Here is a 57,671-nt window from a genome sequence, read left to right as displayed (position 1 = left end):
GCCTGCCCTTTTACAGGAATTAGAGGAAGGGAGGGCGCGGCCGATGAGCCTCTCCCCTGCGCGCATTTCACTCTCTTATCGGCGATAGAAACTCTTGCCCACTTCGGCTAGCACAAAGGAGAGTTCTGATGCCCACGAATTTCGCTCAGAAGCTGTATCTGCTCTGCTACACCGTCAAGAAGGAAAAGTTCCAGCTCGACAACATTCAGGGGCGCGGCCAGCTGCTGCGGGCCGGGGCGATGACTGAGCTGGCCCGTAACGGTCTGCTGGACGCGACCGGGGGAAAGGTTCGGCGGCTCTCCGGCAATCCGCCTGAGGATCCGTTCGCGGCATCGGTCTGGTACGACCTGCCCGAGGACAAGCCCAAGGGCTGGCTGAAGTTCCTGCACAACAAGGCGCACACAGCCGAAACCCCGGTCCGCGACCAGTTGCTCGCCTCCGGGGATGTCGCCATCGAACGCCAGAAGAAGGTGGCGGTCGTGTCCACCAACAGGGTCACCGTGGTGCACCCGGACCTGGTGCACGCCCTGCAGGACCGAGTGCGCGCGATCGTGCTCGACGGCGCTCCCGCCGATGACCTGACGGACGAGCTGGCCATGGCCGTCCTGGCGGTCGAGCTGGAGCTCACCTCGGTGTGGAGCAAGGAGGACCGCCGCACCCACAAGTCCGCCCTGAAGGCGCAAGCGGCGCGGTTCGACGCGTTCGTCCCCGGACTGCGCAAGGCACTGCGCGACTCCTATCTCGCGAGCCGGGCCGTGGGGGGCGGCTGGAGCGCCTGAACCGCCACGACCGCAACGAGAAATCCCCGAGAGACTCTGCAACCGCAGCCCGTGACCAGGAGTGATCGATGACCCAACTCGAAGGCGAGCACGCCCCCTCCCCAACTCACGACCGGGGCAACACAAGCGCGCCGCCCCCCGCCCCGGGTTCGCCCATGCTCGATTCCATGGGCGGCATCGCGGGCTTCGTCTACTCGACCGTCCCGGTCGTGGGGTTCGTGATCGCACTCGCCTTGCTGTCGACGAAGGCAGCCGTGGTCGCGGCGGTGGCAACCGGTGCGGTGTTCACCGTGGCCCGGCTGGTGCGTGGGGAACGTCTTCTCGCCGCTTCGGGCAGCCTGACCGGTGTTCTGGTCGCGGCAGGCATCGTCGCGCTCACCGGTTCCGCCAAGGACTTCTTCCTGCTGGGCATCTGGGTGGCCTTCGCAGGATTCCTCGCCACCTTCGGTTCGGTCCTCCTTCGCCGCCCACTGACCGGTGTGGCGTGGAACCTCCTGCACGGTGGCGCGCACGCCTGGCGTGCGGACCGTCAGGTTCTGCGGGCACACGACATAGCCACGCTCGCAGCGGCGAGCGTCCTCGGCGCCCGGTTCGTAGTGAAGCAGTGGCTCTACGCGCATGACGCCACCGGCTGGCTCGCCTTCGCGAAGATCGCCATGGGCACCCCCCTCACCGTGGTCGCCGCACTGGTCGTCGCCTGGGCCTTCCGTGCGACGTCCAAGCGTCTGGTGGACAGCCGACCCGTCCCGGCCGTCGCTCAGCACGAGGCCGAACTCCCTCCTCGTCAGGATGCCTCCATGTAGCGAGCAGTCACATCACCTCAGCGCGGAAGGAACCTCATGTCGATCAGCCACACGCAAACAGAGACGGTGCGGGAACTCGGAGCCTTCGAGCGGACCATCGATCTCTACATGCACCGAAACCCTGTCCAGTTCTCCCTGGTCGCCGAGATCGACCGTACGGTCTGTGAGCGGACGCTGGCACGGGCGCTGAAGAAGGTGCAGGCACAACACCCGCTGCTCCGCGTCTCGGTCGACCGCCGAGCCCCCCAGGCCCGGTACCGCTGGGCAGAGGGCCCGATCAGGATCGAGACAGCCACCGAGGGAACGCCCTGGCAGGCGGTCGTCGCTGGTGAGCAGAGGCGCCCCATCGCGCCGGAGCCCGGCCCGCTCATGCGGACCATCCTTATTCCCGCGGAGACCGGCAGCATCATCGTGCTGACCTTCGCCCACCAGATCACCGACGGCACCGGCGGCATGCGGGTGGTGGCGGATCTCGTCGCCGCCCTCGACGGCGACGAGGACGGCGGCCGGCCGACCCGGGGGAGGGATGTGCCGCCCTCCCAAGAGGCCCTCCTGCAGGCCCTCGACGCGGCGACGCCTCCCGTAGGGCCGCCCCAGGACGAGCTGATGAACCCGCCCGGCGAGCTGACTCAGTTCTCGGGACGGGCGCCGCACGTCTCCGCCTTGGCCCTGCAACGCGGCCTGACCGCACGCCTCCTGGCCCGCTGCCGCGCGGAGGGCGTGTCCGTGCACGCCGCGCTGTGCGCCGCCGCCGGGACGGTCTTCCACCGCGCGGGCCGCACCCGGGTGAGGGTGCTGAGCCCGGTCAACCTGCGCCGTGCCGCGGGTCTGCCCGACGCCGTCGCCAATCGCTTCGCCGGAGCGCGGACAGTCAGCGAGGCACCCCAGGCCGAAGATTTCTGGAAGCTGGCCCAGCATCATCACCAGGCTCTGGAACACGAGCGGACACCCGGGTTGCTCAAGGCCGGTTCGCAGGCGCTGGCCCATCAGCCGCCGACCACCCCCGAGGAGGCCGAGGCGATGATGACCCTGGTCACCGCCGCCGACATCCAGATCACCAATCTCGGAGTGGTCGAGGCGCCTGCACACGGCCACGCCCGTCTCACCGCTCTGTGGGGACCGGCGCAGACCACCCAACTGGCCGGTGAACACGTCCTGGGTGTCGCCACCTGCGAGGGGCGCCTACGCATGACGGAGCTGACCCACGACCCCATGGCCGTTCTGCTGCCCGACATGGTCGCCGTCCTCGCCCAGCAGTGCACCGAACCCGGCGCGCCCTCCTCCTGACGCGTGCAGGGCACCGAGCACCGTCCCAGACACACCGTCGGCCATCCGGCGGTTCGAAACGCCCGGGACGCCCTCGCCGAACGGGCAGAGCGCCACCGAACCGACCCGGCCACCACATCCACACCACGCCCTCGACAGCCGCACCCGATGAGCGACACACAGGAGTGACCATGCAGTCCCGTACCGACGCCCACGAAACAGTCGATACCGCCTTCCTGGCCGAGCTGCGGTCCCGTATTCCTGCGGACCGTGTGCTCACCAGCGGACCGGAGTACACGCGAGCCGTGGCGCTGTTCAACGCAGCGGTCGATGTCCGCCCTGCGGTCGTCGTGCGGTGCGCGAGCACCGCTGACGTGCAGGCGGGAGTACGCGCTTCTCGCAACCATGGAGTGCCAATCTCCGTGCGTGGCGGGGGTCACGACTTCTGGGGCCGGGCGTTCCGTCCTGGTGGGCTGGTTCTCGATCTGACCGACATGAGAGACGTGCAGGTCGACGTCAACCACGGTTACGCGACGGTCGGCGGCGGGGCTCTCTCTTCGGACGTGGTCTCAGCCGCCGAGCGGGCGGGCCTGACCGCCGTCACCGGAACGGCGGGCTCCGTCGGCATGGTCGGCCTCACGCTCGGCGGCGGCTACGGTCCCCTCCTGGGCCAATTCGGGCTCGCAGCCGACAACCTGCTCAGCGCCGAGGTCGTCCTGGCCGACGGCTCACGAGTGAACACCGACGCCGAACACCACCCGGACCTCTTCTGGGCGTTGCGCGGCGGCGGCGGCAACTTCGGCGTCGTGACCTCGGCACGGATCCGCCTGCACCCCGTACCGACCGTCATCTCGGGAACCATCCTGTACCCGATCGACCAGAGCGCCGGCATACTGGCCGACCTCGGCGGGATCCTTCAGGACAGTCCCGACGAACTGACGGTAGACGTGGGGTTCCTTCCCGGCCCGGATGGCAAGCCGACGGTGTACGTCGCGCCGACCTGGTCGGGGAACCTTGAGGCGGGCAACGCCCAGAACGGGCCGGTACGCACCCTGGCCGGACTCGGTACACACGTGCTCGCCGAGATCGGACCGGTCGCCCGTTCCGCAACGCTGGCAGCGACGGACGCCATGTTCCCCCCGGGACGCACGGGCGCGATCCGCACACGGACCGTCCGGAGCGTAACGGGCTCCATCGCAACCGTCCTGGACCGGGCCGCCCGGGAGTTCACCTCACCGTTCTCCGCGATCGTGTGGCACCAGTTCCACGGTGCGGCCACCCGCCCACCACTCGGTTCCATGGCTTTCGGCCGACGCGAACCACACCTCATGGTCGAGCTGATCTCCATGTGGGAGAACGGCGAGAACAAGGACCACACAGACGGTGGCGAAGACAGGTCCTCGCGCCTGCGCTGGCTGGAAGAGACTCACGCAGCCCTGGAACCGTTCTCACTGCCGGGTGGCTACGTGAACTTCCTGGGGCCGGAGACCCCCGACCAGGTAGCGAACTGCTACGGGCCGAACACCGAACGCCTGCTCGCCGTGAAGTCCGCAGTCGACCCGGACTCAGTCTTCTCCGCCACACCACTCCCTACATCCACCGCCGACGCCTGATCCCCGCGCGGGCGAGGTGAAGGAGAGATCGCCGACCTGGTCAGCGGCAGCGACTCCTCATCCCTGCCTTGGCGATTGAACAGCGACAGGCAACTGTTACTCGGGGGTTCTTCCAAATCTCGGGCCAGCGCGAGAAGGACTCCGGCCAGCTGCCCCACCGCAGGCCCCCGGAGCCTCCCATCCCCTCGGAAAGCGTTCCCCGAACGCAGCGTCAAGCACGCGTGTCCACCGGCTGTCCACCGGAGCAAGTGACTTCGCGCGACCGAAGGGCTGAACTGCACCAGAACAGCAGGTCAGAACCTTGCCGGAGCTCACAGGCGCCAGCGAAAACAAACCTGAGACCTGCGCATTACATGCACAGACGAGCGGTACCCGATTTGGCAGGATCCCAAGGTCATCCCCAACAGGAAACCCCAGGTCAGAAGCCTGACCTGGGGTTCACCGTTGAGCCGCCTTCGGGATTCGAACCCGAGACCTACGCATTACGAGTGCGTTGCTCTGGCCATCTGAGCTAAGGCGGCGCGCTGCGGACCTATGGTGCGATCAGCAACGTCGGTAAGTCTACACAGTTTCCCGGGGTGCTTCGTAACCGCCCCGGAGGCCGGGGTTCCGGGGCGGCCCGGGGCGGTCCCGGGTCGGCTACGAGCAGCGTTTGCCGTCTTCCGGCGGAGTGCCGCGCAGCAGGTACGCGTTGATCGCGGAGTCGACGCAGGCGCTGCCGCGGCCGTAGGCGGTGTGGCCGTCGCCCTCGTAGGTGAGGAGGCGGCCGGAGGAGAGCTGGCCGGCCAGGGCCTCGGCCCAGCGGTACGGGGTGGCCGGGTCGCGGGTGGTGCCGACCACGACGATCGGAGTGGCGCCGGCCGCCTCGATGCGGTGCGGCTCGCCCGTGGGCTTCACCGGCCAGTACGCGCAGTTCAGGGAGGACCAGGCGAGGCCCTCGCCGAAGACCGGGGACGCCTTCTCGAAGTCGGGGAGGGCATCGCGCACCTCGTCCGGCGAGGAGAAGGCCGCGGGGAGGTCGAGGCAGTTCACGGCGGCGTTGGCGAACATCAGGTTGCTGTAGCCGCCGTCGGCCTCGCGCTCGTAGTAGCTGTCGGACAGGACCAGCAGGCCGGCGCCGTCGTTCTCCTTCATCGCCGAGGTCAGGGACTCACGCAGCTGCGGCCAGGCGGCCTCGTCGTACATCGCCGCGATCACGCCGGTGGTGGCGAGGGATTCGGTGAGCTCGCGGCCGTCGGCGTCACCGGTGGGGACGGGCCCCGCGTCCAGGTCGTCGAAGAAGGCCTTGAGGTTCTTGCCGGCCCGTTCGGGGGTGGTTCCCTTACCGCCGAGGGGGCAGTCGGGCTGCCGCACACAGTCCTTGGCGAAGGACTGGAACGCCGTCTCGAAGCCCGCCGTCTGCTCCAGGTTCAGCCGGCGCGCGGGCAGGGACGGGTCCATCGCTCCGTCCAGGACCAGGCGGCCCGCCCGGTCGGGGAACAGGCCGGCGTACGTCGCGCCGAGGAAGGTGCCGTACGAGGCTCCGACGTAGTTCAGCTTCTCGTCGCCCAGCACCGCCCGCAGTACGTCCATGTCCCGGGCCGCCTCGACGGTCGACACGTGCCGCAGCAGCTTCGGCGCGTCCGCTCCGCAGCCCTCCGCGAACCCCTTGTACGCGTCGACCAGCTCGGCCGCCTCCCCCTCGTCGTCCGGGGTGACGTCCGTGCGCGTGTACGCGTCCATCTCGCGTCCGTCGAGGCACTCGACGGGCTCGCTGCGGGCCACGCCCCGCGGATCGACCGCCACCATGTCGTACTGGGCGCGGACCTCCTTCGGGTAGCCGATGCCGGCGTACTGCTGGAGGTAGCCGATCGCCGAACCGCCCGGTCCGCCCGGGTTCACCAGCAGCGAGCCGAGCCTCTTGCCCGGGCCGGTGGCCTTCTTGCGGGCCACGGCGAGCCGGACGTCTCCCTCGGCCGGCTTCGCGTAGTCGAGCGGGGCCTTCATGGTGGCGCACTGGAAGCCGGGGACGCCGCAGTCGCGCCAGCTCAGCTTCTGCTCGTAATACGGCGTCAGCGCGGAGGGCGTGGCTTGCGGCAGCGCGGCCAGGGTCGCCTTCGCCGCCTCCGTCGAGCCGGCCGCCTCCGCCGCCGAACCGGCGGACGTCGACGCGCCCCCGGCCGAGCAGGCGGTGGCGAGCAGCGCGGCGGCCAGCAGCGTGGCTCCGGTACGGGTCCTGCCGATGCGGGTCCTGCGGTGGGTGCGCCTTGTGTGCATTGAGCGAGCGTAACTCTCGGCGACAACATCGTCGCAGTGCGTGCTCTGCGTGCCTCGTAAGAGTTACGTCGTCAACCGCGGACGCGGACGCCGGCGCCCGGGCGGGTCAGCCCTCTCTCAGCGCCATCGTCATCGCCTCCACCGCGAGCAGCGGCGGCACATTGCGGTCGAGGGCCTCCCCGCAGGCCGCGATGGCCTCGATACGGCGCAGGGTGGACTCCGGTGTGCCGGCGCGGGCGAGACGCTCCAGGGCGTCCTCCGCGTCGGCGTTGGCGATCGCCACGCGGGACCCGAGCTGGAGGGCCAGGACATCGCGGTAGAAGGCGGTGAGGTCGGTCAGCGCGAGGTTGAGGCTGTTGCGTTGGGTGCGTCTGCTGCGACGCTTCTGGTTGTCCTCGAGTTCCTTGATCACGCCTGCCGTGCCGCGCGGCAGCCGGCCGCCCTGGGCCGCGCCCAGGGCGGCCTTCAGTTCCTCGGTCTCCTTGCTGTCCATCTCCTCGGCGAGCTGCTTGGCGTCCTCCGCCGCGGCGTCGACCAGTTCCTGGGCGGCCTTGAGGGCGCTGCCGACGTCCTCGACGCGCAGCGGCAGTTTCAGCACGGCGACCCGGCGCTCGCGGGCGGCCGGGTCGGTGGCCAGGCGGCGGGCACGGTCGACGTGACCCTGGGTGGCCCGGGCCACGCCGGCGGCGACGTCCGGCTCGATGCCCTCGCGCCGGACGAGCATGTCGGCGACGGCACCGACCGACGGCGTGCGCAGGTTCAGGTGGCGGCAGCGGGAGCGGATCGTGGGCAGGACGTCCTCGACGGACGGGGCGCACAGCAGCCAGACCGTACGCGGGGCGGGCTCCTCGACGGCCTTGAGGACGGCGTTGGCGGACTTCTCGTTCAGCCGCTCGGCGTCCTCGACGAGGATGATCTGCCAGCGGCCGTTCGCGGGTGAGGTGAACGACTTGCGGACCGTGTCGCGCATGTCGTCCACGAGGATCTGCGCGCCCACGGCGACCACCGTGCTGACGTCCGCGTGAGTGCCGATGAGCGCCGTGTGGCATCCGTCGCAGAAGCCGCAGCCGGGGACGCCGCCGAGGGCACGGTCGGGGCTCACGCACTGCAGCGCGGCGGCGAAGGCCCGCGCCGTCTGCGTCACTCCCGCGCCGGGCGGGCCGGTGAACAGCCAGGCGTGGGTCATGCTCGACGTCTCGGGGAGCGGGCCGTCGGCCGCGGCGGCGGTGACGAAGGCGTCGGCGTCCCGGGCAGCGGCGGCGAGCTGCTCGCTCACCTTCTCCTGCCCGACGAGGTCGTCCCACACGGTCATGGGTCACACCGTCCTTCCGTCACACTCCGCCACACTGCTCCGCGCCGCGTCCTCCATTGTGCGGGGCGGCACTGACAACGGGCCCCGGGCCGCCCCGTGGGCCCGGCGGACATCGGGCCCGGGCCCCGTGGGACACCTGGGCCCGGGTGGGCGGCCCGGCCGGTCAGCGCCGGCCCCGGCCCTTCCCCCGGCGGCCTTCGTCGTCACCACGACCATCACCACGACCGTCGCCGCGGCCGTCGCCCCGCCTGTCACGCCGGATGCCGCTCCGGCCGCCTCCGTCACGCTCGCCGTCGCGCGGGCCGAGCAGCTCGTCAGCGAGCGTCGGCAGGTCGTCCAGCGGTGTCTCCTCGGCCCAGTCCGGGCGCGGCCTGCGGGGCGGTGCCTGGTCCGGGTCGATCCGCGGCAGCTCGCGCGTGCGGTCCTGGGGTTCCCCGGACCGGTCGGTACGAGTGGCCGGTCCGTCCTCGCGGAAGTAACCGGGCGGCACCCGGTCGGCGGGGTCGTCCTCGCGTACGGGGGGCAGGACCGCCGTCTCGTCGGCGGCCCGGGGCTCCACCGCGGGCAGCACCGCCGTCTCGTCCGCCGCACCGGGCGGCACCGGCGGCATGGGCAGCTCGGTCGTCACCTCGGACTCGGACTCGGGCTCGAATTCGGGCTCGGGCTCATGTCCGAAGTCGCGTCCGGAGGCTCCCGGTGCCCCGGGTGCCCGGCCGTCGTCGCCGCGCCCGCCCCGGGCGTCGTCCTCGGCGCCACCCCGGTCGTCACGGGAGTCGGCCGAGTCCCGCACCGGCCGCAGTACCGCCGTGTCCTCCACCGGCCCGCCCGAGGCGTTCGTCGGGGTCACGACCGGCGTCGGCACGGTCATCGCGTCCGAGGGGTGCGAGGCGGCCGGAGCGGGCGGCACCGGACGGGGCGCGTCCGCCGCGGGAGGTGCCGTCGGCTTCGGGCCCGCCGCGGCCGCTGCCGCCGCCTGCTCCGCCGCCCGGCGGGCCTCCTCGGCCCGCATCAGGGCCTCCTCGGCCTTGCGCTGCTTCTCCAGGCGACGGGCCTCGGCCTCGGCCCGCAGCCGCTCCTCCTCCTCGGCCTGCTTGCGGCGTCGCTCCTCCTCGGCCCGCAGCCGGGCCTCCTCCTCGGCGCGCGCCTTCTCCTCCGCCAGGAGCCGTGCCCGCTCCTCCTCGGCCTTCCGGCGGGCCTCCTCGGCCCGCTGCCGGGCCTCCTCCGCCTGCCGTTCGGCCTCGCGCCGCTGCGCCTCCTCCAGCTCGCGCCGCTTGCGCTCCTCCTCCTCGGCGCGCAGCCGCTCGAGCTGTTCGAGGCGCTCGCGCTCCAGGCGCTCCTCCTCGGCCTTGCGCGCGGCCTCCTCCTCGGCCTTGCGGCGCGCCTCCTCCTCGGCCTTGCGGCGCGCCTCCTCCTGGGCCTTGATCTCGGCCTCGGACAGCGGCAGCACCTGGTCGAGCCGGTGGCGTACGACGGTGGTGACGGCCTCGGGCTCCTGGCCCGCGTCCACGACGAGGTAACGCCCGGGGTCGGCCGCGGCAAGGGTCAGGAAACCGGAGCGCACGCGCGCGTGGAACTCGGCGGGCTCCGACTCGAGCCGGTCGGGCGCCTCGGTGAACCGCTCGCGCGCGGTCTCCGGCGGGACGTCCAGCAGGACGGTCAGATGCGGTACGAGCCCGTCGGTCGCCCAGCGGTTGATGCGGGCGATCTCGGTCGGCGACAGATCACGGCCGGCGCCCTGGTAGGCCACCGAGGAGTCGATGTACCGGTCGGAGATGACCACGGCGCCCCGCTCCAGCGCCGGCCGGACCACGGTGTCGACGTGCTCCGCGCGGTCGGCGGCGTACAGCAGCGCCTCCGCGCGGTGCGACAGACCGGCACTCGACACGTCCAGCAGGATCGACCGCAGGCGCTTGCCCACCGGTGTCGCCCCCGGCTCGCGCGTCAGCACGACCTCGTGGCCCTTGCCCCTGATCCACTCGGCGAGGGCCTCGGCCTGGGTGGACTTCCCCGCGCCGTCGCCGCCCTCCAGGGCGATGAAGAAACCGTTCGACACGGGCGTCGGCACCGGGTCGTCGCCGCCGAGCAGCGCGTCCCGCAGATCGTGCCGCAGAGGGACTCCGGAGCGGTCGTCGACCTTGGCCAGCACCAGCGCGGCCACCGGCAGCAGCAGCGCGCCGACCAGCATCAGGATGAACGCGGCGCCACCGTGCGCGAAGACGAACCTGCCGTTCTCCAGCCGGTGCGGTCCGATCGACGCCGCCATCACGGGCGCGACGACCGCGCCGAGCGCCACGTACACGCGGACGACCGCGTGCAGGTGCTCCGTCGTCCGCGCCCGGCGGTGTTCCTCGGTCTCCTGGTCGAGCAGCGCGTGCCCGGTGTTGGCGGTCACGCCCGCGCCGACGCCGGCCAGCGTGAGGAGCAGCAGCACGGTGGTGTCGTCCGGTACGAGCCCGGCGGCCAGCAGGGCGACGCCGACGACGGCGATCGCCAGGGCCAGCAGCCGCCGGCGCGACAGGGACGGCAGCAGGGCGGGGGCCGTACGGATACCGACGACGACACCGCCGGTCAGCGCGCCCACCATCAGCCCGTACAGCACGGGGCCGCCACCCAGGTCCTTGGCGTGCAGCACCGCCACGGCGACCACGGCGGACACCACGGCGGCGACCGCCGCACAGGCGAGCACCAGCAGGGGAAGGACTCCGGTGCGGCCCTTGTCGACGCCGGTGCCGCTCTTGGGGCGGCGCATGCCCTCCAGCGGCGACCGCGCGCGCGGGGTGCGGACGCCGGGCAGCTCCAGGAAGGACACCACGGACAGGGACGCGGCGAACAGCCCGGCGGCGACGTAGGAGCCGAGCGCCGCCTGGTGCTCGGCGAACCAGTCGATGCCGGCGCCCAGCAGGTTGTTCAGCAGTCCCGCGACGACCAGCACGGCGCCGGCGAGGGGGATCGCCACGAAGCCCGTACGCAGTGACAGGCGGCGCAGCGCGTCCATGTGGTCCGGCAGCGGTCGTACCGTCGCGCCCTCCAGCGGCGGCGCGGGCAGCAGCGCGGGGGCCGCGCTCTCCCGGCACACCGTCCAGAAGCGCTCGGCGACGCCGGTGACGAAGGCGGTCACCAGGAGGACGGCGAGCGCGTCGTCCGGCGTCCAGTCGATCCACAGCGGAGCGACGATCAGCAGCGCGGCCCGCAGTCCGTCGGCGCCGACCATGGTCCAGCGCCGGTCGAGCGGACCGTCCGGTGAGGTGAGTGAGGTGAGGGGTCCGAGCAGGACCGCGCCGAAGAGCAGCGTCGCCAGGATGCGCACGCCGAAAACGGTCGCCACTGCGAACGCCACGCCCCGGTAGCCCCCGCCGAAAGAGCCCGCGCCGATCGCGGCCTGGACGGCGAGGAGGACCAGCACCAGGAGGGCGAGGATGTCGCCGACACCCCCTACGAGCTGTGCGCTCCACAACCGCCTCAACTGCGGGCGGCGCAGCAGGGCGCGGACGGCGCGCTCGCGGGAGTCCGCGACCAGGGCGTCGTCCGGGGCGGGGTGAGTGGCCGTTGGCTGCTCGGCTCGCGTCATGCGTTCAGCCTATCTGCCGTCGCCGACAGTCCGGCGTGTCCGGCCGAACGTACGCACGCCCCGACATCGAAATGATGCCGGGGCGTTCGTTTCGCGAAGAGCGCGTGGAGGGCGTGGCGCGCTTGGCGTGCCTGGAGGGCCGACGGGCTCAGCGGCTGCTGAGCCGGGCTCAGTCCTCCAACGTCTCCGACGCGGTGGCCTTCTTGGCGGCTGTCTTGGTGGCCGTCTTCTTCGCCGTGGTCTTGGCCGTGGTCTTCTTCGCGGCCGTCGTCTTCGCCGCCGCCGTCTTCTTGGCCGCGGTCTTCTTCGCCGTCGCCTTCTTGGCCGGGGCCTTCTTGGCGGCGGACTTCTTGGCCGTCTTCTTGGCGGGCCCCTTGGCGCGCTTCTCGGCGAGCAGCTCGTAGCCGCGCTCCGGCGTGATCTCCTCGACGCTGTCGCCGGAGCGCAGGGTCGCGTTGGTCTCGCCGTCGGTGACGTACGCGCCGAAGCGGCCGTCCTTGACCACGACCGGCTTCTCGCTGACCGGGTCGGTGCCCAGCTCCTTCAGCGGCGGCTTGGCCGCGGCCCGGCCACGCTGCTTGGGCTGGGCGTAGATCGCCAGCGCCTCCTCCAGCGTGATCGTGAAGAGCTGCTCCTCCGCCTGGAGGGACCGCGAGTCCGTGCCCTTCTTCAGGTACGGGCCGTAGCGGCCGTTCTGCGCGGTGATCTCGACGCCCTCCGCGTCGGCGCCGACGACACGCGGCAGCGACATGAGCTTGAGGGCGTCGTCCAGGGTGACCGTGTCCAGCGCCATCGACTTGAACAGCGAGGCCGTACGCGGCTTCACGGCGTTCTTGCCGGTCTTCGGCGTGCCCTCGGGGAGCACCTCGGTGACGTAGGGCCCGTAGCGGCCGTCCTTGGCGACGATGGCGTGGCCGGTGGCCGGGTCGGTGCCCAGCTCGAAGTCGCCGCTCGGCTTGGCGAGCAGTTCCTCCGCCAGTTCGACGGAGAGCTCGTCCGGCGCCAGGTCCTCGGGGACGTCGGCGCGCTGGTGGTTCTCGGAGTCCTTCTCGCCACGCTCGATGTACGGGCCGTAGCGCCCGACGCGCAGCACGATGTCGTTGCCGACGGGGAAGGACGACACCTCGCGCGCGTCGATCGCGCCGAGGTCGGTCACGAGTTCCTTGAGGCCGCCGAGGTGGTCCCCGTCGCCGTTGCCGGCGTCGGCCGCGCCGCCGTTGCCTGTGCCCTCACCGAAGTAGAAGCGGCGCAGCCACGGCACCGCCTGGGCCTCGCCGCGGGCGATGGCGTCGAGGTCGCCCTCCATCTCGGCGGTGAAGCCGTAGTCGACGAGCCGCCCGAAGTGCTTCTCCAGGAGGTTGACGACGGCGAAGGAAAGGAAGGACGGGACGAGTGCCGTGCCCTTCTTGAAAACGTAGCCGCGGTCCAGGATCGTGCCGATGATCGACGCGTACGTCGACGGGCGGCCGATCTCGCGCTCTTCCAGCTCCTTGACCAGCGACGCCTCGGTGTAGCGGGCCGGGGGCTTGGTGGCGTGGCCGTCGACCGTGATCTCGTCGGCCGTCAGCGCGTCGCCCTGGGCGACCTGCGGCAGCCGGCGCTCGCGGTCGTCCAGCTCGGCGTTCGGGTCGTCGGCGCCTTCGACGTAGGCCTTCAGGAAGCCGTGGAAGGTGATCGTCTTGCCGGACGCGCTGAACTCGACGTCCCGCCCGTCGGAGGCGGCGCCGCCGATCTTCACGGTGACGCTGTTGCCGGTCGCGTCCTTCATCTGGGAGGCGACGGTCCGCTTCCAGATGAGCTCGTAGAGCCTGAACTGGTCGCCGGTCAGCCCGGTCTCGGCGGGCGTACGGAAGCGGTCGCCCGAGGGGCGGATCGCCTCGTGCGCCTCCTGCGCGTTCTTGACCTTGCCGGCGTACGTCCTCGGCTGTGCGGGGAGGTAGTCGGCGCCGTACAGCTGAGTGACCTGGGCGCGGGCGGCGTTGATCGCCGTGTCGCTCAGGGTCGTCGAGTCCGTACGCATGTAGGTGATGTAGCCGTTCTCGTACAGCTTCTGGGCGATCTGCATGGTCGCCTTGGCGCCGAAGCCGAGCTTCCTCGAAGCTTCCTGCTGCAGCGTCGTCGTACGGAACGGGGCGTACGGCGAGCGGCGGTACGGCTTGGACTCCACGGAGCGGACCGCGAAGCGCGTGTCCTCCAGGGCGGCGGCGAGCCCGCGGGCGTTCGCCTCGTCGAGGTGGAGGGTGTTCGCGCTCTTGATCTGGCCCAGGGAATCGAAGTCACGGCCTTGCGCGACGCGCCGGCCGTCGACGGTCTGCAGGCGGGCGACCAGCATCGACGGGTCGGAGGCGTCACCGGCGCGGCCGGTCGCGAAGGTGCCCGTCAGGTCCCAGTACTCGGCGGAACGGAACGCCATGCGCTCACGCTCCCGCTCCACCACCAGGCGCGTGGCGACGGACTGGACGCGGCCGGCCGAGAGCTTCGGCATGACCTTCTTCCAGAGGACCGGCGAGACCTCGTAGCCGTAGAGGCGGTCGAGGATGCGGCGGGTCTCCTGGGCGTCCACGAGCTTCTGGTTGAGCTCGCGCGGGTTGGCGACGGCGGCGCGGATCGCGTCCTTGGTGATCTCGTGGAACACCATGCGCTTGACGGGGATCTTCGGCTTGAGGACTTCCTGAAGGTGCCAGGCGATGGCCTCGCCCTCGCGGTCCTCATCGGTGGCGAGGAAGAGCTCGTCGGAGTCCTTCAGCAGGTCCTTGAGTTTCCTGACCTGCGCCTTCTTGTCAGCGTTGACCACATAGATCGGCTGGAAGTCGTGTTCGACGTCCACACCGAGGCGGCGGACCTCACCGGTGTACTTCTCGGGCACCTCCGCGGCGCCGCTGGGAAGGTCGCGGATGTGCCCGACGCTCGCCTCGACGACGTAGCCAGGGCCGAGATAGCCCTTGATCGTCTTCGCCTTGGCAGGCGACTCGACGATGACGAGTCGGCGGCCGCCGTTCGCGGTCTCGCTGGTCGGGGACAACTTCGCTCTTCTCTCCGGTCGACGCTGGGCCTCCCCAGGCCGTGTTCCCGGGGTCGGGGTCGTGCTGCGTTTCGGTCGTGACGCTGCGGAGTGTGACGGTACCTCCCGCCCCCGTGTCAAACGGGAAAAGCCCGCAACGGCCACTCGAACGGTAACCCGACGAACCCTGTTCCTGCCGCCCGGAGTGTTTACGGGCCCTGCTGTGTGTATCCGGAGCGCGATCCCCCGATTACTCGGGCGGTGGTGCGGCCGGGGGCCGGAACCGGCCTCTCACACGTGCGTCAGGCACCATGCCCCGAGGGCGAGAGCGACCACCGCGGCGACGCTCGCGAAGGTCGCCGATGCGACGGGGCTCACACCGTGCGCGACCGGCCGGCCGTGCCGGACCCGCGTCGCGGTCCATACCAGCAGACCGGCCCCGAACAGGGCGAACACCATTCCCGCGAAGATCGCCGGCCCGCTCTCCATGGTCCCCGTGCCCCTTTTCTCCAGCTTGTGCGTGTCCAGCCTTCGGGAGGCTGTCACGCGACGGCGGCGGACAGGCGAACCCGAGGTGAACGGCGAGCCGACGGCCCCCGCACGTGGCCGGTTCTGCGCCAGAACCGCGCTTTTCCCTACGTCGCCGGGGCGCCAGGGATCGACCGACCCGTACGGCGACGGGTCGGTGGCGGGGGCATGGGGCGACGGGGCCGGGGCCTCGGCCAAGGCCGCCGGGCCGGGGCCTGGGACGTGCGGCGGGCAGGGACCGGGGACGCACGGCGCGGGTGCCGGGTACGGCGGGACGGGTGCCGGGTGCGGCGGCGCGGGTGCCGGGTACGGCGGGGCCGCCGCCGTGGCTCTACGCCGGTTCGAGGAACCCCTGCTCCACCAGCAGCCGGATCTGCGCGGGCGTACGGTCGCGCAGCGCCACCGGGTCCTCGCCCACCAGCTGGGCGATGGCGTCCAGGATGCGGCCGGCGCTCATGGTGCCGTCGCAGACGCCGGCGAAACCGGCGCCGACGGTGTCGACCCGGGTGGCCCGGCGCATGCCGCGGTTCTGGCGCAGGACGACGTGCTCCGGGTCCTCGGCGCCGGGCAGCCCGACCTGCTCCTGGACGACCTCACCGGCCAGCGTGAAGTGCGCTTCGAGCAGGGCCGCGTCGTCGTGGGCCCGCAGATAGTCGACGCGGTCGAAGTGCGCGCGCACGGTGTCGCCGAGCGGCTGCTCGATCGGGTGCGGCCACTCCTCGGCGGTGATCGAGGGCTCGGCGGCACCGGTCCGGCGGAGCGTGATCCAGCCGAAGCCGACGGCCTTGACCTTGCGCGCCTCGAACTCGTCCAGCCACGCGTCGTAGTGCGCCTGGTACTCGGCCGCGTCGCCGCGGTGATCGCCCGCGTCCCTGAGCCACAGCTCCGCGTACTGCGTGACGTCCTGCACCTCCCGCTGCACGATCCAGGCGTCGCAGCCGCGCGGCACCCAGGAGCGCAGCCGGTCCGTCCAGTCCTCCCCCTCCACGTGCTGCCAGTTGGCGAGGAAGTGCGCGAACCCGCCCTCGTTCAGGCGCTCCCCCGTCTGCTGAACGAGCGAGCGGCACAGATCGTCCCCGCCCATACCGCCGTCGCGGTAGGTGAGGCGGGCGCCCGGTGAGATCACGAACGGCGGGTTGGAGACGATCAGGTCGTACGTCTCGTCGTCGTCGACCGGCTCGTAGAGCGAACCCTCGCGCAGATCGGCGGCCGGGGCCCCGGACAGGGCGAGCGTGAGCGCGGTGATGTGCAGTGCGCGCGGGTTGACGTCGGTCGCCGTCACGCGCGTGGCGTGCGCGGCGGCGTGCAGCGCCTGGATGCCGGAGCCGGTGCCGAGGTCGAGGGCGGCGGAGACGGGCGTACGGACGGTGAGGCCCGCGAGGGTCGTGGAGGCGCCGCCGACGCCGAGGACGACGCCCTGGGCGTGGTTGCCGATGCCACCGGCGCCGCCGACCGCGCAGCCCAGGTCGGAGACGATGAACCAGTCCTCGCCCCCGGGCCCGCCGTACGGCCGTACGTCCACGGTGGCCGCCACCTCGTCGTCACCCGCCCGGACGAGCCACCCGCTCTCCAGGCACGCGTCGACGGGCAGTACGTCCGCCACACGCGCGTGGCGGGCGGGTTGCTGGAGAAGGAACAGCCGTACGAGCAGTTCCAGCGGCGTGTCGCCGCGGGTGGCCCGGAGCGCGGGCACGGTCTCGCTGCGCGAGAGCGCCGCGTAGGCGGGGGCGCCGAGCAGCTCCAGCAGTCCGTCGGCGGTGAAGGAGGCCCCGAGCAGGGCGTCCCGCAGCCGGGCTGCGACGTCGGGGTGGTCGGCGGAGGGCAGGGGGGACAGGCTGGCGTTACTCACTCCCCCATTGTGGCCCCGCGGCCCGCACCTCGCTGTGGTCCCGCGCCCCGTTGTGGCGCCGTGGCCCGCACCCCGTTGACGCCGCCGCGGTTCGCCCCTCTCCGTGGTCCTGCGCCCGCGCCCCGTGCCCGCGCGGCCGAGGTCAGCCGGCGGCGGCCGAAGGCGTCACCGAGGCCGACTTGCAGCTGGCCTGCTTGGCCATCGCCTGGCCGACGTCGCCCTCCTCGAGGGTCTTCAGCGCGTCGCTGCCGCTCTGGCTGAGTTTGTTCAGCTCGGTGGCGATGTCCTTGAGGCCGTCGGCGAACTTCGCCTGGTCCTTGGTGTCGAGCTCCTCCACCTGCTTCCGCAGGGAGGCGTACGACGAGGAGAGGCTGTTGAGTTCGGTGACCGCGTCCTTCTGCTTCTTCTCGCCGTCCTCGACGTCCGGCGCCCCGGCCTTCTGGACGGCGCCGCCCATCGCCTTGTAGGCGTCGGACATGTCCTGGAACGCCTTGGCGTCGGTCTTCTGGACCTCTTCCGGGGTGCTGTTGTCCGAGGTCTCCTTCTGGATCGCCGCGTTGGCCGCCTCGATCTTCTTGGCCTGCGGCTGCACTCCGTCGCAGACCTCCTTCGCCCAGGAGTCCAGCTTGTCGTTGTCGTCGTCGCTGCTGCATCCCGTCAGCGCCAGTACCAGTACCGCACCGCCGGACAGTGCGGCCGCGAGCTTCTTGTTCACCGGATTGGTCCCTTCCATGGCTCTCGGCCCCGGAACATACACGCCGGATGGGGGACATCCGCAGGACGAACATCCGTTAGGACCGTATTGAAGCCATTTGCACCAAGAGAGATAAGGCTCACGATGAAGGGCGCGCGCACGCACGAGACGGGCGTACGACGCGTCAATACGCGCCGTACGCCCGCCTTTTGACCTGCGCCTCCTGCGAGGCTCGGTGCTCGGGTCTACGAAACCACCGCCGGATCCGCCGACTTGGGCTCCTGGTCGGTGTCACCCTCGTCACCCATGACGATCCTGCGCCGCTTGGACACGTAGACCGCTGCGGCGATGACGGCGAGCGCGACGAGGGCGATCCCCACCCGTACGCCGATGCTCTCGTCGGCACCGTAGGAGAACTTGATGATCGCCGGAGCGATGAGCAGCGCCACCAGGTTCATGACCTTCAGCAGGGGGTTGATCGCCGGACCCGCGGTGTCCTTGAACGGGTCGCCGACCGTGTCGCCGATGACGGTGGCGGCGTGGGCCTCGCTGCCCTTGCCGCCGTGGTGACCGTCCTCGACGAGCTTCTTGGCGTTGTCCCAGGCGCCACCGGAGTTGGCGAGGAACACCGCCATCAGGGTGCCCGCGCCGATCGCGCCCGCCAGGAACGCGCCGAGCGCGCCCACGCCGAGCGTGAACCCGATGAAGATGGGCGCCATCACGGCGAGCAGCCCGGGCGTGGCGAGTTCCCGCAGGGCGTCCCTGGTACAGATGTCGACGACCTTGCCGTACTCCGGTTTCTCGGTGTAGTCCATGATCCCTGGGCGCTCCCGGAACTGCCGCCGCACCTCGTAGACCACCGCGCCCGCCGACCGCGACACGGCGTTGATCGCCAGCCCCGAGAAGAGGAAGACGACCGCCGCGCCCGCGATGAGGCCGACCAGGTTGTTGGGCTGCGAGATGTCCATCATGAGGGTCATCGGCGCGCCCTCGCCGCTGAGTTTCTCGCCCACGTCCGCGGCGCCGGTGGTGATGGCGTCGCGGTACGACCCGAACAGGGCCGCCGCCGCGAGGACGGCGGTGGCGATGGCGATGCCCTTGGTGATGGCCTTGGTGGTGTTGCCGACCGCGTCCAGGTCGGTGAGCACCTGGGCGCCGGCGCCCTCCACGTCGCCGGACATCTCGGCGATGCCCTGCGCGTTGTCGGAGACCGGCCCGAAGGTGTCCATGGCGACGATCACACCGACCGTGGTGAGCAGTCCGGTGCCGGCCAGCGCCACCGCGAACAGCGCCAGCATGATCGACGCACCGCCGAGCAGGAAGGCCCCGTAGACGCCGAGGCCGATCAACAGGGCGGTGTAGACGGCGGATTCGAGGCCGAGCGAGATACCGGCGAGGACGACGGTCGCGGGGCCCGTGAGCGAGGACTTGCCGATGTCCTTGACGGGACGCCGGGTGGTCTCGGTGAAGTAGCCGGTGAGCTGCTGGATCAGGGCGGCCAGCACGATGCCGATCGCCACCGCGACGAGTGCGAGGACCCGCGGGTCGCCGTCCCGGCCGGCGATCGCCGCGTCGGTGACACCGTCCAGCTCGGAGTACTTCCCGGGCAGGTAGACGAAGACGGCCACCGCCACCAGCACCAGCGAGATCACCGCGGAGATGAAGAAACCCCGGTTGATCGCGCTCATGCCGCTTCGGTCGGACCGCCTGGGCGCCACCGCGAAGATGCCGATCATGGCCGTGACCACGCCGATCGCCGGCACCAGCAGCGGGAACGCCAGCCCGGAGTCCCCGAAGGCCACCTTGCCGAGGATCAGCGCGGCCACCAGGGTCACGGCGTAGGACTCGAAGAGGTCGGCCGCCATGCCCGCGCAGTCGCCGACGTTGTCGCCCACGTTGTCGGCGATGGTCGCGGCATTGCGCGGATCGTCCTCCGGAATGCCCTTCTCGACCTTGCCGACCAGGTCGGCGCCGACGTCGGCGGCCTTGGTGAAGATGCCGCCGCCGACCCGCATGAACATCGCGATCAGCGCGGCACCGAGGCCGAAACCCTCCAGGACCTTCGGCGCGTCGGCCGCGTACACCAGCACCACGCAGCAGGCGCCCAGCAGGCCGAGCCCCACCGTGAACATGCCGACCACGCCGCCCGTGCGGAATGCGATCTTCGTAGCTTTGTGCGAGACGAGAGTGAGATCCTTTTCGGGTTCACCCGGAGCCGGTGTCGCTTCCCGCGCCGCCGCGGCGACGCGCACATTGCTGCGCACGGCGAGCCACATGCCGATATAGCCGGTGGCCGCCGAGAACACCGCGCCGATCAGGAAGAAGATCGACCGTCCGGCCCGCTGATTCCAGTCGTCGGCGGGCAGCAGCATGAGCAGGAAGAACACTATGACGGCGAATACGCCAAGCGTGCGAAGCTGCCTGGCCAGATAGGCGTTGGCGCCTTCCTGAACGGCCGCCGCGATCTTCTTCATGCTGTCGGTTCCCTCGCCCGCCGCGAGCACCTGGCGCACCAGGACGCCCGCGAGCACCAGCGCGGCCAGCGCGACGACCGCGATGACCGCGACCAGGACGCGGTTCGAGTCGGTCAGCACGGCGGCTGCGACAGTCGAGGTGTCGCCCAACTGATGAGGGGTGGAAAGCTCCGCCATTCGTCCTCCTTGACGCTTGGGCTGAGCTCAAGATGTGGACGGGATTGTAGGTACCGGAACCTGATCAAAACAGTGCACGACAAAAAGAATTGACCTGTCAACCCAAAGGACCCAGAAGTAGTAATGCCCTTCCGGCATTAATGGCGATCACAGGTGCCCGCATTGTCGTGATCCATTTTCTCGCGCGAATCTGCTCGTGAATGAATTCACCTGCCGCTCGCACGGCACCACTGTATGCGCGGACCGCGTACCTCGCCTTCCGCACATGACGAAGGGCCCTACGAGGTAGGGCCCTTCGGGTGACTCGGGTGTGACTTTCGTGGGGCCTGCCTGAGGCCTCGGGTGACCGAGGTGGGTGTCAGACCGGCGGCAGCACCGCCGGCGCGGTCGGCCAGGTCATGCGGATCAGTCCGCCGTCCTCGCCGGCCGTGACCTCCACGTCGTCGACGAGCCCGCTGATGACAGCGAGACCCATCTCGTCCTCCTCGGCCTCCACGTCGTCGACGGCGCCCGGGTTTCCGGCCCCGGGTACCGCGTGCGGCGCCTCGTCGCCGACCTCGATGGAGAACTGCTTCTCCTCCTCGATCAGCGACACCTTGACCGGCGCCGTGATGCCGACGTGCTGATGCAGACCCACAGCCCGGGTGCAGGCCTCGCCGACGGCGAGCCTGACCTCGTCGAGGACGGCCTCGTCCACTCCGGCCCTGCGTGCCACCGCCGCCGCCACCAGACGGGCGGTGCGGACATGCTCGGGCAGCGCGCTGAAGCGGAGTTCGACGGTGGCCATGCATCCCCCTCGGAACTACGGGCGTGCTTTCGAGGGTCCGGGCCGCCGACAGCCCGGACCTCGCTTGTTCTTGTGGTCCCGGGCCCAGGAGCCCGGGACCGGTCGTCAGTCGGTGGCCGCCACCGCTTCCTCGACCGAGGTGTGAATGGGGAACACCTTGGTGAGGCCGGTGATACGGAAGATCTTGAGAATGCGCTCCTGGTTGCAGACCAGGCGCAGCGAGCCCTCATGGGCACGCACCCGCTTCAGTCCGCCGACCAGCACGCCGAGCCCGGTGGAGTCGAGGAAGTCCACGCCCTCCATGTCGACGACGAGGTGGAAACTCCCGTCGTTCACGAGCTCGACCAGCTGCTCTCGCAGCTTGGGCGCGGTGTATACGTCAATTTCGCCACCGACCTCGACGACCGTACGATCGCCGACGGTACGGGTCGACAGGGACAGGTCCACGGATCCTCCAGCACCTTGCTATCGAGCGGGTCGCCCTTCGGGACACCTCGGCTTGAAGCCCCCAGGACGGTTCGCCAGCCGCGATGGCATTCAATCACTTACCGGCAGGCGTGCACGACGCCTTGGTCCCATTGTCCGTCACGCCAGTGACAGACTCGGTGCCGATGGCCAAGAATCACCGATCCGATCGATCCCCGGCGGAGCCCGGCTCCCGGCCGGATCCGGGCATGGTCCTGGACCGGCTCGCCGCGGGACCGAACCGGGCTACGCGCATCACTCATACGGAGCACTTGCCCCCGCGTGCGGGCCGTCATGCCGTCTGGCCGGACCGGATTCGGCCGGAGGTCGTCGCGGCGGTGCGGGCCGCGGGTATCGAACACCCCTGGGCCCACCAGGCACGCGTGGCCGAGCACGCCCTGGACGGCGACTCGGTGGTCGTCGCCACCGGCACCGCGTCCGGCAAGTCCCTGGCCTACCTGGTGCCGGTGCTGTCGACGCTGCTGGACGGCTCCGAAGCCCCCAACGGACGGGGCGCCACCGCCCTCTACCTGGCGCCGACCAAGGCACTCGCCGCCGATCAGTGCCGGTCCGTGAAGGAACTTTCACAACCCTTGGGCACATCAGTGCGGACCGCGGTGTACGACGGCGACACGCCGTTCGAAGAACGCGAGTGGATCCGCCAGTACGGCACCTACGTCCTGACCAATCCGGACATGCTGCACCGCGGCATCCTGCCGTCCCACCCCCGCTGGTCCTCCTTCCTGAAATCCCTGAAGTACGTCGTCGTCGACGAGTGCCACACCTACCGCGGCGTCTTCGGCTCCCATGTCGCCCAAGTGCTGCGGAGATTGCGCCGACTGTGTGCGCGCTACGGCGCGTCGCCCGTGTTCCTGCTCGCCTCCGCCACCTCCGCCGAGCCCTCGGTCGCGGCCCGCCGGCTCACCGGCCTGCCGGTGGTCGAGGTCGCCGACGACGCCTCACCGCGTGGTGAACTGGTGTTCGCCCTGTGGGAACCGCCGTTGACCGAGCTGGAGGGCGAGAAGGGCGCGCCGGTCCGCCGCACGGCCACCGCCGAGGCCGCCGACCTGCTCACCGACCTCACCGTGCAGGGCATGCGTTCGATCACCTTCGTACGCTCCCGGCGCGGCGCCGAGCTGATCTCGGTGATCGCCCAGGAACGTCTGGCCGAGGTCGACCGCTCGCTGGCCCGGCGCGTGGCGGCGTACCGCGGCGGCTACCTCCCCGAGGAGCGCCGCGCCCTGGAACGCGCCCTGCACTCTGGTGAACTCCTCGGCCTCGCGGCGACGAACGCCCTCGAACTCGGCCTCGACATCTCGGGCCTGGACGCCGTGGTGATCGCCGGCTACCCGGGAACCCGTGCCTCGCTGTGGCAGCAGGCGGGCCGGGCGGGGCGCTCCGGGCAGGGGGCCCTCGCGGTGCTGGTCGCCCGCGACGATCCACTGGACACCTTCCTCGTCCACCACCCCGAGGCCCTGTTCGACCAACCGGTGGAATCCACGGTCCTCGACCCCGACAATCCCTACGTCCTCGCTCCCCACCTGTGCGCGGCGGCGGCCGAGCTCCCCCTGACCGAGGAGGACCTGCTCCTCTTCGGCCCGGCCTGCGAGGAACTGCTCCCCCAGCTCGAGGAGGCCAGGCTGCTGCGCCGCCGGACCCGCGCCTGGCACTGGACGCGCCGGGAACGGGCCGCCGACCTGACCGACATCCGCGGGGAGGGCGGACGGCCGGTCCAGGTCGTCGAGGCCGGGACGGGCCGGCTGCTGGGCACGGTCGACGCCGGCGCCTCCCACACGACGGTCCACGAGGGCGCCGTGCACCTTCATCAGGGCCGCACGTATCTCGTCCGCACCCTGGACCTGGAGGACTCCGTCGCGCTGGTCGAGCAGGCCACCCCGTCGTACTCCACGGTCGCCCGCGACACGACGGCGATCTCGGTCCTCGAGACCGACACCGAGGTCCCCTGGGGTGACGGACGCCTGTGCTACGGCTCCGTCGAGGTCACCAACCAAGTGGTCTCCTTCCTGCGCCGGCGACTCATCACCGGTGAGGTCCTGGGCGAGACGAAACTCGACCTCCCTCCCCGGACACTGCGCACGCGCGCGGTGTGGTGGACGGTCACCGAGGACCAACTGGACGCGGCCCGGATCAACCCGGAGATCCTCGGCGGGGCCCTGCACGCCGCCGAGCACGCCTCGATCGGCATGCTGCCCCTGTTCGCGACGTGCGACCGCTGGGACATCGGCGGCGTGTCGGTCCCCCTGCACCCGGACACGCTGCTGCCGACGGTCTTCGTGTACGACGGCCATCCGGGCGGCGCGGGCTTCGCCGAGCGCGCCTTCCACACCGCCGTCGACTGGCTCACGGCCACCCGGGAGGCCATCGCCTCCTGCGAGTGCGACGCCGGCTGCCCGTCCTGCATCCAGTCCCCCAAGTGCGGCAACGGCAACGAGCCACTGCACAAGCGGGGGGCCGTACGGCTGCTCACGGTGCTGCTGCGCGGGGCGGCGGGGGCGGAGGCGGCGGGCCGGGGTGCGGCGGTAGGTCCGTAGCCTGATCCGGCGCCACCTGGTTCGGTGGTGCGCCCGTTGCGGGGCCCGCTCTTGCCCGGACCTCCGCCGCGAACGGCCCCCGGCCCGAGGCCGCCGTCACGTCCGATACCTGACCGGTGAGCACGCACCGCACCAGCCGCGTCCCCTGGGCCCGCGCGATCCGGTCCGCCCGGGCACACGCCACCGCGCCGCCCCGTGCCCAGTGGTCCGCCGCCGCGAGCGCCGCCAGATCGGCTCCACCGGCCGCACGATGCCGGGCCACGACGGCCTGCCCCAGGGCCAGCACGATGCCGAACACCACGCACAGAACGGCGATGGCACCGACGCTCCACACCGTGGCGGACCCTTGGTCGGATCTGGGGCCGGGACCGAGACGGAGTCCGGAACCGGGGCCGGGGCCGGGACCGGAACCGGGGCCGGGACCGGGACCGGAACCGGGGCCGGGACCGGAACCGAGGCCGGGACCGAGGCCGGAACCGGAACCGGGACTCCGGTCGATCACCGTCCCGAGCCGGACACGGCCTCTCATGACCCCACCCCCACCGTCTGCTCCACCGAAGCCACGGCCTCCTCCCGTACTTCGAAGGGCAACCCGTGCAGCGCCGGTGGCTCGGCCACCACGGTCACTCGGACCCGGCCCTCCTCCCGGCCGACCGTGACCCGCGCCCCGCGCGGTGCCGCCTCTCTGGCGACCTCGACGACGGCGTCGGCCGGATCCTGCCGGGCCGCCGCGCGGGCGCCCGCCCGGGCCGCGTCCACGCACTGGATCTGAGCGGCCACCACGAGCAGCCCGCACACCAGCGCCATCGCGAACACCACCAGCACCGGCAGCACCACGGCCGTCTCCGCCGTCACGAATCCGTTGTCGGAGCCGCTGCCGTAGCGGTCGCCTGAACGGCGGCCGGAGCCACTGTCACGGTGGATGCCGGATTCTCCGCGGAACCTCGTCCCGGCTGCCCGCTCACATCCGCGCATCGAGCGCCTGCTTCACGATGCCCTGCAGCTCCGCGCTGACCGCGCCGCTCGTCACCACCTTGTAGAGCACCACGGCGAACGCCACCGCGGCGACGATTCCCATCGCGTACTCGGAGGTCACCATTCCCGCGTCCCGCCGCGCCGTACGCACCACTCCGCCCACCCAAGCACTCAGTCGCGCCCGTACTGCCCGATACGTCTGGTACATCACAACCCCCGTAAGGTCCGTTCCCATTGCTCACTCACTCGCTCGTCCGTCTGGCACCCGTCGGTCACCCACCCATGGGCTCGGCGCCCGCCCGCTCCGGTCCCTCAGCCACCTCCTCCCCCGTCTCCCAGCACCCCGCCCGCGAGGCCGATCACCACCGGCAACACACCCACCGCGATGAAGGCGGGCAGGAAACACAGCCCCACCGGCGCGGTGACCATGACGGCCGCCCGGCGTGCCCGTGCCGTCGTGGTCCGGGTCCAGTCGGCACGGGCCTGAGCCGCGAGCCGGGCGACCGGACCGGCCGCGGGCAGGCCTGACACGTCGGCCCGTTCCAGCAGCCGCGCCAGCGGCCCGGCACTCGGGATCGCGGCCAATGCGCGCCAGGAGCCGCCCGGTTCACCACCGAGCCGGACCTCCGCCGCGCCGCGCACCAACGCGTTCCCGACGGGGCCGCCCAGGGCGTCACCCACCGCCTGGGCCGCGGCCACCGGCCCGGCGCCCGCCGCGATACAGGCCGCCAGCAGGTCAGCCGCCAGCGGCAGTTGGCGAGCGGCCTGTGCGGCGACGGCCTGCGCCGCTTCCGCACCGACGGCCGACCGTCCAGAGCGCCGGCGCCACAGCACTGCCGCGCCCACCAGCCCCACCACGACGCCGGCGACACCCCCGACCAGGACCCACCCCGCACCCACCGTGCCCGCCAGAGGCAGCCAGCCGCGGACGGCGTCCAGCACCTCGGTGCGCCGGGGAACGGCGCGCGCCGGTTCCGGGGCCAGCAACCCGGTGAGCCGCCTGCGTACCGCCCGCTCCCGCCGCACGGCTCCGAAGCCTCTCGCCAGCCACCCGGCGACCAACACCGTCGCCACCACTGCCCACACCACTGTCCACACCGTTGCTCCCAGCCTGTGGACGACATCCCCGTTCACGACACCGCCTCCGCTCCCCGCACGATCCGCGAGACCCACCACACGCCCACGCCCTCCAACACCCCGCCGGCCAGCAGACAGCCCAGCCCGGCCCCGGTGTGCAGCAGCACGCGCAACGGGTCGGAGCCGAGGGCGACACCGAGCAGGAGGCCCAGGGCCGGCAGGCCGGCGAGCATCACCGCCGTGGCGCGAGCGCCCGCCAACTGGGCGCGCAGGTCGGATCGCTGGTCCCGTTCCGCGCGTAGCGCGCCCTCCAGCCGGTCGAGCCCGGCCGCGAGTCCGGCCCCCTGGTCGACGGCGACCCGCCAGCACGCCGCGAGCCCCCGCAGCCCCTCCGCACCCGGTTGCCGTGCCGCCGCCGCGAGCGCCCCCGGGACGTCGCCGCCGAAGCGGGCCGCTGCCAGCACCGCCGCCTGCCCGTCGCCGAGTCCTCCGGAGTCGTGCGCGGCATACAGCAGCGCCTCACCCGGCTGCCGCCCCGCCCGCACCTCCCCGGCGAGCGCGCCGCACAACGCGATCACCGCGTCCCGCCCGCGCTCACGGTCCCGCCGTGCACGGCCCGCCAGCCGCGTCCGCCGCAACAGAGGCACCCCGGCCGCCCCCGCGACGACCGGCAGCACCGAACCACCCAGCACCGCCAGCACCAGCCCGGCCGCCAACGACCACCACTCGGGCCTCAACCGGCCACGGACGCGCCTCAGCCCGTCCGTCACCCGACGCACCGGTGGCACCCCGGCCCCGGCCGCCCCGCCGGCGAGCAGCAGCCGCGCCCGCCGCGCCCCGGAGTGCCAGCCCCTCCCGGCCAGCCACGCCGCCGCCGACAGACACGCCAGGGCCACGCCCGTCGACAGCCCGCCCGGCCCCGTCACCTGTGCGCCTCCGGTCCACCGGCCCGCGTTTCGAGCCCGCCACCGCGCAGCAGCTCCCGCAGCCGCTCCCAGCCGCGCTCGGCCACGAAGGCCTCCCCGCCCCACCGCAGCGCCGGCACCGTCCGCACCAGCCCCGACGGGTCGCGCTCCAGTACGTGCACCTCAGCGATCCGGCGCCGCCCGGTTCTGTCCCGTACCAGGTGCAGGACCACTGAAAGGGCCGCCGCGAGCTGGCTGTGCAGGGCCGCCCGGTCGAGGCCCGCGGCCGTGCCGAGTGCCTCCAGCCGGGCCGGTACGTCGGCGGCGGCATTGGCGTGCACCGTCCCGCAGCCGCTGTGACCGGTGTTCAACGCCGCCAGCAGATGGACCACTTCGGCGCCGCGCACCTCACCGACGACGAGCATGTCCGGTCGCATGCGCAGCGCCTGCCGCACCAGGTCCTCCAGGGTGACCAGGCCCGCTGCCTCCTGGTTGGCGGGTCTGGTCTCCAGGCGGACGACGTGCGGATGGTCCGGCCGCAGTTCCGCCGAGTCCTCGGCGAGCACGATGCGCTCGTCCGGTCCGACGAGCCCCAGCAGCGCACTCAGCAGCGTCGTCTTCCCGCTGCCGGTGCCTCCGCTGACGAGGAAGGACAGCCGTGCTCCCAACAGCGCGCGCAGGACGCGGTCACCGCCGGGCGGCACGGTGCCCGCCGCCGCCAGTTCGTCGAGCGTGAACGCGCGCGGCCGGACCACCCGTAGCGACAGACAGGTGCAGCCGACGGCGACCGGGGGCAGTACGGCGTGCAGCCGGGTGCCGTCGGGCAGCCGGGCGTCCACCCACGGCCGGGCGTCGTCGAGCCGGCGCCCGGCGACTGTGGCAAGGCGTTGCGCGAGCCGTCGTACGGCAGCGGCGTCCGGGAAGGAAACCGTCGTCAGTTCCAGGCCGCCGCCCCGGTCCACCCAGACCCGGTCCGGGGCGGACACCAGCACGTCGGTCACCGACGGGTCGGCGAGCAGCGGTTCCAGCGGCCCGCTGCCGACGAGCTCCGACCTCAACTGCTCGGCGGCACCGAGGATCTCTGCGTCCCCGAGCACCCGCCCCTGCTCCCGCAGGGCCTGCGCCACTCGGGCGGGCGTCGGCTCGGCCCCGCTCTCGGCAAGCCGGCGCCGGACGCCGTCGAGCATCCCGGGCGCGGGGCCGGGGCCTCTCCGGGAAGCCTCTGCCCGAGACCACCCGGACATCGGCCCCGTGGACGGCCCATGGGCCGCACTCGCCGATGCGGGGATCCCGCCGGAGACCGATCGCGAGAGGCTTGCTGACACCGGTCCCGAGGACCACCCGGACTCCGCTCCCGAGCCACCTGGGGAAGCCGCTCCCGAACGACCCGGGGAAGTCGCCCCTGGAAACTCCGGGGAAGTCGCTCCCGAGGACGTCCTGGAAGCCCAGCCCGGGACCACCCGCCCGGTCGGCCCCGCGTTCGTCGTCCCGGTAGGCCTGCGGCCCGGCACCCCGATCGCGGTCAGACCTCCGGGCATCCCGGAGGCCTCGACCGGCGCCCGCTCGTCGGCCGGGCCGGGCGCCGCTACGCCGTCGATCCCTCCGGACACCCGAGGGGCCGGCACGCCCGCGGACCCGCCGACAGCCGGCTCCGGCCACCTGCCTCCTGCTCCCTCGGCCGACACGCCACCAGCACGCATGCCGTCACCCGCCCTCTCCGGGCTCACCGACGCCCTCACGTCGCCCCGCCCGTCTCCACCAGCGCCCGCTCCCAGAACCCCCGGCAGAAGCGCGCCAGCGGCCCGCGTGCGGACGCGCCCGGAGGTCGCCTGCTCTCGGTGGCGCGCAGGAGCCCGGACTCGACGGGCACCTCGCCGGCCAGGGGCAATCCGAGCAGCCGGGCCACCTCCCGGTCGTCGAGGCCGGAGGCGTAGGGCCCGCGCACCGCGACGCGGAGGTCCCGCAGAACCATGCCGACGGCCGTGGCCACCCGGTCGGCCGCCGCGACGGCCCGCAGTTCGGCCGGTACGACGAGGAGCCCGACATCGAGCTGGGCGAGCACCTCGGCGACGCCGTCGTCGATCCGGCGCGGCAGGTCGACGACGACCGTGCCGCCCCCGCGCCGCGCCGCCGCGAGCACCGCCCGTACGGCCTGGGGCGGCACCGTGACACGCTCGCCCCGGTCCCAGCTGAGCACCCGCAGCGAGTGCAGCTCGGGCAGCGACTCCTCCAGGGCGCCGCCGCCGACCCTCCCGCGCGAGGCCGCGAACGCGGGCCACCTCAGCCCCTCGGCCGTCTCGCCGCCGAGGAGGACGTCGAGACCACCACCCAGCGGATCGGCGTCCACGAGGAGGCTGCGCAGCCCCTCGCGCGCGGAGGTGACAGCGAGTGCGCAGGCCAGGGTGGACGCTCCGGCGCCGCCCCGGCCACCGATCACGCCGACGGTGAGAGCGGGCCGTCCGACGCCCTCGGCGACGTCGGCGATGCGGTCGACCAGCCACTGCTCTCCGTCGGGCAGCATCAGGACGTGGTCGGCGCCGATCTCGACGGCCCGCTGCCAGACCCCCGAGTCGTCCTGGTCCCGGCCCACGAGGACCACTCCTCGTCTCCGCGCGGCACCGCGCACGCGCCGCGCGGCGTCGTCGCCGACCAGGACGAGCGGTGCGGCCTCCCAGCTGCCCCGCTGTCCGGAGGAGGCGGGCGCCGCCGCGGGCACCGAGTGGTGCACCTCCGGCGTGGCGCCGGCCGCCGCGCACAGGCGCAGCAGGTCGTCGAGGAGCTCGGTGTCCTCGGTGACGATCAATGGCCCGCTCTGCCACCCTCCGGCGGCGGGTGGCGGGTCGTGGGTGATGGTTCCGGTCATGACCTGTGTCCCCCTTCGTCGCGACTCCCGTGGTCGCGCCCGGCATCTGTGATCTCGCACAGCCCTCGCGGCCCCGCGATTCCTCACCGTGTGGCAGAACCGGCAACCGGTCCCCACACGAACGGCCGGCGTGAACGCCCGAGGTGAACCCCGACTTCTACGTCGGCTTGAACTTCGGTCGATCCCGGCCATACGCGTCCTGCAAACAGAACCGGCCGTAGAACTCGGCGCGGCCAGGACGCATGGGAATCACGATGTGGCGATCCGGGAAATCATGTGGATCTTGATCGAAAACCGTGGACAACTCGATGGTTGTGAATATCGCCTTCACCCAAACCGGTGAGCTCCACCTCGCCCCGTCCACAACGCGCACGACTCCCGCAGCGCAGCGCGTCGACTACTCTCCGTATGCGACCATGCTCATGACAACGCCTGTCGCGACACCGGCACGTCGAGCGGCCTGGAGCGGGATGAAGAGAGGAAAAACCCACCCGGACATGCGACGACCCCCGCCGGGGGGGAGAGCGGGGGTCGTCTCCACGGCCGACTCGGGGGGGGGAGGAGTCGGACCGGGTTAGCACGGTCGCGAACGATCCGTGACTTCCATGGTGTACCCGAGAGCCATCTCAGGCAAACCCACACGCCCCACCTTACGCCGAATGGGCTGCGCCTATGCTCAGGGTCGTGGAAAACCACTCCTTGCCCCACTCCATGCCCCGCGCGGCGGCCTTCTTTGACCTGGACAAGACGGTCATTGCGAAGTCGAGCACGCTCACCTTCAGCAAGTCGTTCTACCAAGGCGGGCTGATCAACCGCAGGGCTGTCTTGCGTACCGCATATGCCCAGTTCGTCTTCCTCGCGGGCGGGGCCGACCACGACCAGATGGAGCGGATGCGCGAGTACCTCTCCGCGCTCTGCCGCGGCTGGAACGTCCAGCTGGTCAAGGAACTCGTCGCCGAGACCCTGCACGACCTGATCGACCCGATCATCTACGACGAGGCCGCCTCACTGATCGAGGAGCACCACACCGCCGGCCGCGACGTCGTGATCGTCTCCACGTCGGGCGCCGAGGTCGTCGAGCCGATCGGTGAACTGCTCGGCGCGGACCGGGTGGTGGCGACGCGCATGATCGTTGGCGACGACGGCTGCTTCACGGGAGAGGTGGAGTACTACGCGTACGGCCCGACCAAGGCGGAGGCGATCCGGGAGCTGGCCGAGTCCGAGGGGTACGACCTGACCCGCTGCTACGCCTACAGCGACTCGGCGACCGACCTGCCGATGTTGGAGTCCGTCGGCCACCCCCACGCGGTGAACCCGGACCGGGCTCTGCGTCGAGAGGCTCTCGCGCGCGAGTGGCCGATTCTCGATTTCCATCGCCCGGTACGGCTCAAGCAGCGGATCCGGGGCTTTCCCGTACCGCCCCGCCCCGCCCTCGTCGCCGCCGCCGCGGTGGGCGCCGCGGCGGCCACCGCGGGCCTCGTCTGGTACGCGAGCCGACGGCGGTCCTCGGCGGCCTGACCCCGGCCCGACCGGTCCACGGCGGTCCGCTCCAGCGGACCCCCTTCACCTTTCACTCGCGTATGAGCGCGAAAGTAAAGAAGTGCGGCTCGCACTTCCACTTGCTCCGGGGCAGGAGTACAAAGGACTCAACGGCCCGCGAGACCAAGGACATCCGAAAGGATCACCTTAAAACCGCATTTGGCCCCACGGACCGCGCATGAACACAGGGCACCCACGCGACGTCGACCCGTCGATTACGGGCCAGCCGCACCAGGTGACGGGCGAAGTTCCCGACCTGATGGGCAACATATCGAGGGACGCCTGGTAACCCGGTGGTCATGCCAGCGGCGGTACGAGCACTCGTACCGCCGCATTTCTGTCGCGCCTCTCGCGCGGCTCCGTGACCAGGTCGCTCGGTGCTTACGTCGCTCCATGCCTACGTCGCCCCGGCTCACGCCACTCCGCGCTCACGCCACTCCGCGCTCACGCCGCCCCACGCTGGAGCGCCTCGCACACCGCCGTCGACTCGCGCGCGCCCAACTCGACCGCCCTGCCGCAGTGGGCGATCCACGCGGCCATGCCCTCCGGGGTTCCGGAGGCATAGCCGTCGAGCGCCGCCAGGTAGGACGCGCGCCCCAGTTCGGCATGGCCGACCTCGGCCGGGCAGACCGATTTCGGGTCCAGACCACTGTTGATCAGGACGATGCGCTCGGCCGCGCGCGCGACCAGGCCGTTGTACGAGGTGAAGGGACGCAGCGCCAGCAGCTCACCGTGCACGACGGCGGCCGTCACCAGCGCCGGCGCGGACCCGCCCCCCATGACCAGCCCGGCCAGGCCGTCCAGACGACCGTGTGCCTCCTCGGCGTTCGGCAGCGGCAGCTCGACGAGCGGCTCGTCCACCGGCTCGCCCTCCTGACGGGGCCGCCCCACCTGATCGGCCTTGTCCGCGGCCGCCACAAGATGCAGCCGGGCCAGCACCCGCAGCGGGGACTGCCGCCAGATGGACAGCAGCTGCCCCGCCTCGGCGGTCAGCCGCAACGCCGCGCCCACCGCGCGTGCCTCGTCGTCGCCGCTGAAGTCGGTCCGCCTTCGCACCTCCTCCAGCGCCCAGTCCGCCCCGGACAGCGCTGCCGAACCCCGCGCGCCGCGCAGTGCGGCCTCGGAGGTGATCTCGTTACTGCGGCGCCGCATGATCCGGTGGCCGTAGACGCGGTCCACGGCCTTGCGTACGGACTCCACGGACTCGGCCACGCCGGGCAGTGTGCCCAGGGCCGCGAGCGGATCGGCGGTCGCGCCTGTCGTACTCATGGGTACGACCCTACGCATCCCGGCGCCACACCCCACGAACGAGTGGTCTTCTTCACGTGCACCCAGACCCTCACACCACTCACGGCTATCTCACCACTACCCTTTGCGAACATGAAAATTGCTTTCGTCGGGAAGGGCGGCAGCGGAAAGACCACCCTGTCCTCCCTGTTCATCCGCCATCTCGCCGCCACCGGTGCGCCCGTCGTCGCGGTCGACGCCGACATCAACCAGCACCTGGGGACCGCGCTGGGCCTCGACGAGGCGGAGGCGGCCGGACTGCCCGCGATGGGCGAGCACCTCGCGCTGATCAAGGACCATCTGCGCGGCACCAACCCGCGCATCGCCTCCGCCCAGCAGATGATCAAGACGACTCCGCCCGGTGAGGGCTCGCGTCTGCTGCGGGTACGCGAGGACAACCCCGTCTACGACAGCTGCGCCCGGCCGGTGGAACTCGACGGCGGGGCCGTCCGTTTGATGGTCACCGGGCCCTTCACGGACGCCGATCTGGGAGTCGCCTGCTACCACTCCAAGACGGGAGCGGTGGAGCTGTGCCTGAACCACCTGGTCGACGGCCGTGACGAGTACGTCGTGGTCGACATGACCGCGGGCTCGGACTCGTTCGCCTCCGGCATGTTCACCCGCTTCGACATCACGTTCCTCGTCGCCGAGCCGACCCGGAAGGGAGTCTCCGTCTATCGCCAGTACAAGGAGTACGCCCGCGACTTCGGCGTCACCCTGAAGGTCGTCGGCAACAAGGTTCAGGGACAGGACGACCTCGACTTCCTCCGCGAACAGGTCGGGGACGACCTGTTGGTGACCGTCGGACACTCGGACTGGGTGCGCGCCATGGAGAAGGGCCGGCCGCCCCGGTTCGACCTCCTGGAGGGCGCCAACCGCCGCGCGTTGCGCACCCTGCACGCGGCCGCCGACGGGACGTACGAGCTGCGGAACTGGGAGCACTACACGCGCCAGATGATCCACTTCCATCTGAAGAACGCCCACAGCTGGGGCAACGAGCGCACCGGGGCCGACCTGGCGGCGCAGGTCGACCCCGGGTTCGTCCTCGGCGAGGGCGTCGTCGCGCCGGCGTGACGACGGCCTCGCCGCCTCCGCCACCTCAGCCGCTTCCGCCGCCTCCGCCGGTCTCGCCGGCTCCCGCCGGGACGGACGGCTACCGCTCGGCGGCCGGCGCCCCGGGCACGCCCTTCGGTGCCGGTGCCGGGTCGGCCGAGAGGAAGGACGCCCAGCCCTTCTTCGGGGCCTCACCGACGTCCAGCGTGCGCAGCTTCTTCAGGACCTTCGGGTCCTGGGCGTCCAGCCAGTCCGCGAGCTGCCGGAAGGAGACGCAGCGCACCTCGTCCTTGGTGCACACCTCCTCGATGACCTCCTCGATGGCACGCATGTACGTGCCGCCGTTCCAGGACTCGAAGTGGTTGCCGATGATCAGGGGCGCGCGGTTGCCGTCGTAGGCCCGCTGGAAGCCCTGGAGCAGGCCGTCGCGCATCTGGTCGCCCCAGAACTCGTGCTTGGCGGGATCGCCCTGGGTGGTGGTGCCGGACTGGTTGACCATGAAGTTGTAGTCCATGGTGAGCTGCTCGAAGGTGTGCCCGGGGAACGGCACGAGCTGCATCGACAGATCCCACAGCTCCTGCTTCTTCTTCGGCCAGACCTGGTTGTTCACACCGCTGCTGTCGTAGCGGAAGCCCATCTCGGCGGCGGCCCGCGTGAAGTTCTCCTGGCCCTCCAGACACGGGGTGCGGGCGCCGATCAGTTCCTTGTCGTAGTCGAAGGGGAGGGGCGCCGCGTTCCTCATCCCCGTGTTGGTCTTCCAGGTCTTGACGAACTGCTTGGCCTGGCGGATCTCCTCCTTCCACTCCTCGACGGACCACTCGCCGACACCGCCGCCGCTGCCGCAGAAGTGGCCGTTGAAGTGGGTGCCGATCTCGTTGCCCTCCAGCCACGCCAGCCGCAGCTGCTTGACGGTGTCGGCGATGCCCTGCTCGTCGTTGAAGCCGATGTCGGAGCGGCCCGGGGAGTGCTGCGGCGGCCGGTAGAGATCCCGCTTCTCCTTCGGCAGCATGTACACGCCGCTGAGGAAGTACGTCATCGTCGCGTCGTTCTCCTTGGCCACTTCACGGAAGTGGGAGAACAGTTTCTGGCTGTCCTCGCCCGCGCCGTCCCAGGAGAAGACCACGAACTGCGGGGGCTTCTGGCCGGGCTTCAGGCGTTCGGCCCGGGGCAGGTGCGGCTGGGCACCGGTGTACGCGGTGGAGCCGTCGCCGATCAGCCGGACCGCGTTCTTGGGCGCGGGCGCCGCTTTCCCCTTCTCCTTCTGCGGACCGTTCGTCCCTTCATCGGAACCGTTACCGCTGCCGATCGCGCAACCGGCGAGCGACGCGGCGCAGACCGCGGCGGCGATCGCGGTACGCGCGGCGATCCTGTGGGTGGCGGCCATGTTCCGCCCACCTTCTTCCTTCTCTCGGGCCCACGCCGACGAGGCGATGTCGGGTACTGAGCCGGGATGTGCCGTCAGCGCCGTCAAGGTGACACGCATGCGAGAAGGAATTAGTACGACAAGCCGATGAAATACCCGATTCACTCGCTTGAGCGGTTCATTGCTCCATTTGATCGAAAAGTCTATGCCTCTTCTTTACTCTGAATTACGATCCATTTACCGAGTGCGACCTTCAGTCACTCGGACATCCCGCTGCTGTACGCCGTGACCCACGGCCGCGAATCGTCCCCGCCCAGCGCGGGCCCCCCATGACCGCGACCGCGCAGCCCCGGAGGAGACGGGAAACATGTCAGCCTGCGTCCCCGCCCGCGCCGATTCGGCCCGAACCAAGCACGTCCATCCACCCCACAGCCCGCCGCCCGGCGGCCCTCGGCGCTTCCGCGTCGCGGGCGCCGACCTGTCGGCCTCGATCGCGGTCTTCCTGATCGCGCTGCCGCTCTCCCTCGGTATCGCCCTCGCCACCGGCGCTCCCCTCCAGGCCGGTCTCGTCGCGGCCGCGGTGGGCGGCATCGTCGCCGGATGGCTCGGCGGCTGCCCGCTCCAGGTCAGCGGCCCGGCCGCCGGACTCACGGTGGTCACCGCCGACATCATCGTGCGCTACGGATGGCGTACGACCTGTGCCATCACCGTGCTCGCCGGGCTCGCCCAGCTGGGCCTCGGCTGTCTGCGCGTGGCACGCTCCGCGCTCGCCGTCAGCCCCGCCATCGTGCACGGCATGCTCGCCGGCATCGGCGTCACCATCGCCGTCGCCCAGCTGCACATCGTCCTCGGCGGCACACCGCAGAGTTCCGTACCCGACAATCTGCGTGCCCTGCCCGCCCAGCTGGCGAGCCCCAGACCGGCCGACCTCGCGGTGAGCGTGCTGACCCTGACCCTGCTGCTGCTCTGGCCGCGTGTCCCCGGCCGGGCCGGGCAGCTTCTGGGCAAGGTTCCCGCCGCCCTGGTCGCCGTCGCCGGCGCGACCGTTGTCGCGGCCCTCGCCGGGCTCCGCCTGCCCAAGGTCGACCTGCCGTCCTGGAGCAGCCACGCCCTGGCCACGCTGCCCGACGGGCCCGTGCTCGGCCTCGTCGCCGCCGTCCTCACCACCACGCTGGTGTGCAGCGTGCAGTCCCTGCTCGGCGCGGTCGCCGTGGACAAGCTGGTCGCCGCCCGGCCTGGCCTGACCGGCCGCGTGAAACGCTCCAACCTCGACCGCGAGCTACTCGGGCAGGGTGCTGCCAACATCGTCTCCGGGTCGCTCGGCGGACTGCCCATCGCCGGTGTGGCCGTGCGCAGTTCCGCGAACGTGGGGGCGGGCGCCGTCAGCCGGAACTCCACGATGCTGCACGGCGTTCTCGTAGTGATCGCCGCACTGCTGATGGTCCCGGCCCTGGAGTTCATCCCCCTCGCCGCGCTCGCCTCCCTGGTCATGGCCGTCGGCCTCAAGATGGTGTCCCTGAACCACATCCGCACAGTGACCCGCCACCGTGAGGTGCTGGTCTACGCGGTCACCACCTGCGGCGTGGTGTTCCTCGGCGTCCTGGAGGGCGTCGCGCTGGGCATCGCCGTGGCCGTCGGCGTCGCCCTGCACCGCCTGACCCGTACCCGGCTCACGCACGAGGAGACGGAGGGAGTCCACCACGTACACGTTCGAGGCCAGTTGACGTTCCTCGCGGTGCCAAGGCTCAGTCGAGTCCTGCATCACGTCCCCCAGGGGGCGGACGTCGTCGTGGAGTTGGACGGGTCGTTCATGGACCACGCGGCGTACGAGACGCTGCAGGACTGGCAGAAGACGCACACCGCGCAGGGCGGCTCCGTCGACATCACCGGCCGCCGGCCCGGCACCCGTATCTCCGAACCGGCCGACGTGGACGGCTGCCGCTGCCGCCCCTGGACACCCTGGCGCAACCACCAGTGCGAGCGCCCGGGGCAGGCGCCCCGGCCCGGCACAGACCGACAGGACGGCGCCGGAGTGACCGGCGGCACGGCGACCGGCCCGAACAGCCCAGACAACCCGGACAACCCAGGCGGCCCAAGCAAGCCAAGCAGCCCAAGCGACCCGCACGGCCTGAACGCCCCGCCCGCCCTGAACGACCCTCCCGGCCCGAGCGACCCGCCCGGCCCGAGCGGTTACGACAGACCTGGCAGGCGCACCCGGCCCGGCGGGCCGAGCGCGCCCAGTGGGGCCAGTGGGGCCAGCGGACGGGAACTGGCGCGTGGCATCAGCGCGTTCCAGCGCAACACCGCCCCGCTGGTGCGCGGTGAGCTGGCCCGGCTGGCCCGTGAGGGGCAGCAGCCCTCCCAGCTGTTCCTGACCTGTGCCGACTCACGGGTGGTCACGTCGATGATCACCTCCAGCGGCCCCGGGGACCTCTTCGTCGTGCGCAACGTCGGCAACCTCGTGCCGTTGCCCGGCGAGGAGAGCGGCGACGACTCGGTGGCCGCCGCGATCGAGTACGCGGTGGACATCCTGAAGGTGCGGTCCATCACGGTGTGCGGGCACTCCGGTTGCGGAGCCATGCAGGCACTGCTGAGCGCCGAGCCCGGGGGCGCGCGAACCCCGCTCAAGCGGTGGCTGCGGCACGGGCTGCCGAGTCTGGAGCGCATGCCGGAGGACGAGGACGCCCGGCCCCTGCTGGCCGGACGCCGGCCCGTCGACGCGGCAGAGCGGCTCTGCCTGGCCAACGTGGTCCAGCAGCTGGAGCACCTGCGCGCCCACGACGCGGTGTCCCGGGCCCTGGACGCGGGCGACCTGGAGCTGCACGGCATGTACTTCCACGTCGGCGAGGCCCAGGCGTACCTGCTCTCCAAGAGCACCGGGGACGGGGAGAGTGCCGGGGACGGCGTGTTCGAGCTGGTCCTGGAGACCGACCTGACCGCCTGAGTACATGAGCGGACGGGGAGCCGAGGCGCGCGGAGTGTGAGCGGTATTACGGACGCTGAACCCCGCGCCCTCGGCATCCGTGGGTACGGATGACCACTGGTCACGAAGACGGGCCATGACGAGATAGGTCTAAACCAATTTCCCGTCGACCCTTGTCACCGGCCCCCCGGGTCTGATGAGGTGTGGCCTGGGACACAACGGACAACCCTGAGAATGGGAGATGTCGTGAGCAACGAATCCTTGGCCAACCTGCTGAGGGGGGAGACGGGACGATGAGCGAGAATTCCTCCCTCTCCAACCTGCTCAAGGAAGAGCGCAGGTTCGCGCCCCCCGCCGACCTGGCCGCGAACGCCAACGTCACGGCGGAGGCGTACGAACAGGCCAAGGCTGACAGGCTCGGCTTCTGGGCCGAGCAGGCCCGCCGGCTGACCTGGGCCGAGGAGCCGACCGAGACCCTCGACTGGTCGAACCCGCCGTTCGCCAAGTGGTTCAAGGACGGCAAGCTCAACGTCGCCTACAACTGCGTGGACCGCCACGTTGAGGCCGGGAACGGCGACCGCGTCGCCATCCACTTCGAGGGCGAGTCCGGCGACAGCCGCGCCATCACCTACGCCCAGCTCAAGGACGAGGTCTCCAAGGCCGCCAACGCCCTGCTGGAACTGGGTGTGCGGAAGGGCGACCGGGTCGCCGTCTACATGCCGATGATCCCCGAGACCGCGATCGCGATGCTGGCCTGCGCCCGGATCGGCGCCGCCCACTCGGTCGTCTTCGGCGGCTTCTCCTCGGACGCCCTCGCGACCCGCATCCAGGACGCCGACGCCCGTGTCGTCATCACGGCCGACGGCGGCTCCCGGCGAGGCAAGCCGTCCGCGCTCAAGCCCGCCGTCGACGAGGCCGTCGAGCGCGCCGGCATCGTCGAGCACGTGCTCGTCGTCCGCCGCACCGGCCAGGACGTCGCCTGGGACGACTCCCGCGACAAGTGGTGGCACGAGACCGTCGACCGGCAGTCCGCCGAGCACACGCCGGAGGCGTTCGACGCGGAGCACCCGCTGTTCATCCTGTACACGTCCGGTACGACGGGTAAGCCCAAGGGCATCCTGCACACCTCCGGCGGCTACCTCACGCAGACGGCGTACACGCACTGGGCCGTCTTCGACCTCAAGCCGGAGACCGACGTCTTCTGGTGCACCGCCGACGTCGGCTGGGTCACCGGGCACTCCTACATCGTCTACGGCCCGCTCGCCAACGGCGCGACGCAGGTCATGTACGAGGGCACCCCGGACACCCCGCACCAGGGCCGGTTCTGGGAGATCGTGCAGAAGTACAAGGTCTCCATCCTCTACACCGCGCCCACCGCGATCCGGACGTTCATGAAGTGGGGCGACGACATCCCCGCGAAGTTCGACCTGTCCTCGCTGCGCGTCCTCGGCTCGGTCGGTGAGCCGATCAACCCCGAGGCGTGGATCTGGTACCGCAAGAACATCGGCGCCGACGCCACCCCGGTCGTCGACACCTGGTGGCAGACCGAGACCGGCGCCATGATGATCAGCCCGCTGCCCGGCGTCACGGACGCCAAGCCGGGCTCCGCCCAGCGCGCGCTGCCCGGCATCTGTGCCACCGTCGTCGACGACGAGGCGAACGAGGTACCGGACGGCGGCGGTGGCTACCTGGTCCTCACCGAGCCGTGGCCGTCGATGCTGCGCACCATCTGGGGCGACGACCAGCGGTTCATCGACACGTACTGGTCGCGCTTCGAGGGCAAGTACTTCGCCGGTGACGGCGCCAAGAAGGACGACGACGGCGACATCTGGCTCCTGGGCCGCGTCGACGACGTGATGCTCGTCTCCGGGCACAACATCTCCACCACCGAGGTCGAGTCGGCGCTGGTCTCCCACCCGTCGGTGGCCGAGGCGGCCGTGGTCGGCGCGGCGGACGAGACGACCGGGCAGGCCATCGTGGCCTTCGTGATCCTGCGCGGCACGGCGGCGGAGACCGAGAGCCTGGTCGCCGACCTGCGGGCGCACGTCGGCGCCACCCTCGGCCCGATCGCCAAGCCCAAGCGGATCCTGCCGGTGGCCGAGCTGCCGAAGACCCGCTCCGGCAAGATCATGCGGCGCCTGCTGCGTGACGTCGCGGAGAACCGGCAGCTCGGTGATGTCACCACCCTGACCGACTCCACCGTCATGGACCTCATCCAGACGCAGCTCCCGGCCGCGTCCAGCGAGGACTGACCCCACGAGGACTGAGCCACCTGCTCCGAGGGCACCCGGCGAGAGATTCGCCGGGTGCCCTCTTTCGCATGGAGTGCCCCTTACGCACCGTAGCGGAGATCACCCGGCACCCTCGACGCAGGTTAGGTAGGCTAAGAAACGCGTAAGAGACTCGACAAGATCCTCGAAGAACCCCCTCTCGAAGATCCTCATGGTGTGCCGGGAAGTCTGGTCGGCAAGTGTTCCGTGCTGCCCACCGACCGGAGGTTCTCCCCGTGACCGCGCCCCGCCCCCCTCGCAAAGCCTTCGGACGTCTGTCCCTCCCGGAGCGGAACTACGTCGCGGAGGCCCTGCGCACCGAGACGGTCGGCGGTGTCCTCCTGCTCGCCGCCGCGGTCGCCGCGCTCGTGTGGGCGAACATACCGGTGCTGAGCGACAGCTACGAGAGCGTCAGCCACTTCCACTTCGGCCCCGAGGCGCTCGGCCTGAACCTGTCGGTCGCGCACTGGGCCGCCGACGGCCTCCTGGCGATCTTCTTCTTCGTCGCGGGCATCGAGCTCAAGCGCGAACTCGTCGCCGGTGACCTGAAGGACCCGAAGGCCGCCGCGCTCCCCGTGGTGGCGGCGCTGTGCGGCATGGCCGTGCCCGCGCTCGTCTACACGATCACCGCCACCACCGGCGGCGGCTCCCTGTCCGGCTGGGCCGTGCCCACCGCCACCGACATCGCCTTCGCGCTCGCCGTACTCGCCGTCATCGGCACCTCCCTGCCGAGCGCCCTGCGCGCCTTCCTGCTGACACTCGCCGTCGTGGACGACCTGTTCGCGATCCTGATCATCGCGGTCTTCTTCACCGAGTCGATCGACTTCGTCGCGCTCGGCGGCGCGGTCGTCGGCCTCGTCGTCTTCTGGCTGCTGCTCCGCAAGGGCGTCCGCGGCTGGTACCTGTACGTCCCGCTCGGCCTCGCGATCTGGGCGCTGATGTACAACAGCGGCATCCACGCCACCATCGCCGGCGTCGCGATGGGCCTGATGCTGCGCTGCCACACCCGCGAGGGCGAGAGCCACTCCCCCGGCGAGCACATCGAGCACCTCGTACGCCCCCTGTCGGCGGGTCTGGCGGTGCCGCTGTTCGCGCTGTTCAGCGCGGGTGTCGCGCTCTCGGGCGGCGCGCTCGCCGACGTGTTCACCAAGCCGGAGACCCTCGGCGTCGTACTCGGACTCGTCGTCGGCAAGACGCTGGGCATCTTCGGCGGCACCTGGCTGACGGCACGCTTCACGAAGGCCTCGCTCAGCGACGACCTCCAGTGGGCCGACGTGTTCGCGGTGGCGTCCCTGGCCGGCATCGGGTTCACCGTCTCGCTGCTCATCGGCGAGCTGGCCTTCGAGGGTGACGCGGCGATGACGGGCGAGGTCAAGGCCGCCGTCCTCACCGGCTCGCTCATCGCGGCGGCCCTGGCGACCGTGCTGCTGAAGATACGGAACGCCAAGTACCGCAAGATGATCGAGGCCGAGGAGCGCGACGACGACCTCAGCGGCGTACCGGACGTCTACGAGGAGGACGACCCCGCGTACCACCTGCGCGTGGCCGCGATCTACGAGAAGAAGGCCGCCGAGCACCGCCGGATCGCCGACGAGATGGAGACGGCGCGGCTTGCCGAAGTGCCGGGCGGGGCAGGCGATGAGGGCGACGGTCCGGCATGATCTGACGAGACGGTACAAAAGACGGACCGTACGCGGTCGGGCCTGCGGCAGTCAGGCAGCGCCCGGCAGCCACGGAACCGTACGCAGATCAGCCAGGAGAAGAGGGAGACCGCGATGAGCGCACCCGACGGCAGCCCGGTCGGCACCGAACGCAGCATCGGCCAGCTGTTCGCCTCGGCGACCACCGAATTGTCGGCGCTCGTGCACGACGAGATCGCCCTGGCCAAGGCGCAGCTGAGGCAGGACGTCAAGCGCGGGGCGACGAGCGGCGGGGCGTTCTCGATGGCGGGGGCGGTACTCCTGTTCTCGCTGCCGATGCTGAGCTTCGCGCTGGCCTACGCCATCCGGACCTGGAGCGACTGGAACCTGGCGGTCTGCTTCCTGCTGTCCTTCGCGGCGAACGTCCTCCTCGCGGCCCTCCTCGCGCTGATCGGCATCGTCTTCGCGAAGAAGGCCAAGAAGGGCCGCGGCCCGCAGAAGGTCGCCGCCTCGGTGAAGCAGTCGGCGGGCGTGCTGCAGAACGCCAAGCCGCACCCGCGGCCGGAGCTGCCCGCGGACCGGTCCCCCGAGGCTATCGAGGCTGTGGCACGCTCGTCCTCATGACGGACCCCGCCAGCCCTCCGGGGCAGCCCCCATCGGCGCAGCACCCCACCTCGGTCGTACGGCTCGGTATCCCGGGCGGGCCCGAGGTGACCCACCGGGACGTCGCCGCCAACGGCGCACGCTTCCACATCGCCGAGCTGGGTGACGGACCGCTGGTGCTGCTGTTGCACGGGTTCCCCCAGTTCTGGTGGACCTGGCGGCACCAACTGGTGGCCCTCGCGGACGCCGGTTTCCGCGCGGTCGCCATGGACCTGCGGGGCGTCGGCGGCAGCGACCGCACGCCGCGCGGCTACGACCCCGCCGGCCTCGCCCTCGACATCACCGGTGTGGTCCGCTCCCTCGGCGAGCCGGACGCCGCGCTGGTCGGCCACGACCTGGGCGGCTACCTGGCCTGGACGGCCGCCGCGATGCGGCCCAAGCTCGTACGGCGGCTCGCGGTCTCGTCGATGCCGCACCCCCGGCGCTGGCGCTCGGCCATGCTCGGTGACGTCCGCCAGACCCGGGCCGGGTCCTACGTCTGGGGCTTCCAGCGTCCCTGGATCCCGGAGCGTCAACTGACCGCGGACGACGGCGCGCTGGTCGGCCGGCTGATCGACGACTGGTCGGGGCCGCGCCCGCTCGACGACGAGGCCGTGGACGCCTACCGCCGGGCCATGTGCATCCCCTCCACGGCGCACTGCTCGGTCGAGCCGTACCGCTGGATGGTGCGCTCCCTGGCGCGTCCCGACGGCATCCAGTTCTACCGCCGCATGAAGCGGCCGGTGCGCGTGCCGACCCTGCATCTGCACGGTTCGCTGGACCCGGTGATGCGGACACGGAGCGCGGCGGGGTCGGGGCAGTACGTCGAAGCCCCGTACCGCTGGCGGCTGTTCGACGGCCTCGGGCACTTCCCGCACGAAGAGGACCCGGTCGCCTTCTCCACCGAACTGATCAACTGGCTGAAGGATCCCGAGCCCGATCGGTGACCGGACGGTGACCTGACGAACGCGCCCGGCATCCGGACCAGAACGCTTGTCCTACGAACGGCCACTTGCCCGACGCATAGGCCAATTGGGGGCCGCGATAACGGTTACCGACCTTGGGGCGGGGGCACACGTCCGGGTATGGGCTGGACGCACGACTACAGTGACGTAGCACGCGACGGCCGCTCCACGAGCGGCGTAAGCACCCACCGACGAGGAGGCACCCCGCAACTGGCGGGTGCGGACCTACGGGTGGGCATCCCGCGCATCCTGCGCCGCCGGGCCCGCTGGGTATCCGTGCGCCTGCGCCATCCACGCGGCTGAGCGCCGCGCAGGCGACCACGAGGGCCTCTCCTAGAGTGCGCAGCTGTCGCTGTCCACCTGCTGGTTGGCGGTGCGGCCCTTCGTGATGTCCTCGCGGATCTCGTCCGCGGTGAGCGCGTAGCCGGTCTCGGCATCGTCGAGGGACTTGGCGAACACCACGCCGTAGACCTCGCCCTCGGGGGTGAGCAGCGGGCCGCCGGAGTTGCCCTGACGGACCGTCGCGTACAGCGAGTAGACGTCGCGGTGCACGGTGTCGCGGTGGTAGATGTCCGGTCCGTTGGCCGTGATGCGCCCGCGCACGCGCGCGGCGCGGACGTCGTACGCCCCGTTCTCCGGGAAGCCCGCGACGATCGCGTCGTCCTGGCGGCTCGCGTCCTCCTCCGCGAACCGCAGCGCGGGCGCCTCCAGATCCGGCACGTCCAGTACGGCGATGTCGCGCCGCCAGTCGTAGAGGACGACCGTCGCGTCGTACAGCCTGCCCTCGCCGCCTATCTGCACGGTGGGCTCGTCCACGCCGCCCACGACATGGGCGTTGGTCATGACGCGGCGGTCGTCGAAGACGAAGCCGGTGCCCTCCAGGACCTTGTCGCATTCGGTGGCGGTGCCCATGACCTTGACGATGGAACGCTTCGCACGGGCCGCGACCGGGCTGCCGGCCAGCGCCGGGTCGGGCGCCTGGACCACCGGGATCTGCTCGCTGGAGAAGGGGCTGAAGACCTGTGGGAAGCCGTTCTTCGCGAGGATGGAGGAGAAGTTCGTGAACCACGTGTCGGCCCCTGCGGGCAGCGCCCGGGAGACGCCCTGCAGAACCGTGGAACCGCGGACCTCCTTGCCGAGTGTCGGCAGCGTGGTGCCGGCCAGCGCCGCGCCGATCAGCCAGGCGACCAGGAGCATCGCCACGACGTTGACCAGGGCGCCACCGGTGGCGTCCAGGGCGCGGGCCGGGGACCAGGTGATGTACCGGCGGAGTTTGCTGCCGAGGTGGGTGGTCAGGGCCTGGCCCACGGAGGCGCAGACGATGACGACGACGACCGCGACGACGGCGGCGGTCGTACTCACCTCCGCGTTGTCCGTCAGGACGTCCCAGACGACCGGCAGCAGATAGACGGCGACGAGGCCGCCGCCGAGGAAACCCGTCACCGACAGGATGCCGACGACGAAGCCCTGGCGGTACCCGACGATCGCGAACCAGACGGCGGCCAGCAGCAACAGGATGTCCAGCACGTTCACTGATTCAGGCCCCGCCCTGTCGTCCTACGCTCACACCGGTCACCCTGTCATGACCGCCAGTCCAGCGGGACCTGCTTCTCCCTGTCCCAGGGCCGCTCCCAGCCCGCGAAGTGCAGCAACCGGTCGATGATGCCGGCGGTGAAGCCCCAGACGAGCGCCGATTCGACCAGGAACGCCGGTCCTCGGTGGCCTCTGGGATGGACGGCGGTCACTCTGTTGGCGGGGTCCGTGAGATCGGCCACGGGGACGGTGAAGACCCGCGCGGTCTCGTTCGGGTCGACGACGCCCACCGGGGTGGGCTCGCGCCACCAGGCCAGTACCGGGGTGACGACGAAGCCGCTGACCGGGATGTAGAGCTTGGGGAGAACGCCGAAGAGCTGCACGCCGGCCGGGTCGAGCCCGGTCTCCTCCTCCGCCTCGCGCAGAGCTGCCCGCAGCGGCCCGTCGCCCTGCGGATCGCCGTCCTCGGGGTCGAGGGCGCCGCCCGGGAAGGCCGGCTGACCGGCGTGTGAGCGCAGGGTGCCGGCGCGCTCCATGAGCAGCAGCTCGGGTCCGCTCCCTGCCTCATCGGCGCCGCTACCGTCGCCGTCGCCGAACAGGATCAGTACGGCGGACTGGCGCCCCGCGCCGTCCTCCGGCGGCAGGAAGCGGCTCAGCTGTCCGGGCCGCACCGTCTCGACGGCCCGCACCACCGGGTCCAGCCAGCCGGGCAGGCCCTCCTTGCTGAGGATCCCGCCCCGCGTGTGCCCCTGTGTGTCGCTCGCCCGTGTCATCGCCACCCCCGTTCTGCCGATTCCAACGCCCGACACCATCGAGATCGTTCCGTCACCCGGCCCCCAGCGGAGGTGCCGGGGTCCCGCCCGCGTCCAGATACGCCTGCGGCGGATTCAGACGCTGGCCGGGGAACCCGCCCTTCTCGTACTTCAGCAGCTTCTTCGCCTTCTCCGGGTCCGTCTCGCCCTCGCCGAAGGCCGGGCAGAGCGGAGCGATGGGGCAGGCGCCGCAGGCGGGCTTGCGGGCGTGGCAGATCCGGCGGCCGTGCCAGATCACGTGGTGGGAGAGGTCCGTCCAGTCACTCTTGGGAAAGAGCGCGCCGACGGCGGCCTCGATCTTGTCCGGGTCGGTCTCGTCGGTCCACTGCCACCGGCGCACCAGGCGCTGGAAGTGCGTGTCCACGGTGATGCCGGGCCGGCCGAACGCGTTGCCGAGGACGACGAAGGCGGTCTTGCGGCCGACGCCGGGCAGTTTGACGAGGTCTTCGAGACGCCCGGGGACCTCACCGCCGAAATCCTCCACCAGGGCCTTGGACAGCCCTATGACCGATTTCGTCTTGGCCCGGAAGAAGCCGGTCGGGCGCAGGATCTCCTCGACCTCCTCGGGGTTGGCGGCGGCCAGGTCCTCGGGGGCGGGGTACTTGGCGAAGAGGGCGGGCGTCGTCTGGTTGACGCGCAGGTCGGTGGTCTGGGCGGACAGCACCGTGGCCACGACCAGCTGGAACGGGTTCTCGAAGTCCAGCTCCGGGTGCGCGTACGGATAGACCTCGGCGAGCTCGCGGTTGATACGGCGGGCGCGGCGGACCAGCGCGGTGCGCGACTCGGCGCGCGGCGTCTTCGGGGCGACGGTCTTCGCCGGGGCGACGCCCTTGACGGCGGCCGTGGCCTTCTTGGGCGCGACGGCGGGCTTCTTGGCGGGCGCCTGCTTCTTGACGGGCGCCGCCGCGCTCTCGGCCGACGCCTGCTTCTTGACGGGCGCCGCCGCGCTCTCGGCCGACGCCTGCTTCTTCGCCGGCGCCGTCTTCTTCGCAGATGCCGGACCGTTCTCGGCGTTCTTCTTCACGGCACCCTTCTCCGCAGTCACCCTCTTGGCAGGCGCCGCCCTCTTTGTCGCTTTCGCCGATTTCCTACCGCCATCGGGGCCCTGTTCGCCCACAGCGGAATCGCGACGTACACCCACCCGCGCAGCCCCCTCGGCCTGTGCTCTCACCGGCGATTTGGACACCCGGCCAGCCTACGGCCCGGCACCGACATCTGCCCCGGACCTCGAAGATCGGCGTCCAATTGGACCCCTGCCGCGTACCCCAGGACACCAGTGCGGCATCCTTGTGACAGATCACACTGTTTGGACTGTCCGGCAAAATGGGCACCACGGACCCCTGGTACACCGGGGGAACAAGATCCTCTGAGCCGGTCGACAAGGAGAGAACTCGTGGACGACGTTCTGCGGCGCAACCCGCTCTTCGCGGCGCTCGACGACGAGCAATCCGCGGAGCTCCGCGCCTCCATGAGTGAGGTGACCCTCGCCCGCGGCGACACACTGTTCCACGAGGGGGACCCCGGAGACCGCCTCTATGTGGTCACCGAAGGCAAGGTCAAGCTTCACCGCACGTCCCCCGACGGGCGCGAGAACATGCTGGCCGTCGTCGGCCCGAGCGAGCTGATCGGCGAGCTGTCGCTCTTCGACCCGGGCCCGCGCACGGCCACCGGCACCGCGCTGACCGAGGTCAAGCTGCTGGCCCTCGGGCACGGCGATCTCCAGCCCTGGCTGAACGTCCGCCCGGAGGTCGCCACCGCACTGCTGCGTGCCGTCGCACGCCGCCTGCGGAAGACCAACGACGCCATGTCCGACCTCGTCTTCTCGGACGTCCCCGGCCGTGTCGCCCGCGCCCTGCTGGACCTGTCCCGCCGTTTCGGCGTGCAGTCCGAGGAGGGCATCCACGTCGTGCACGACCTGACGCAGGAGGAGCTGGCCCAGCTGGTCGGCGCGTCCCGCGAGACGGTCAACAAGGCACTGGCGGACTTCGCCCAGCGCGGCTGGCTCCGCCTGGAGGCCCGCGCGGTGATCCTGCTGGACGTGGAGCGGCTGGCCAAGCGCTCCCGCTGACGGCCCCGGCCGGATCGCCCCGGCTGGGCAGACCCGGCGAGGCAGACCCGGCCAGGCGCACTGGTCGGGCAGAACTGGTCGGTCGGCCCCCGGCCGGGCAGTCCTAGTCGGGCAGCTGGATGAGCCCGTGCTCGCCCAGGTACTCCAGCTGCGCCCGCACCGACAGTTCCGCCGCCGGCCACAGTGAGCGGTCGACGTCCGCGTACACGCGGGCGACGACCTCGCCCGGCGTCCGGTGACCGTCCTCCACGGCCGTCTCGACCTGGGCGAGGCGATGGGCACGGTGGGCGAGGTAGTACTCCACGACGCCCTGGGCGTCCTCCAGGACGGGACCGTGGCCCGGGAGCACCGTGCGCACCCCGTCGTCGGCCGTGAGCGACCTGAGCCTGCGCAGGGAGTCCAGGTAGTCGCCGAGACGGCCGTCGGGGTGGGCCACCACCGTCGTACCGCGGCCCAGGACCGTGTCACCCGTCAGGACCGCCCGGTCCGCCGGGAGATGGAAACACAGGGAGTCGGCCGTGTGCCCGGGGGTCGGTACGACCCTCAGCTCCAGGCCGCCGACCCCGATCACGTCACCGGCGGCCAGCCCCTCGTCGCCCAGCCGCAGCGCCGGGTCCAGGGCCCGTACGTTCGTGCGCGTCAGCTCGGCGAAGCGCGCGGCGCCCTCCGCGTGGTCCGGGTGACCGTGGGTCAGCAGAGTGAGGGCGACGCGCTTGCCCGCCCGCTCGGCCGTGTCGACGACGTGCCGCAGGTGTGTGTCGTCCAGCGGGCCCGGGTCGACCACGACGGCCAGGTCGGAGTCCGGCTCGGCGAGGATCCAGGTGTTCGTCCCGTCCAGGGTCATCGCGGAGGCGTTGGGCGCGAGGACGTTCACCGCGCGCGCGGTGGCCGGGCCCGACAGGACGCCGCCGCGCGGCTGTCCGGGCAGTGTTGCTGCGTCCGTCATGCGGGGGCTCCCCCGGTCGGGTCGGAAGGTGTCGTCGACGCCTGCGCCGTGCTCGTCGGCACGTGCCGGGTGAACTCGTCGTGTCCCGGCCAGGAGAGCACGATCTCGCCGCCCACCAGCCGCGCCTCGGCCAGCACCGGCGTCATGTCGCGGCCCGGAGCCGACGCGAGCGCCTCGGCCGCCGTACCGCACGCCGCGAGACCGCGCAGGGTCGCGATCGTCGGCGGCATCATCAGCAGCTCGCCCCTGTCGTACCCGGCCGCCGCCTGTGCAGGGGTGATCCACACCGTGCGGTCGGCCTCCGTGGAGGCGTTGCGAGTGCGCTGCCCCTCCGGAAGCGCGGCCACGAAGAACCACGTGTCGTAGCGCCGGGACTCGAACTCCGGGGTGATCCAGCGGGCCCAGGCGCCCAGCAGGTCCGAGCGCAGCACGAGGCCCCGGCGGTCCAGGAACTCCGCGAAGGACAACTCGCGGTCGACCAGGGCGGCCCTGTCCCGCTCCCAGTCCTCGCCCGTCGTGTCACCGACCACCGAGTCGCCGGTCGGCCCGGCGAGCAGGACGCCCGCCTCCTCGTACGTCTCGCGTACGGCCGCGCAGACGATCGCCTGGGCGCCCGCCTCGTCGACGCCGAGCCGGTCAGCCCACCACGCGCGCGTGGGGCCCGCCCAGCCGATGTCACGGTCGTCGTCGCGCGGGTCGACACCGCCACCCGGATAGGCGTACGCGCCCCCGGCGAACGCCATGGAGGTACGGCGGCGCAGCATGTGGACGGCGGGGCCCGGCCCGGTACCGGCTTCAGCGTCGGTGCCGCCGTGGGGGCCGCTCCTGGTGTCCTTGAGGAGCATGACGGTGGCCGCGCGCTTCGGGGTGACCGGGGTGAGGGTTCCGGCCGTCAGCGCGCGGATGCGGTCCGGCCACTCCCGGGGATACCACTGACCGTTCGCCTGACCGTTCGCCTGACCATTCGCGTGACCACTCAGCTGATCATTCGCCTGACCGTTCGCCATGGCCGGAGGCTATCCGGTGACGGGCGGATGTTCGAGTGGCCCCCGGGCCGGACGAGGCCGGACGGGGGCCGACCCGGAGACGCGGCCCGCGGGGCCGTACGGGGCCTGTGGCGGCGGTCAGCCGGGGAGTGCGGCCAGCCACTCGATGAGCAGCCGGTTCGTCTCCTCGGGGCGCTCCTGCTGGAGCCAGTGGCCGCAGCCGTCGAGGAGGTGCGAGGCGGTCAGGCCGGGCAGGGTGGTCGGATACGCCTCGATCGCGTCGGACAGCCAGGTGGTGGAGGCGTCCCGGTTGCCGCCGAGGAACAGCGAGGGCTGGGTGATGGGGGCGCCCTGGTGGGCGGCCAGGTCGGCCCAGTCGCGGTCCATGTTGCGGTAGCGGTTGAGGGCGCCGGTCAGACCGGTGCGCTCGAACTCCCCGGCGTAGACGTCCAGCGCCTCCTCGGTCAGCCAGGACGGCAACGGGCCGTCCGGGAACCGGTCGCGCATCCTGCCGCCGGGGGCGACGAAGTGCGGGTCGAGCGCTTCCGGGGCGGGCATGGTGTCGGCGGACAGGGCGGCGTAGAGGCCCGCGAGCCAACCGCGCACGTCGGGCTCGATCTCGGCCTCGGCCCGGCCGGGCTCCTGGAAGTAGGAGACGTAGAACTCCTGGCCCGCGAACGGGCCGGCGGGGTCACTCATGCCCGCGAACACGTCGCTGGGCTTCGGGCCGCCCGGCGGCGTGTACGGCACGCTCAGCAGGCCGACCGCGCGGAACACGTCGGGCCGCAGCAGCGCGGAGTGCGCGGCGATGTTCGCGCCCCAGTCGTGGCCGACGATCACGGCGGACCGCTCGCCCAGGGCCTCCACCACGGCGACGCTGTCCGCCACCAGGTCGAGCATCCGGTACGCCTCCACCGCGTCGGGCCGGGAGGAGCGTCCGTAGCCGCGTACGTCGACGGCGACGGCGCGGAAGCCCGCGGCGGCCAGCGCGGGGAGCTGGTGACGCCAGGAGTACCAGGACTCGGGGAAGCCGTGGACGAGGAGGACCAGCGGTCCGCTGCCCTGCTCCACCAGGTGGATGCGGCCGGCCGGTGAGGGCACCAGTCGATGGACGGGCTGCTGCTCGGTCGCCTGTCGCTCGGTCGTCCGCTGCTCGATCGGCCGCTGTTCGGTCACGGGCTGCTGGGGCATGGCTCCTCCTGGGGCACGCGGTGGGTCCGGCGCCCGAACGGACCAGGACCGGCGACGACGGCCGCCTCCCGCCCCGTACGAGGCGCCGGACTCGATCCTGCGGGGGCGGAGCCGCGAGGGCGAGGTTTGTTGCCGGCCCGGCAACGCCCGCCCCCGCACCGTCACACCGTCCCTACGCCTGGACGAGCTCCACCTGGACCTCGACCTCCACCGGCGCGTCCAGCGGCAGGACCGCCACGCCGACGGCGCTGCGGGCGTGGACGCCCTTGTCGCCGAACACCTCGCCGAGGAGTTCGCTGGCGCCGTTGATCACGGCCGGCTGGCCGGTGAAGTCGGTCGCGGACGCGACGAAACCGACGACCTTCACCACGCGCGCGACGCGGTCGAGGTCACCGGCGACGGACTTCACCGCGGCCAGGGCGTTCAGCGCGCAAGTGCGCGCCAGTTCCTTGGCCTCGTCCGGCGTGACCTCGGCGCCCACCTTGCCGGTGACCGGAAGCTTGCCGTCCAGCATCGGCAGCTGGCCGGAGGTGTACACGTACGGGCCGGACCGCACGGCCGGCTGGTACGCGGCCAGCGGCGGGACCACCTCGGGCAGCGTCAGGCCGAGCTCGGCCAGCTTCGCCTCGACGGCGCTCACGCCTGCCTCTCCCGCTTCAGGTAGGCCACGAGCTGCTCGGGGTTGTTCGGCCCGGGCACGACCTGGACGAGCTCCCAGCCGTCCTCGCCCCAGGTGTCCAGAATCTGCTTCGTGGCATGGACGAGCAGCGGCACGGTTGCGTATTCCCACTTGGTCATGTGGCCGACTCTAGCCGTTGCCCGGGAGGCCTCGGCGGGCCGACCGCGGCGACGTTGTCCACAGCCCCGGGCGTACTCCGCGCGCGGACTGGTTACGCTCGAATACGTGAGCAGGCTCCAGGTCGTCAGCGGCAAGGGCGGAACCGGCAAGACCACGGTGGCCGCATCCCTCGCGCTGGCCCTGGCCACCGAGGGGAAGCGCGCGCTTCTCGTCGAGGTCGAGGGTCGCCAGGGCATCGCGCAGCTCTTCGAAACCGAAGCGCTGCCTTATGAGGAGCGGAAGATCGCCGTCGCTCCCGGGGGCGGGGAGGTGTACGCCCTGGCCATCGACCCCGAACTGGCCCTTCTGGACTACCTCCAGATGTTCTACAAGCTGGGCAGCGCCGGACGGGCCCTGAAGAAGCTCGGCGCGATCGACTTCGCGACCACCGTCGCGCCGGGAGTCAGAGACGTCCTGCTGACCGGCAAGGCGTGCGAGGCCGTGCGGCGCAAGGACAAGAGCGGGCGGTTCGTGTACGACTACGTCGTCATGGACGCCCCGCCGACCGGCCGGATCACGCGCTTCCTCAACGTCAACGACGAGGTGGCCGGTCTCGCGAAGGTCGGCCCGATACACAATCAGGCGCAGGCCGTGATGCGGGTGCTCAAGTCGCGGGAGACCGCCGTGCACCTGGTGACGCTCCTGGAGGAGATGCCGGTCCAGGAGACCGCGGACGGCATCGCCGAGCTACGGGCGGCGCGGCTCCCGGTGGGGCGGGTCATGGTCAACATGGTCCGCCCCGAGGTGCTGGACGCGGACGCCCTGGAACGCGTACGGAGCACACCGCGTACGGCACTCGCCCGCTCCCTTTCGGGGGCGGGGCTCGGCGGGGCGCGACGGGGCGGGCACGCCGAGCGGCTGGTGGACCCGCTGCTCGCGCAGGCCGAGGAGTACGCCGAGCGGTACGCGCTGGAGCAGGAGCAGCGGGCCTCCCTGACCGGTCTGGGCCTGCCGCTGCACGAACTCCCGCTGCTCGCCGAGGGCATGGACCTGGCGGGCCTGTACGAACTGGCCACCGAGCTGCGGAAGCAGGGGATCGCATGAGTCCGGACCGCGCCGCCCGGCACCAGGAGGGCGCGCGGCGCCTCTCCCCCACGCGCCTGCTGGTCGTCGATCCGCTGCTGGAGGACCCGAAGACCCGCATCGTGGTGTGCTGCGGGTCGGGCGGTGTCGGCAAGACGACCACCGCGGCGGCCCTGGGTCTGCGCGCGGCCGAGCGCGGCCGCAAGGTGGTCGTTCTCACCATCGACCCGGCCCGGCGGCTGGCCCAGTCCATGGGCATCGACTCGCTCGACAACACCCCGCGCCGGGTGAAGGGCGTCGACGACGCGGCGGGCGGTGAGCTGCACGCCATGATGCTCGACATGAAGCGCACCTTCGACGAGATCGTCGAGGCGCACGCGGATCCCGAGCGGGCGGCGGCGATCCTGGGCAACCCCTTCTACCAGTCGCTCTCGGCGGGCTTCGCGGGCACGCAGGAGTACATGGCGATGGAGAAGCTGGGGCAGCTGAGGGCGCGGGACGAGTGGGACCTCATCGTCGTCGACACGCCGCCGTCCCGCTCGGCGCTGGACTTCCTGGACGCCCCCAAGCGCCTCGGTTCCTTCCTGGACGGCAAGCTGATCCGCGTCCTGCTGGCCCCGGCGAAGGTGGGCGGCCGGGCCGGCATGAAGTTCCTGAACGTCGGCATGTCGATGATGACGGGCGTGCTGGGGAAGGTGCTGGGCGGGCAGTTCCTGAAGGACGTGCAGACCTTCGTGGCCGCGATGGACTCGATGTTCGGCGGGTTCCGTACGCGCGCGGACGCGACGTACAAGCTGCTCCAGGCGCCCGGGACGGCGTTCCTGGTGGTCGCGGCCCCGGAGCGGGACGCCCTGCGCGAGGCCGCGTACTTCGTGGAGCGGCTGGCTGCCGAGGACATGCCGCTGGCCGGTCTGGTGCTGAACCGGGTCCACGGCAGCGGCGCCGACGGGCTGTCGGCCGAGCGGGCGCTCGCCGCCGCGGAAAATCTTGAGGATCCCCGCATTGTGGATCAGGACGGCGGGAAAGCTGGAGTTCGTAACTCTCCCGACACGTACGGCAGTTCAGACTCTCCCGACCTCGGCTCCGCTCCCGGCCGCGACCCCGATACCTCTCATGAGGCCCCTGAGGCCCCCGACACACCGGAGCGTTCCGTCGACCAGCTCACCGCGGGCCTGCTGAGGCTGCACGCGGACCGGATGCATCTGCTCGCCCGCGAGCAGCGCACGCGGGACCGCTTCACCGCACGTCATCCCGAGGTGGCGGTCACCGAAGTGGCCGCGTTGCCCGGCGACGTGCACGACCTCGCGGGGCTGCGGGAAATCGGTGTCCGTCTCGCGACGGACCGGCCGGAGCTGCCCGAGACGGAGGCCTGATCCAGCCGAGGCATCCGTACCGAGGCGTCCGCACCGTGGCGTCCGCACCGTGGCGCCCGCACCGAGGCGCCCGCACCGTGGCGTCCGTACTGCGGACGTCCCAGCCACAGCGCCCGAACCCAGGCGCCCGAACGGGAATGTCCGAACCGCGGCGTCCGAGGAAGCCCTCGGTCGGCTCAGCCCACGGCTGCCGCCACGTAGTTCTCGTAGATCTCTTCGTCGTCGAGGGGCACGATGCCGACCCCCCGCTCGTACTCCGTCCGCGCCGTCTCCAGCAGGTGGCGCCAGGAGGTCACGGTGGGCCGCCGGCGCAGCAACGCGCGGCGTTCCCGCTCCGTCATGCCTCCCCACACGCCGAACTCGACGCGGTTGTCGAGCGCGTCGGCCAGGCACTCGGTACGCACCGGACATCCGGTGCACACCGCCTTGGCCCTGTTCTGCGCTGCTCCCTGAACGAACAGTTCGTCCGGATCGGTAGTGCGGCAGGCGGCCTGCGCACTCCAGTCGGTTACCCAGCCCATACCGGCGCCGTCCTCTCCCGAATCGAGGCTCCCCCACGGCGGCAGCGGCATATTCACCGCCGCCAGTTGAGGACGTTACGGAAGGTGGGCACAGCGCAACACCCCCTTCGGGCCCAATCTTGAATGGCCCGAACGGACTATGGGTAAGCGGCAGATCACCCGGGGGAGTGAGCTGGCGACATGCGTGATTATTCCGGCATTCGGGTCATGCCTGCTGCGCCACAACGGACACCGGTTGACACACAAGGCGGATTCGGACACGCATCCCACACGCCGTGGCACGCGCCCGTACACACCAACGCGCCCCCCAGTGGGGCCTCTCAGGAAAAAGTCGAGCGGATCCGGAACGATTCGGGGTCGCCGGACGTATTGATACGTGGCCGCACTGCTGTGACAGTTGAGTGCAGCTTAGGCCAAGGCATATACGCGTGTCCGGCGAATGAGAACGTAGGCTGCCTCCATGCCAAAGAAGCGCTCGGGCGGTGGTCTGTCGCCAACTCAGCAGGCCGCCAAGTTCCTCGGTGTCAGTGTCCTCGCTGGAGCGGTGCTGGCCGGCATCGCGTTGCCCGCCGTGGGCGCGCTGGGGCTGGCCGCCAAGGGGTCGGTGGAGAGCTTCGACGCGCTCCCGGCCAACCTGAAGACTCCCCCGCTGAGCCAGCGCACCTCCATCCTCGACGCCGACGGCGGCACCATCGCCACGGTGTACTCGCGCGACCGCACGGTGGTCGACCTGAAGGACATCTCGCCGTACATGCAGAAGGCGATCGTCGCGATCGAGGACTCGCGCTTCTACGAGCACGGCGCGGTCGACCTGAAGGGCGTACTGCGCGCGCTCAACAAGAACGCGCGCAGCGGCGAGGTCTCCGAGGGCGCGTCCACGCTCACCCAGCAGTACGTCAAGAACGTCTTCGTGGAGGAGGCGGGTGACGATCCGACGAAGGTCGCCCAGGCCACCCAGCAGACCATCGGCCGCAAGATCCGCGAGCTGAAGCTCGCCATCCAGGTCGAGGAGGAGCTGGGCAAGAAGAAGATCCTCGAGAACTACCTGAACATCACGTTCTTCGGCCAGCAGGCCTACGGCGTCGAGGCTGCCGCCCAGCGCTACTTCTCCAAGCCCGCCAAGGACCTCAACGTCCAGGAGTCCGCCCTCCTGGCCGGCATCGTCCAGTCGCCCAGCCGGTACGACCCGGTCAACGACGAGGCGGAGGCCACCAAGCGGCGCAACACCGTGCTGCAGCGCATGGCCCAGGTCGGTGACATCTCCCGGGCGGAGGCCGACAAGGCCCAGAAGGCACCGCTCGGGCTGAAGGTCAGCCGGCCCAAGAACGGCTGCATCACGGCCGTGAAGAACTCGAGCTTCTTCTGCGACTACGTACGCGAGGTGTTCCTGAGCGACCCGGTCTTCGGCAAGACCCGCGAGGCCCGGTCCAAGATCTGGAACCAGGGCGGCCTGACCATCCGCACGACCCTCGACCCGCAGGCCCAGAAGTCGGTGCAGGACTCCCTGAAGAGCCACATCTACCAGTCGGACTCGGTGTCCGCGGCGACCACGCTGGTCGAACCGGGCACCGGCAAGATCCTCGCCATGGGCCAGTCGAAGCCGTACGGCTACGGCAAGAACGAGACCGAGATCAACTACTCGGTCGACGCGGCCTACGGCGGCTCCAACTTCGGCTTCCCCACGGGCTCGACCTTCAAGCCCTTCCTCGCGGCCGCGGCGCTGGAGGAGGGCGTGCCGCCGACGCAGGAGTACTCGTCGCCGTACGAGATGGAGTACCCGAGCCCCGTCCAGACCTGTGGCAAGCCCTGGATCAACGACAAGTCCTACACCGTCGAGAACGAGAACGAGACGGAGGTCGGCCCGTACCGCCTGGAAGACGCGATGGGCCTCTCGGTCAACACGTACTTCGTGCAGATGCTCTCCGACATCGGTCTGTGCCCGGTGGCCAACATGGCGGACAAGCTGCACGTCCGGCAGGGCAACGGCGAGAAGCTGCCGCAGAGCCCCTCCGCCCTCGCCCTCGGTTCGGTCGGTATGTCCCCACTGACGCTGGCGAACGCGTACGCGACCTTCGCCTCGCGCGGCATGTACTGCACGCCGGTCGCGATCGAGTCGATCACGCAGAAGGTCGGCAACAAGCAGAAGTCGCTCGAGGTGCCGAAGTCGACGTGCTCGCGGGCCATGACCGAGAAGACCGCGGACACCGTGAACACGCTGCTGCAGGGTGTGGTCGACTCCGGTACGGGTAAGGCGGCCGGCCTCAGCGACCGGCACAACGCCGGTAAGACGGGTACGACCGACGAGCGCAAGAACGCCTGGTTCGCCGGCTACACGCCGAACATGTCGGGCGCCGTCTGGGTCGGCAGCGCCTCCCAGGAGGTCGAGATGAAGAACATCTCGATCGGCGGCGTCACCCACGCCCTCGTCTTCGGTGGCGCGGTCCCGGGCCCCATCTGGAAGGACGCCATGACCGGCGCCCTGTCGGGCAAGGACTCCCCGGACTTCAACATCGTCGACCTCCCGAAGCCCGACAAGGACAAGGACAAGCGCCCGGGCGGCGACGAGGGCGACCGGGACGACGGCGGCAACGGTGACGAGGACAACGGCGACGCCGGTGCCATCGGCGGCCTGATCGGCGACGGAAACAACGGCGGTGGCGGCAACGGAGGCACCGAGCCCAACCCGGACTTCACCATCCCGGAGGGCTTCATCCAGGGCCCGGGCAACGGTCCCGGGGGACGCCGCTGACCCGC

The 57,671-nt window shown here is 71.3% G+C and carries 45 protein-coding genes and 1 tRNA gene; 17 read left to right on the top strand and 29 right to left on the bottom strand.

Translation table 11 applies throughout. The annotated features are described in order from the left end of the window. The first annotated feature begins 128 nt into the window (after positions 1-128). The 4 genes from QC283_RS26680 (at position 129) to QC283_RS26665 (ending at position 4,461) form a co-directional block, all read left to right on the top strand. On the top strand, positions 129-779 hold the full coding sequence (locus QC283_RS26680; protein WP_279564234.1) for a GOLPH3/VPS74 family protein: 651 nt from the start codon (positions 129-131) through the stop codon (positions 777-779). Positions 780-847: 68 nt separating this feature from the next. Further along, on the top strand, positions 848-1,582 hold the full coding sequence (locus QC283_RS26675; RefSeq protein ID WP_279564233.1) for a DUF3159 domain-containing protein: 735 nt from the start codon (positions 848-850) through the stop codon (positions 1,580-1,582). A 36-nt stretch (positions 1,583-1,618) separates the two neighbouring features. After that, on the top strand, positions 1,619-2,869 hold the full coding sequence (locus tag QC283_RS26670; protein ID WP_279564232.1) for a phthiocerol/phthiodiolone dimycocerosyl transferase family protein: 1,251 nt from the start codon (positions 1,619-1,621) through the stop codon (positions 2,867-2,869). Positions 2,870-3,039: 170 nt separating this feature from the next. Beyond that, on the top strand, positions 3,040-4,461 hold the full coding sequence (locus tag QC283_RS26665; RefSeq protein ID WP_279564231.1) for an FAD-dependent oxidoreductase: 1,422 nt from the start codon (positions 3,040-3,042) through the stop codon (positions 4,459-4,461). A 447-nt stretch (positions 4,462-4,908) separates the two neighbouring features. Here the strand turns inward: QC283_RS26665 and QC283_RS26660 are convergent. The 11 genes from QC283_RS26660 to bldG form a co-directional block, all read right to left on the bottom strand. Further along, positions 4,909-4,982, bottom strand: a tRNA-Thr gene (locus tag QC283_RS26660). 118 nt (positions 4,983-5,100) lie between these two features. Further along, complete coding sequence (locus QC283_RS26655) at positions 5,101-6,717, bottom strand: alpha/beta hydrolase (RefSeq protein ID WP_279564230.1); 1,617 nt, start codon at positions 6,715-6,717, stop codon at positions 5,101-5,103. A 106-nt stretch (positions 6,718-6,823) separates the two neighbouring features. After that, positions 6,824-8,029 (bottom strand): DNA polymerase III subunit delta', encoded by a 1,206-nt coding sequence (locus QC283_RS26650; protein ID WP_279564229.1) that lies wholly within the window; start codon positions 8,027-8,029, stop codon positions 6,824-6,826. A gap of 163 nt (positions 8,030-8,192) precedes the next feature. Next, positions 8,193-11,597 (bottom strand): dTMP kinase, encoded by a 3,405-nt coding sequence (tmk, locus tag QC283_RS26645; RefSeq protein WP_279564228.1) that lies wholly within the window; start codon positions 11,595-11,597, stop codon positions 8,193-8,195. Positions 11,598-11,766: 169 nt separating this feature from the next. Continuing rightward, entirely contained in the window at positions 11,767-14,619 is a 2,853-nt protein-coding gene (gene topA / locus QC283_RS26640) for a type I DNA topoisomerase (RefSeq protein ID WP_279564227.1), read from the bottom strand. A 270-nt stretch (positions 14,620-14,889) separates the two neighbouring features. Then, positions 14,890-15,087: a hypothetical protein gene (locus QC283_RS26635; RefSeq protein ID WP_279564226.1), complete on the bottom strand. Its 198-nt coding sequence runs from the start codon at positions 15,085-15,087 to the stop codon at positions 14,890-14,892. Between the two features lie 370 nt (positions 15,088-15,457). Beyond that, complete coding sequence (locus tag QC283_RS26630) at positions 15,458-16,975, bottom strand: class I SAM-dependent methyltransferase (protein WP_279564225.1); 1,518 nt, start codon at positions 16,973-16,975, stop codon at positions 15,458-15,460. A gap of 142 nt (positions 16,976-17,117) precedes the next feature. Continuing rightward, on the bottom strand, positions 17,118-17,708 hold the full coding sequence (locus QC283_RS26625) for a small secreted protein (RefSeq protein WP_279564224.1): 591 nt from the start codon (positions 17,706-17,708) through the stop codon (positions 17,118-17,120). A 206-nt stretch (positions 17,709-17,914) separates the two neighbouring features. Continuing rightward, positions 17,915-20,320, bottom strand: coding sequence for a sodium-translocating pyrophosphatase (locus QC283_RS26620; RefSeq protein ID WP_279564223.1), 2,406 nt, complete (start codon positions 20,318-20,320; stop codon positions 17,915-17,917). A gap of 358 nt (positions 20,321-20,678) precedes the next feature. Continuing rightward, on the bottom strand, positions 20,679-21,107 hold the full coding sequence (locus QC283_RS26615) for an ATP-binding protein (protein ID WP_279564222.1): 429 nt from the start codon (positions 21,105-21,107) through the stop codon (positions 20,679-20,681). A 105-nt stretch (positions 21,108-21,212) separates the two neighbouring features. After that, entirely contained in the window at positions 21,213-21,554 is a 342-nt protein-coding gene (bldG, locus tag QC283_RS26610) for an anti-sigma factor antagonist BldG (RefSeq protein WP_003975386.1), read from the bottom strand. A gap of 83 nt (positions 21,555-21,637) precedes the next feature. On the opposite strand from bldG, the gene QC283_RS26605 reads away from it, so the two are divergent. Further along, complete coding sequence (locus tag QC283_RS26605; protein ID WP_279564221.1) at positions 21,638-24,124, top strand: DEAD/DEAH box helicase; 2,487 nt, start codon at positions 21,638-21,640, stop codon at positions 24,122-24,124. On the opposite strand, the gene QC283_RS26600 is transcribed toward QC283_RS26605, so the two are convergent. From QC283_RS26600 to ssd, 7 genes are all read right to left on the bottom strand, one after another. After that, positions 24,057-24,458: an Rv3654c family TadE-like protein gene (locus QC283_RS26600; RefSeq protein WP_279564220.1), complete on the bottom strand. Its 402-nt coding sequence runs from the start codon at positions 24,456-24,458 to the stop codon at positions 24,057-24,059. The genes QC283_RS26605 and QC283_RS26600 overlap by 68 nt on opposite strands. Before the next feature lie 191 nt (positions 24,459-24,649). Next, a complete protein-coding gene (locus tag QC283_RS26595; protein WP_279564219.1) occupies positions 24,650-25,099 on the bottom strand; it encodes a TadE family type IV pilus minor pilin in 450 nt (149 codons plus the stop codon). Further along, positions 25,086-25,334 carry a DUF4244 domain-containing protein gene (locus tag QC283_RS26590; RefSeq protein ID WP_398012220.1) on the bottom strand — a complete coding sequence of 83 codons (249 nt, stop codon included), beginning with the start codon at positions 25,332-25,334 and terminating at the stop codon, positions 25,086-25,088. The genes QC283_RS26595 and QC283_RS26590 overlap by 14 nt, the downstream gene beginning before the upstream one ends. 77 nt (positions 25,335-25,411) lie before the next feature. Beyond that, entirely contained in the window at positions 25,412-26,233 is an 822-nt protein-coding gene (locus tag QC283_RS26585; RefSeq protein ID WP_383524467.1) for a type II secretion system F family protein, read from the bottom strand. Next, positions 26,230-27,102 carry a type II secretion system F family protein gene (locus QC283_RS26580; protein WP_279564216.1) on the bottom strand — a complete coding sequence of 291 codons (873 nt, stop codon included), beginning with the start codon at positions 27,100-27,102 and terminating at the stop codon, positions 26,230-26,232. The genes QC283_RS26585 and QC283_RS26580 overlap by 4 nt, the downstream gene beginning before the upstream one ends. Beyond that, positions 27,099-28,268 (bottom strand): TadA family conjugal transfer-associated ATPase, encoded by a 1,170-nt coding sequence (locus QC283_RS26575; protein ID WP_398012224.1) that lies wholly within the window; start codon positions 28,266-28,268, stop codon positions 27,099-27,101. The genes QC283_RS26580 and QC283_RS26575 overlap by 4 nt, the downstream gene beginning before the upstream one ends. A gap of 548 nt (positions 28,269-28,816) precedes the next feature. Beyond that, the gene (ssd, locus tag QC283_RS26570) at positions 28,817-29,944 is read right to left on the bottom strand and encodes a septum site-determining protein Ssd (RefSeq protein WP_279564214.1); all 1,128 of its coding nucleotides are present in this window, start codon (positions 29,942-29,944) and stop codon (positions 28,817-28,819) included. 672 nt (positions 29,945-30,616) lie between these two features. Here ssd and QC283_RS26565 point away from each other — a divergent pair. Then, positions 30,617-31,462, top strand: coding sequence for an HAD family hydrolase (locus QC283_RS26565; protein ID WP_279564213.1), 846 nt, complete (start codon positions 30,617-30,619; stop codon positions 31,460-31,462). Between the two features lie 465 nt (positions 31,463-31,927). Here the strand turns inward: QC283_RS26565 and QC283_RS26560 are convergent, their stop codons facing one another. After that, positions 31,928-32,752 (bottom strand): oxidoreductase, encoded by an 825-nt coding sequence (locus QC283_RS26560; protein WP_279564212.1) that lies wholly within the window; start codon positions 32,750-32,752, stop codon positions 31,928-31,930. A 111-nt stretch (positions 32,753-32,863) separates the two neighbouring features. On the opposite strand from QC283_RS26560, the gene QC283_RS26555 reads away from it, so the two are divergent. Continuing rightward, the gene (locus tag QC283_RS26555) at positions 32,864-33,844 is read left to right on the top strand and encodes an ATP-binding protein (protein ID WP_279564211.1); all 981 of its coding nucleotides are present in this window, start codon (positions 32,864-32,866) and stop codon (positions 33,842-33,844) included. A gap of 79 nt (positions 33,845-33,923) precedes the next feature. Here QC283_RS26555 and QC283_RS26550 read toward each other — a convergent pair whose 3' ends face one another. Next, on the bottom strand, positions 33,924-35,207 hold the full coding sequence (locus QC283_RS26550; protein ID WP_279564210.1) for a polysaccharide deacetylase family protein: 1,284 nt from the start codon (positions 35,205-35,207) through the stop codon (positions 33,924-33,926). A 346-nt stretch (positions 35,208-35,553) separates the two neighbouring features. Here QC283_RS26550 and QC283_RS26545 point away from each other — a divergent pair, with 346 nt between their 5' ends. The 6 genes from QC283_RS26545 (at position 35,554) to QC283_RS26520 (ending at position 43,929) form a co-directional block, all read left to right on the top strand. Then, positions 35,554-38,130, top strand: a complete 2,577-nt coding sequence (locus tag QC283_RS26545; RefSeq protein WP_279564209.1) for a SulP family inorganic anion transporter — start codon at positions 35,554-35,556, stop codon at positions 38,128-38,130. A gap of 272 nt (positions 38,131-38,402) precedes the next feature. Beyond that, positions 38,403-40,361, top strand: a complete 1,959-nt coding sequence (gene acs, locus QC283_RS26540) for an acetate--CoA ligase (protein WP_279564208.1) — start codon at positions 38,403-38,405, stop codon at positions 40,359-40,361. A gap of 254 nt (positions 40,362-40,615) precedes the next feature. Beyond that, positions 40,616-42,040 (top strand): Na+/H+ antiporter NhaA, encoded by a 1,425-nt coding sequence (nhaA, locus tag QC283_RS26535; protein WP_279564207.1) that lies wholly within the window; start codon positions 40,616-40,618, stop codon positions 42,038-42,040. Positions 42,041-42,154: 114 nt separating this feature from the next. Further along, positions 42,155-42,643: a phage holin family protein gene (locus QC283_RS26530; RefSeq protein ID WP_279564206.1), complete on the top strand. Its 489-nt coding sequence runs from the start codon at positions 42,155-42,157 to the stop codon at positions 42,641-42,643. Continuing rightward, complete coding sequence (locus tag QC283_RS26525; RefSeq protein ID WP_279564205.1) at positions 42,640-43,608, top strand: alpha/beta fold hydrolase; 969 nt, start codon at positions 42,640-42,642, stop codon at positions 43,606-43,608. Before QC283_RS26530 ends, QC283_RS26525 begins: the two co-directional genes overlap by 4 nt. A 138-nt stretch (positions 43,609-43,746) precedes the next feature. Beyond that, the gene (locus tag QC283_RS26520) at positions 43,747-43,929 is read left to right on the top strand and encodes a hypothetical protein (protein WP_279564204.1); all 183 of its coding nucleotides are present in this window, start codon (positions 43,747-43,749) and stop codon (positions 43,927-43,929) included. Between the two features lie 30 nt (positions 43,930-43,959). On the opposite strand, the gene QC283_RS26515 is transcribed toward QC283_RS26520, so the two are convergent. The 3 genes from QC283_RS26515 to nth are packed head-to-tail and all read right to left on the bottom strand — an operon-like array spanning position 43,960 to position 47,088. Then, a complete protein-coding gene (locus QC283_RS26515; protein WP_279564203.1) occupies positions 43,960-45,159 on the bottom strand; it encodes a MarP family serine protease in 1,200 nt (399 codons plus the stop codon). A gap of 47 nt (positions 45,160-45,206) precedes the next feature. After that, positions 45,207-45,932 (bottom strand): NUDIX hydrolase, encoded by a 726-nt coding sequence (locus QC283_RS26510; RefSeq protein ID WP_279564202.1) that lies wholly within the window; start codon positions 45,930-45,932, stop codon positions 45,207-45,209. Between the two features lie 52 nt (positions 45,933-45,984). After that, positions 45,985-47,088, bottom strand: a complete 1,104-nt coding sequence (gene nth, locus QC283_RS26505) for an endonuclease III (RefSeq protein WP_279564201.1) — start codon at positions 47,086-47,088, stop codon at positions 45,985-45,987. Positions 47,089-47,364: 276 nt separating this feature from the next. Between nth and QC283_RS26500 the strand changes: the two genes are divergently transcribed. Further along, positions 47,365-48,039, top strand: a complete 675-nt coding sequence (locus QC283_RS26500) for a Crp/Fnr family transcriptional regulator (RefSeq protein ID WP_003975365.1) — start codon at positions 47,365-47,367, stop codon at positions 48,037-48,039. Positions 48,040-48,142: 103 nt separating this feature from the next. On the opposite strand, the gene QC283_RS26495 is transcribed toward QC283_RS26500, so the two are convergent. The 5 genes from QC283_RS26495 to QC283_RS26475 all read right to left on the bottom strand — a co-directional run bounded on the left by QC283_RS26495 (position 48,143) and on the right by QC283_RS26475 (position 51,960). Beyond that, positions 48,143-48,985: an MBL fold metallo-hydrolase gene (locus tag QC283_RS26495; RefSeq protein WP_279564200.1), complete on the bottom strand. Its 843-nt coding sequence runs from the start codon at positions 48,983-48,985 to the stop codon at positions 48,143-48,145. Next, complete coding sequence (locus QC283_RS26490) at positions 48,982-49,992, bottom strand: NUDIX hydrolase (RefSeq protein WP_279564199.1); 1,011 nt, start codon at positions 49,990-49,992, stop codon at positions 48,982-48,984. Before QC283_RS26490 ends, QC283_RS26495 begins: the two co-directional genes overlap by 4 nt. A 117-nt stretch (positions 49,993-50,109) precedes the next feature. After that, positions 50,110-51,162, bottom strand: a complete 1,053-nt coding sequence (locus QC283_RS26485; protein ID WP_279564198.1) for an alpha/beta fold hydrolase — start codon at positions 51,160-51,162, stop codon at positions 50,110-50,112. Positions 51,163-51,334: 172 nt separating this feature from the next. After that, positions 51,335-51,802: a RidA family protein gene (locus tag QC283_RS26480; RefSeq protein WP_279564197.1), complete on the bottom strand. Its 468-nt coding sequence runs from the start codon at positions 51,800-51,802 to the stop codon at positions 51,335-51,337. Next, positions 51,799-51,960, bottom strand: coding sequence for a DUF4177 domain-containing protein (locus QC283_RS26475; protein ID WP_010986011.1), 162 nt, complete (start codon positions 51,958-51,960; stop codon positions 51,799-51,801). The genes QC283_RS26480 and QC283_RS26475 overlap by 4 nt, the downstream gene beginning before the upstream one ends. 106 nt (positions 51,961-52,066) lie before the next feature. Here QC283_RS26475 and QC283_RS26470 point away from each other — a divergent pair, with 106 nt between their 5' ends. Further along, positions 52,067-53,044, top strand: coding sequence for an ArsA-related P-loop ATPase (locus QC283_RS26470; RefSeq protein WP_279564196.1), 978 nt, complete (start codon positions 52,067-52,069; stop codon positions 53,042-53,044). Then, positions 53,041-54,396 carry an ArsA family ATPase gene (locus tag QC283_RS26465; RefSeq protein WP_279564195.1) on the top strand — a complete coding sequence of 452 codons (1,356 nt, stop codon included), beginning with the start codon at positions 53,041-53,043 and terminating at the stop codon, positions 54,394-54,396. The genes QC283_RS26470 and QC283_RS26465 overlap by 4 nt, the downstream gene beginning before the upstream one ends. Before the next feature lie 176 nt (positions 54,397-54,572). On the opposite strand, the gene wblA is transcribed toward QC283_RS26465, so the two are convergent. Beyond that, on the bottom strand, positions 54,573-54,917 hold the full coding sequence (gene wblA, locus QC283_RS26460; RefSeq protein ID WP_279564194.1) for a transcriptional regulator WblA: 345 nt from the start codon (positions 54,915-54,917) through the stop codon (positions 54,573-54,575). A gap of 460 nt (positions 54,918-55,377) precedes the next feature. Here wblA and QC283_RS26455 point away from each other — a divergent pair, with 460 nt between their 5' ends. Continuing rightward, on the top strand, positions 55,378-57,666 hold the full coding sequence (locus QC283_RS26455) for a transglycosylase domain-containing protein (protein WP_279564193.1): 2,289 nt from the start codon (positions 55,378-55,380) through the stop codon (positions 57,664-57,666). Positions 57,667-57,671: the final 5 nt, after the last annotated feature.

Source organism: Streptomyces sp. DH41, assembly GCF_029813785.1.
GTDB lineage: Bacteria > Actinomycetota > Actinomycetes > Streptomycetales > Streptomycetaceae > Streptomyces.
The sequence above is the reverse complement of the archived record's forward strand: the minus strand, read 5'-3'. Positions and strand labels throughout refer to the sequence as shown.

Excerpts from the sequence above, each read along its gene's own strand:
- QC283_RS26680 (WP_279564234.1), top strand. The coding sequence starts at position 129 with ATGCCCACGAATTTCGCTCAGAAGCTGTATCTGCTCTGCTACACCGTC.
- QC283_RS26675 (WP_279564233.1), top strand. The coding sequence starts at position 848 with ATGACCCAACTCGAAGGCGAGCACGCCCCCTCCCCAACTCACGACCGG.
- QC283_RS26670 (WP_279564232.1), top strand. The coding sequence starts at position 1,619 with ATGTCGATCAGCCACACGCAAACAGAGACGGTGCGGGAACTCGGAGCC.
- QC283_RS26665 (WP_279564231.1), top strand. The coding sequence starts at position 3,040 with ATGCAGTCCCGTACCGACGCCCACGAAACAGTCGATACCGCCTTCCTG.
- QC283_RS26655 (WP_279564230.1), bottom strand. The coding sequence starts at position 6,717 with ATGCACACAAGGCGCACCCACCGCAGGACCCGCATCGGCAGGACCCGT.
- QC283_RS26650 (WP_279564229.1), bottom strand. The coding sequence starts at position 8,029 with ATGACCGTGTGGGACGACCTCGTCGGGCAGGAGAAGGTGAGCGAGCAG.
- tmk (WP_279564228.1), bottom strand. The coding sequence starts at position 11,597 with ATGACGCGAGCCGAGCAGCCAACGGCCACTCACCCCGCCCCGGACGAC.
- QC283_RS26635 (WP_279564226.1), bottom strand. The coding sequence starts at position 15,087 with ATGGAGAGCGGGCCGGCGATCTTCGCGGGAATGGTGTTCGCCCTGTTC.
- QC283_RS26625 (WP_279564224.1), bottom strand. The coding sequence starts at position 17,708 with ATGGAAGGGACCAATCCGGTGAACAAGAAGCTCGCGGCCGCACTGTCC.
- QC283_RS26620 (WP_279564223.1), bottom strand. The coding sequence starts at position 20,320 with ATGGCGGAGCTTTCCACCCCTCATCAGTTGGGCGACACCTCGACTGTC.
- QC283_RS26615 (WP_279564222.1), bottom strand. The coding sequence starts at position 21,107 with ATGGCCACCGTCGAACTCCGCTTCAGCGCGCTGCCCGAGCATGTCCGC.
- QC283_RS26605 (WP_279564221.1), top strand. The coding sequence starts at position 21,638 with ATGGCATTCAATCACTTACCGGCAGGCGTGCACGACGCCTTGGTCCCA.
- QC283_RS26595 (WP_279564219.1), bottom strand. The coding sequence starts at position 25,099 with ATGCGCGGATGTGAGCGGGCAGCCGGGACGAGGTTCCGCGGAGAATCC.
- QC283_RS26590 (WP_398012220.1), bottom strand. The coding sequence starts at position 25,334 with ATGGGAACGGACCTTACGGGGGTTGTGATGTACCAGACGTATCGGGCA.
- QC283_RS26575 (WP_398012224.1), bottom strand. The coding sequence starts at position 28,268 with ATGCTCGACGGCGTCCGGCGCCGGCTTGCCGAGAGCGGGGCCGAGCCG.
- ssd (WP_279564214.1), bottom strand. The coding sequence starts at position 29,944 with ATGACCGGAACCATCACCCACGACCCGCCACCCGCCGCCGGAGGGTGG.
- QC283_RS26565 (WP_279564213.1), top strand. The coding sequence starts at position 30,617 with ATGCTCAGGGTCGTGGAAAACCACTCCTTGCCCCACTCCATGCCCCGC.
- QC283_RS26560 (WP_279564212.1), bottom strand. The coding sequence starts at position 32,752 with ATGAGTACGACAGGCGCGACCGCCGATCCGCTCGCGGCCCTGGGCACA.
- QC283_RS26555 (WP_279564211.1), top strand. The coding sequence starts at position 32,864 with ATGAAAATTGCTTTCGTCGGGAAGGGCGGCAGCGGAAAGACCACCCTG.
- QC283_RS26550 (WP_279564210.1), bottom strand. The coding sequence starts at position 35,207 with ATGGCCGCCACCCACAGGATCGCCGCGCGTACCGCGATCGCCGCCGCG.
- QC283_RS26545 (WP_279564209.1), top strand. The coding sequence starts at position 35,554 with ATGTCAGCCTGCGTCCCCGCCCGCGCCGATTCGGCCCGAACCAAGCAC.
- acs (WP_279564208.1), top strand. The coding sequence starts at position 38,403 with ATGAGCGAGAATTCCTCCCTCTCCAACCTGCTCAAGGAAGAGCGCAGG.
- QC283_RS26530 (WP_279564206.1), top strand. The coding sequence starts at position 42,155 with ATGAGCGCACCCGACGGCAGCCCGGTCGGCACCGAACGCAGCATCGGC.
- QC283_RS26525 (WP_279564205.1), top strand. The coding sequence starts at position 42,640 with ATGACGGACCCCGCCAGCCCTCCGGGGCAGCCCCCATCGGCGCAGCAC.
- QC283_RS26520 (WP_279564204.1), top strand. The coding sequence starts at position 43,747 with ATGGGCTGGACGCACGACTACAGTGACGTAGCACGCGACGGCCGCTCC.
- QC283_RS26510 (WP_279564202.1), bottom strand. The coding sequence starts at position 45,932 with ATGACACGGGCGAGCGACACACAGGGGCACACGCGGGGCGGGATCCTC.
- QC283_RS26495 (WP_279564200.1), bottom strand. The coding sequence starts at position 48,985 with ATGACGGACGCAGCAACACTGCCCGGACAGCCGCGCGGCGGCGTCCTG.
- QC283_RS26490 (WP_279564199.1), bottom strand. The coding sequence starts at position 49,992 with ATGGCGAACGGTCAGGCGAATGATCAGCTGAGTGGTCACGCGAATGGT.
- QC283_RS26485 (WP_279564198.1), bottom strand. The coding sequence starts at position 51,162 with ATGCCCCAGCAGCCCGTGACCGAACAGCGGCCGATCGAGCAGCGGACG.
- QC283_RS26475 (WP_010986011.1), bottom strand. The coding sequence starts at position 51,960 with ATGACCAAGTGGGAATACGCAACCGTGCCGCTGCTCGTCCATGCCACG.
- QC283_RS26465 (WP_279564195.1), top strand. The coding sequence starts at position 53,041 with ATGAGTCCGGACCGCGCCGCCCGGCACCAGGAGGGCGCGCGGCGCCTC.
- wblA (WP_279564194.1), bottom strand. The coding sequence starts at position 54,917 with ATGGGCTGGGTAACCGACTGGAGTGCGCAGGCCGCCTGCCGCACTACC.
- QC283_RS26455 (WP_279564193.1), top strand. The coding sequence starts at position 55,378 with ATGCCAAAGAAGCGCTCGGGCGGTGGTCTGTCGCCAACTCAGCAGGCC.